Annotated in this window: 45 protein-coding genes, 3 rRNA genes, 2 pseudogenes and 1 riboswitch (1 of these 51 running past the window's edge); of the genes and pseudogenes, 47 read left to right on the forward strand and 3 right to left on the reverse strand. The window is 47.3% G+C overall.

The features are described from left to right. From dnaA to rrf, 12 genes and pseudogenes are all read left to right on the forward strand, one after another. Window positions 1-1,353 carry a chromosomal replication initiator protein DnaA gene (gene dnaA, locus ACDE64_RS00005; protein ID WP_411344549.1) on the forward strand — a complete coding sequence of 451 codons (1,353 nt, stop codon included), beginning with the start codon at window positions 1-3 and terminating at the stop codon, window positions 1,351-1,353. Between the two features lie 213 nt (window positions 1,354-1,566). Further along, on the forward strand, window positions 1,567-2,709 hold the full coding sequence (gene dnaN / locus ACDE64_RS00010) for a DNA polymerase III subunit beta (RefSeq protein WP_411344550.1): 1,143 nt from the start codon (window positions 1,567-1,569) through the stop codon (window positions 2,707-2,709). 303 nt (window positions 2,710-3,012) lie between these two features. Beyond that, window positions 3,013-3,231: a S4 domain-containing protein YaaA gene (yaaA, locus tag ACDE64_RS00015; protein ID WP_411344551.1), complete on the forward strand. Its 219-nt coding sequence runs from the start codon at window positions 3,013-3,015 to the stop codon at window positions 3,229-3,231. 17 nt (window positions 3,232-3,248) lie between these two features. Beyond that, on the forward strand, window positions 3,249-4,361 hold the full coding sequence (gene recF / locus ACDE64_RS00020) for a DNA replication/repair protein RecF (RefSeq protein WP_411344552.1): 1,113 nt from the start codon (window positions 3,249-3,251) through the stop codon (window positions 4,359-4,361). Between the two features lie 15 nt (window positions 4,362-4,376). Continuing rightward, a complete protein-coding gene (remB, locus tag ACDE64_RS00025) occupies window positions 4,377-4,628 on the forward strand; it encodes an extracellular matrix regulator RemB (protein WP_322907167.1) in 252 nt (83 codons plus the stop codon). Window positions 4,629-4,679: 51 nt separating this feature from the next. Next, window positions 4,680-6,600: pseudogene (gene gyrB / locus ACDE64_RS00030) on the forward strand (DNA topoisomerase (ATP-hydrolyzing) subunit B). A gap of 364 nt (window positions 6,601-6,964) precedes the next feature. Then, window positions 6,965-9,225 (forward strand): annotated as a pseudogene (locus ACDE64_RS00035) (DNA gyrase subunit A); the annotation flags it as partial. Continuing rightward, window positions 9,214-10,023 (forward strand): DNA gyrase C-terminal beta-propeller domain-containing protein, encoded by an 810-nt coding sequence (locus ACDE64_RS00040; RefSeq protein WP_411350382.1) that lies wholly within the window; start codon window positions 9,214-9,216, stop codon window positions 10,021-10,023. The pseudogene ACDE64_RS00035 and the gene ACDE64_RS00040, both read left to right, overlap by 12 nt. A 769-nt stretch (window positions 10,024-10,792) precedes the next feature. Beyond that, window positions 10,793-11,860 carry an HD-GYP domain-containing protein gene (locus ACDE64_RS00045; RefSeq protein ID WP_411348602.1) on the forward strand — a complete coding sequence of 356 codons (1,068 nt, stop codon included), beginning with the start codon at window positions 10,793-10,795 and terminating at the stop codon, window positions 11,858-11,860. 769 nt (window positions 11,861-12,629) lie between these two features. Further along, window positions 12,630-14,181: ribosomal RNA gene (locus tag ACDE64_RS00050) — 16S ribosomal RNA — on the forward strand. A gap of 258 nt (window positions 14,182-14,439) precedes the next feature. Continuing rightward, window positions 14,440-17,365: ribosomal RNA gene (locus tag ACDE64_RS00055) — 23S ribosomal RNA — on the forward strand. A 62-nt stretch (window positions 17,366-17,427) separates the two neighbouring features. Continuing rightward, a 5S ribosomal RNA gene (rrf, locus tag ACDE64_RS00060) occupies window positions 17,428-17,544 on the forward strand. Together the 16S, 23S and 5S rRNA genes form the textbook arrangement of a ribosomal RNA operon. Before the next feature lie 242 nt (window positions 17,545-17,786). Here rrf and ACDE64_RS00065 read toward each other — a convergent pair. Continuing rightward, window positions 17,787-18,311, reverse strand: coding sequence for a hypothetical protein (locus tag ACDE64_RS00065; protein WP_411348603.1), 525 nt, complete (start codon window positions 18,309-18,311; stop codon window positions 17,787-17,789). Between the two features lie 662 nt (window positions 18,312-18,973). On the opposite strand from ACDE64_RS00065, the gene ACDE64_RS00070 reads away from it, so the two are divergent. From ACDE64_RS00070 to rsmI, 9 genes are all read left to right on the forward strand, one after another. Continuing rightward, complete coding sequence (locus tag ACDE64_RS00070; protein WP_411348604.1) at window positions 18,974-21,007, forward strand: aminotransferase class I/II-fold pyridoxal phosphate-dependent enzyme; 2,034 nt, start codon at window positions 18,974-18,976, stop codon at window positions 21,005-21,007. 105 nt (window positions 21,008-21,112) lie between these two features. Further along, complete coding sequence (gene tmk, locus ACDE64_RS00075) at window positions 21,113-21,775, forward strand: dTMP kinase (RefSeq protein ID WP_411348605.1); 663 nt, start codon at window positions 21,113-21,115, stop codon at window positions 21,773-21,775. 545 nt (window positions 21,776-22,320) lie between these two features. Then, a complete protein-coding gene (locus tag ACDE64_RS00080; RefSeq protein ID WP_411344559.1) occupies window positions 22,321-22,650 on the forward strand; it encodes a cyclic-di-AMP receptor in 330 nt (109 codons plus the stop codon). Window positions 22,651-22,928: 278 nt separating this feature from the next. Then, a complete protein-coding gene (locus ACDE64_RS00085) occupies window positions 22,929-23,372 on the forward strand; it encodes a YaaR family protein (protein WP_411346648.1) in 444 nt (147 codons plus the stop codon). Between the two features lie 39 nt (window positions 23,373-23,411). Further along, window positions 23,412-24,386 carry a DNA polymerase III subunit delta' gene (gene holB / locus ACDE64_RS00090; RefSeq protein ID WP_411344560.1) on the forward strand — a complete coding sequence of 325 codons (975 nt, stop codon included), beginning with the start codon at window positions 23,412-23,414 and terminating at the stop codon, window positions 24,384-24,386. Window positions 24,387-24,563: 177 nt separating this feature from the next. Then, window positions 24,564-25,364, forward strand: a complete 801-nt coding sequence (locus ACDE64_RS00095) for a stage 0 sporulation family protein (protein WP_367064430.1) — start codon at window positions 24,564-24,566, stop codon at window positions 25,362-25,364. Window positions 25,365-25,394: 30 nt separating this feature from the next. Continuing rightward, complete coding sequence (locus ACDE64_RS00100; RefSeq protein WP_411344561.1) at window positions 25,395-25,778, forward strand: initiation-control protein YabA; 384 nt, start codon at window positions 25,395-25,397, stop codon at window positions 25,776-25,778. A 64-nt stretch (window positions 25,779-25,842) separates the two neighbouring features. Continuing rightward, on the forward strand, window positions 25,843-26,619 hold the full coding sequence (locus ACDE64_RS00105; RefSeq protein ID WP_411348606.1) for a tRNA1(Val) (adenine(37)-N6)-methyltransferase: 777 nt from the start codon (window positions 25,843-25,845) through the stop codon (window positions 26,617-26,619). Next, window positions 26,616-27,524, forward strand: a complete 909-nt coding sequence (rsmI, locus tag ACDE64_RS00110) for a 16S rRNA (cytidine(1402)-2'-O)-methyltransferase (protein WP_411348607.1) — start codon at window positions 26,616-26,618, stop codon at window positions 27,522-27,524. Before ACDE64_RS00105 ends, rsmI begins: the two co-directional genes overlap by 4 nt. Before the next feature lie 301 nt (window positions 27,525-27,825). Here the strand turns inward: rsmI and ACDE64_RS00115 are convergent, their stop codons facing one another. Continuing rightward, on the reverse strand, window positions 27,826-28,080 hold the full coding sequence (locus ACDE64_RS00115; RefSeq protein WP_017815545.1) for an AbrB/MazE/SpoVT family DNA-binding domain-containing protein: 255 nt from the start codon (window positions 28,078-28,080) through the stop codon (window positions 27,826-27,828). A gap of 468 nt (window positions 28,081-28,548) precedes the next feature. Here ACDE64_RS00115 and ACDE64_RS00120 point away from each other — a divergent pair, with 468 nt between their 5' ends. The 12 genes from ACDE64_RS00120 (at window position 28,549) to ACDE64_RS00175 (ending at window position 39,907) form a co-directional block, all read left to right on the forward strand. Next, window positions 28,549-29,871: an HD domain-containing protein gene (locus ACDE64_RS00120; protein WP_411344564.1), complete on the forward strand. Its 1,323-nt coding sequence runs from the start codon at window positions 28,549-28,551 to the stop codon at window positions 29,869-29,871. Window positions 29,872-29,984: 113 nt separating this feature from the next. Then, the gene (locus tag ACDE64_RS00125) at window positions 29,985-30,752 is read left to right on the forward strand and encodes a TatD family hydrolase (RefSeq protein ID WP_411348608.1); all 768 of its coding nucleotides are present in this window, start codon (window positions 29,985-29,987) and stop codon (window positions 30,750-30,752) included. A 195-nt stretch (window positions 30,753-30,947) separates the two neighbouring features. After that, a riboswitch (cyclic di-AMP (ydaO/yuaA leader) is annotated at window positions 30,948-31,181 on the forward strand. 108 nt (window positions 31,182-31,289) lie between these two features. After that, the gene (locus tag ACDE64_RS00130) at window positions 31,290-31,430 is read left to right on the forward strand and encodes a hypothetical protein (RefSeq protein ID WP_411344566.1); all 141 of its coding nucleotides are present in this window, start codon (window positions 31,290-31,292) and stop codon (window positions 31,428-31,430) included. Window positions 31,431-31,498: 68 nt separating this feature from the next. Next, the gene (locus ACDE64_RS00135) at window positions 31,499-32,593 is read left to right on the forward strand and encodes a ubiquitin-like domain-containing protein (protein WP_411344567.1); all 1,095 of its coding nucleotides are present in this window, start codon (window positions 31,499-31,501) and stop codon (window positions 32,591-32,593) included. 221 nt (window positions 32,594-32,814) lie between these two features. Beyond that, window positions 32,815-33,372, forward strand: coding sequence for a ribonuclease M5 (gene rnmV, locus ACDE64_RS00140; RefSeq protein ID WP_411348609.1), 558 nt, complete (start codon window positions 32,815-32,817; stop codon window positions 33,370-33,372). After that, a complete protein-coding gene (rsmA, locus tag ACDE64_RS00145; RefSeq protein WP_411344569.1) occupies window positions 33,365-34,243 on the forward strand; it encodes a 16S rRNA (adenine(1518)-N(6)/adenine(1519)-N(6))-dimethyltransferase RsmA in 879 nt (292 codons plus the stop codon). The genes rnmV and rsmA overlap by 8 nt, the downstream gene beginning before the upstream one ends. 106 nt (window positions 34,244-34,349) lie before the next feature. Further along, complete coding sequence (gene veg, locus ACDE64_RS00150; protein ID WP_411344570.1) at window positions 34,350-34,625, forward strand: biofilm formation stimulator Veg; 276 nt, start codon at window positions 34,350-34,352, stop codon at window positions 34,623-34,625. 220 nt (window positions 34,626-34,845) lie between these two features. Beyond that, on the forward strand, window positions 34,846-35,700 hold the full coding sequence (gene ispE, locus ACDE64_RS00155) for a 4-(cytidine 5'-diphospho)-2-C-methyl-D-erythritol kinase (protein WP_411348610.1): 855 nt from the start codon (window positions 34,846-34,848) through the stop codon (window positions 35,698-35,700). Between the two features lie 175 nt (window positions 35,701-35,875). Further along, window positions 35,876-36,712, forward strand: a complete 837-nt coding sequence (gene purR, locus ACDE64_RS00160) for a pur operon repressor (protein ID WP_411344572.1) — start codon at window positions 35,876-35,878, stop codon at window positions 36,710-36,712. 194 nt (window positions 36,713-36,906) lie between these two features. Next, a complete protein-coding gene (spoVG, locus tag ACDE64_RS00165) occupies window positions 36,907-37,191 on the forward strand; it encodes a septation regulator SpoVG (protein ID WP_188778136.1) in 285 nt (94 codons plus the stop codon). Between the two features lie 196 nt (window positions 37,192-37,387). Then, window positions 37,388-38,782 (forward strand): bifunctional UDP-N-acetylglucosamine diphosphorylase/glucosamine-1-phosphate N-acetyltransferase GlmU, encoded by a 1,395-nt coding sequence (gene glmU / locus ACDE64_RS00170; protein ID WP_411348611.1) that lies wholly within the window; start codon window positions 37,388-37,390, stop codon window positions 38,780-38,782. Between the two features lie 171 nt (window positions 38,783-38,953). Next, on the forward strand, window positions 38,954-39,907 hold the full coding sequence (locus ACDE64_RS00175) for a ribose-phosphate diphosphokinase (protein WP_188778134.1): 954 nt from the start codon (window positions 38,954-38,956) through the stop codon (window positions 39,905-39,907). Between the two features lie 109 nt (window positions 39,908-40,016). On the opposite strand, the gene ACDE64_RS00180 is transcribed toward ACDE64_RS00175, so the two are convergent. Then, on the reverse strand, window positions 40,017-40,217 hold the full coding sequence (locus tag ACDE64_RS00180) for a hypothetical protein (protein WP_188778132.1): 201 nt from the start codon (window positions 40,215-40,217) through the stop codon (window positions 40,017-40,019). Between the two features lie 213 nt (window positions 40,218-40,430). Between ACDE64_RS00180 and pth the strand changes: the two genes are divergently transcribed. From pth to nadA, 14 genes are all read left to right on the forward strand, one after another. After that, window positions 40,431-40,991, forward strand: a complete 561-nt coding sequence (gene pth, locus ACDE64_RS00185; protein ID WP_411348612.1) for an aminoacyl-tRNA hydrolase — start codon at window positions 40,431-40,433, stop codon at window positions 40,989-40,991. Window positions 40,992-41,234: 243 nt separating this feature from the next. Beyond that, on the forward strand, window positions 41,235-44,759 hold the full coding sequence (mfd, locus tag ACDE64_RS00190) for a transcription-repair coupling factor (RefSeq protein WP_411348613.1): 3,525 nt from the start codon (window positions 41,235-41,237) through the stop codon (window positions 44,757-44,759). Further along, window positions 44,746-45,906 carry a peptidylprolyl isomerase gene (locus ACDE64_RS00195; protein WP_411348614.1) on the forward strand — a complete coding sequence of 387 codons (1,161 nt, stop codon included), beginning with the start codon at window positions 44,746-44,748 and terminating at the stop codon, window positions 45,904-45,906. Before mfd ends, ACDE64_RS00195 begins: the two co-directional genes overlap by 14 nt. 116 nt (window positions 45,907-46,022) lie before the next feature. Further along, the gene (locus ACDE64_RS00200) at window positions 46,023-47,669 is read left to right on the forward strand and encodes an oligosaccharide flippase family protein (protein WP_411348615.1); all 1,647 of its coding nucleotides are present in this window, start codon (window positions 46,023-46,025) and stop codon (window positions 47,667-47,669) included. Between the two features lie 34 nt (window positions 47,670-47,703). After that, window positions 47,704-49,182: a nucleoside triphosphate pyrophosphohydrolase gene (gene mazG / locus ACDE64_RS00205; RefSeq protein ID WP_411348616.1), complete on the forward strand. Its 1,479-nt coding sequence runs from the start codon at window positions 47,704-47,706 to the stop codon at window positions 49,180-49,182. A 136-nt stretch (window positions 49,183-49,318) separates the two neighbouring features. After that, window positions 49,319-49,591, forward strand: coding sequence for an HU family DNA-binding protein (locus ACDE64_RS00210; RefSeq protein WP_367064449.1), 273 nt, complete (start codon window positions 49,319-49,321; stop codon window positions 49,589-49,591). Beyond that, window positions 49,592-49,867 carry an RNA-binding S4 domain-containing protein gene (locus ACDE64_RS00215; RefSeq protein ID WP_367064450.1) on the forward strand — a complete coding sequence of 92 codons (276 nt, stop codon included), beginning with the start codon at window positions 49,592-49,594 and terminating at the stop codon, window positions 49,865-49,867. Window positions 49,868-50,169: 302 nt separating this feature from the next. Continuing rightward, a complete protein-coding gene (locus ACDE64_RS00220) occupies window positions 50,170-50,541 on the forward strand; it encodes an FtsB family cell division protein (protein ID WP_411348617.1) in 372 nt (123 codons plus the stop codon). Window positions 50,542-50,678: 137 nt separating this feature from the next. After that, window positions 50,679-51,197, forward strand: a complete 519-nt coding sequence (locus ACDE64_RS00225; RefSeq protein WP_411344580.1) for a S1 domain-containing RNA-binding protein — start codon at window positions 50,679-50,681, stop codon at window positions 51,195-51,197. A gap of 150 nt (window positions 51,198-51,347) precedes the next feature. After that, window positions 51,348-52,289 (forward strand): protein kinase domain-containing protein, encoded by a 942-nt coding sequence (locus ACDE64_RS00230; RefSeq protein WP_411348618.1) that lies wholly within the window; start codon window positions 51,348-51,350, stop codon window positions 52,287-52,289. A gap of 49 nt (window positions 52,290-52,338) precedes the next feature. Further along, on the forward strand, window positions 52,339-53,769 hold the full coding sequence (tilS, locus tag ACDE64_RS00235) for a tRNA lysidine(34) synthetase TilS (protein WP_411348619.1): 1,431 nt from the start codon (window positions 52,339-52,341) through the stop codon (window positions 53,767-53,769). Between the two features lie 55 nt (window positions 53,770-53,824). Beyond that, the gene (gene hpt, locus ACDE64_RS00240) at window positions 53,825-54,364 is read left to right on the forward strand and encodes a hypoxanthine phosphoribosyltransferase (protein ID WP_411344583.1); all 540 of its coding nucleotides are present in this window, start codon (window positions 53,825-53,827) and stop codon (window positions 54,362-54,364) included. 167 nt (window positions 54,365-54,531) lie between these two features. Further along, window positions 54,532-56,580, forward strand: a complete 2,049-nt coding sequence (ftsH, locus tag ACDE64_RS00245; protein WP_411344584.1) for an ATP-dependent zinc metalloprotease FtsH — start codon at window positions 54,532-54,534, stop codon at window positions 56,578-56,580. A gap of 576 nt (window positions 56,581-57,156) precedes the next feature. Next, window positions 57,157-57,671, forward strand: the 5' portion of a protein-coding gene (gene nadA / locus ACDE64_RS00250) for a quinolinate synthase NadA (protein WP_411350195.1). 430 nt of this gene lie beyond the right edge of the window; 515 of the gene's 945 nt are visible here — the first part of the coding sequence; it begins with the start codon at window positions 57,157-57,159; its stop codon lies beyond the right edge, outside the window.

Raw genomic sequence — 57,671 nt, forward strand, 5'->3', positions numbered from 1 at the left:
GTGGACAGCCATACCTCCGAATTATGGCAGCAAATACTATCGATTATTCAGACAAAGCTCAGTAAGCCGAGTTTTGACACCTGGTTCAAGGCAACCAAAGCGCTGACATTTACGGAAAACTCAATCGTTATCTCAGCACCGACCACCTTCGCCGTTGAATGGCTAGAAAGCCGGTATACCAAACTAGTCAGCTCTACGGTTTTTGAATTTTTGGGAAGACAGGTTGATGTGAAATTTGTCATTGAGGAAGCTGTTCCGGAAGAAGCTCTCATCCCGCAGCAGGCACCGGTTCAACCGGCAGTCGTGCAGGCAGAGGAACCACTCGCCAACATGCTGAATCCCAAATATACATTCGATACATTCGTCATAGGGGCGGGCAACCGTTTTGCCCATGCAGCCTCGCTTGCGGTCGCCGAAGCGCCTGCCAAAGCATACAATCCGTTGTTTTTGTACGGTGGTGTCGGTCTTGGCAAAACGCATTTGATGCATGCGATCGGTCACTACATTTTGCAGCACAATCCGAATAGCAAAGTAGTGTACATTTCCTCGGAGAAATTCACGAACGAATTTATCAACTCAATTCGTGACAACCGTGGGGAAAGCTTCCGCAACAAGTACCGCAACATCGACATTTTACTGATCGATGATATTCAATTTTTGGCGGGTAAAGAATCGACGCAAGAGGAATTTTTCCACACATTTAATGCGCTGCATGAGGAAAGTAAGCAGATCATTATTTCCAGTGACCGACCGCCGAAGGAAATTCCAACACTGGAAGAACGACTACGTTCGCGGTTTGAATGGGGTTTGATTACGGATATTCAGCCGCCGGATCTAGAGACGCGGATTGCGATTTTACGAAAAAAAGCCCGCGCCGAAAATCTCGATATTCCGAATGAAGCGATGATGTATATCGCCAATCAGATCGATACGAACATCCGTGAGCTAGAAGGCGCTCTCATCCGCGTTGTCGCATATTCGTCGCTGACGAATCAAGATGTGACCTCGCATCTGGCAGCGGAAGCGCTGAAGGATATCATTCCTTCCAGTCGTCCCAAAATTATTACCATTCAGGACATTCAGCAGCGAGTTGGCGAATATTACAATCTCAAGCTGGAGGATTTCAAAGCGCGCAAACGGACCAAAGCTGTTGCCTTTCCACGGCAAATTGCCATGTATCTGTCTCGCGAGCTGACCGATTATTCTCTGCCGAAGATTGGAGAGGCTTTTGGTGGACGTGACCATACAACCGTAATTCACGCCCACGAGAAAATCACCCAATCGCTCAAATCCGATCAGGAATTATTTAAGGTGGTCAACAATCTGATGGACAAGATCAAAAATCCATCCTGAACAACAACAAGCCTATACACACTTTATACACATGTGGATAGGCTTAATTTTATGCCGTCATGACTGGGCTGAGATGGGTTATCCACATATTCACCGCCCCTACTACGATTACTACTATATTTTAAATATATACTTCTTGCTAAAACGCACCTCACGGTGCATCGGTATAAAAGATATCGCAAAGCATGAATGATGCTGATTAGGAGTGAAACTATGAAAATCCAAATCTCGAAAACCTATCTGAATGAATCGATACAACATGTATCCAAAGCTATTTCCAGTCGCACAACGATCCCGATCCTTAGCGGTATCAAATTTGATGTGAGTTATTCAGGTGTAACCCTCACCGCCAGTGATACCGACATTTCGATCCAATCGTTTATCCCGGCAGAAGATGCAGATAAGACGATTGTGCAGATCGACCGCCCAGGCAGCGTTGTTTTACCAGCCAAATTCTTTGTTGAAATTATCAAAAAACTCCCATCCCAAGAAATCGAGATGGAAGTCAAAGATGGATTTCAAACATTTATCCGTGCAGGTGCTACCGACATCCAATTGGTTGGTCTGGACCCGGAAGAATTCCCGGTACTACCAAACATCGAAGAAAATCAGCAAATTTCCGTTCCTGGTGATCTATTGAAAAACATGATCAAACAAACGGCATTTTCCATTTCCACACAGGAAACAACACCAATCTTGACTGGTGTTCTGTGGAATCTCGTAGAAGGCGAATTGAAATTTGTCGCAACCGATCGTCACCGTCTCGCCAGCCGCACCGTTCATCTGAATGACGAAACGACTGTTCGTTTTAGCAACGTAGTTATCGCTGGTAAAACGCTAAATGAATTGAGCAAAATCATCCCGGACCAAAATCAGCTGCTAGACATCGTCGTTGCTGACAACCAAGTACTGTTCAAAATCGACCGTGTATTGTTCTATTCCCGCATTCTGGACGGCACATATCCGGATACATCCAAAATCATCCCGACCAGTTTCAAAACAGAGCTGGTGATGGATACGAAAAAACTGGCAGATTCTATTGATCGTGCCTATCTGTTGTCCCGCGAAGAGAAAACAAACATCGTACGCATGCAAACGCTGGAAAATGGCGCTGTTGAAATTTCCTCCAGTTCTTCCGAACTCGGTCGTGTCACCGAGCAACTAGATATTGCGCGTTTTGAAGGCGAGCCACTGCGCATCTCGTTCAACTCCAAATATATGCTTGATGTACTGAAAGTGATCGAAAGCGAGCAATTGTCGATCCAATTTACCGGCATTATGAGTCCGATCATCATCAAGCCACTGGATGAAAGCCGCAGCCTATATATCATCCTGCCATACCGTACAACGAACTAATATGCATAAATAAACAGGTTTATACATTTGCGAAACGTCGTCTCAAAAACTTATGCACATGTGTATAACCATTTGCTTTGCATGTCCACTCCACAAAGACATGTCATTTCAGGCTGCCCTCGCGGCAGCCTTTGGCATGCTCTTTATCTACTGCCTTATGGCAAAATAACGAAAAATAGCCGGGTACTTTGCCCATAACCGTAGTAGTGCATGCTTGGACTATGGTATGATGCAAAGACCTGGCTATTCATTTCTGAGCGGCCCTATTAATCAGTCATCCCGAAAGGACGGTTTATCCCTATTATGAAAATGATTTCGATTTCGACGGAATATATTAAGCTGGATCAATTTTTGAAGTTAGCGGATTGCGTATCCACAGGCGGAAGCGCCAAAGCCTTATTGCAAGAACAGATGGTCAAAGTGAACGGAGAGCCGGAAGAGCGTCGCGGTCGCAAGCTGTATGCCGGAGATGAAGTCGATGTGCAAGGTGAGGGCAAATTCAAGGTTCAACGTGAGCAATAAGCCGGAGGATCGTACTGATGTTCATTAACCAAGTTAGCCTACAACATTATCGCAATTATGAGCATCTACAGCTGGATTCCTTTGCACCAGTCAATCTGTTTATCGGACAGAACGCACAGGGCAAAACGAATCTGATCGAAGCGCTGTTTGTGCTGGCGCTATCCAAGTCACACCGGACGAACAAGGACAAGGAATTGATCTCCTTTGATTCCGATAGCGCTCGGATTACCTGCGAAGCGGACAAAAAGTATGGCAAGGTCAAACTGGAGCTCAACTTTTCCGCACGAGGGAAAAAGGCAAAGATTAACGGGCTAGAGCAGCGCAAGCTGAGCGATTTTATCGGTACGATCAATGCGGTTATGTTCGCGCCAGAAGATCTGGAGATCGTCAAAGGCTCGCCGGGCATTCGCCGCCGTTTTCTAGATATGGAGATCGGACAGGTACAGCCGAGCTATTTGCATCACTTGCAGCAGTATCAGAAAGTGCTTGTACAGCGCAACAATTTTCTGAAGCAAGCGTGGAGCTCAGGCAGTAAGGACAGCACGATGCTGGATATCTGGAATGAGCAACTGGTCGAACATGGCGTACGAATTGTCAAAAAGCGCAAGCAATTTATCCACAAGCTTCAAGGCTGGGCGGAAAATATCCACATGGGGATAACTGGTGGCAAAGAGAAACTGCTGCTATCGTACGTCCCGTCATTTGGCGAATCGGAAGAAGAAGATGAAGCTGTCTTATTTGAGCAATTTATGATAAAATTATCACAAGTGAAAGAACAGGAATATCGCCGTGGCGCGACTCTGGCAGGTCCACATCGAGACGATTTGACCTTTCACATCAACGGCAATGAAGCCGCTGTTTTTGGATCGCAAGGTCAGCAGCGCACAACCGCTTTATCGCTGAAACTGGCTGAAATTGAATTGATTCACGAAGAGATCGGAGAATATCCGATTCTTTTGCTGGACGACGTTCTATCCGAACTGGACCCTTATCGTCAAACCCAGCTGATTGAGACATTTCAGGACAAAGTGCAGACTTTCATCACAGCGACCGGAATCGAGAGTATCAATGCCGGACGTTTGAAGGAAGCCCAGATTTTCCATGTCCAGCAGGGGCATATTGAGAAATAAGGGAGGCCCGTTCTTATGTATATTCACCTGGGCGGCGAGAAAATTATCCGTTTTTCCGAACTTGTAGCTATTTTTGATATATCGATTGAGAAGTCTTCCAAAATCTCCAAGCAGTTCGTCAGCTTTGCCCACGAAGACAAAAAGGTCGAAGCAATCGGCGAAGAAGAACCAAAGTCGATTGTAGTCACCAAAAACAAAGTGTATTACTCTCCCATTTCCTCTGCCACGCTGAAGAAGCGTACCAATAGCTTTTTGATGAATGCATAACTGCAACCGCTGCGTGTGGTTGCCTTAAAATACAGAAGTAGGTGAAATGTCATGTCGACGAATCAACCGGCTTATGATGCCAGTCAGATTCAGGTGCTTGAAGGTTTGGAAGCCGTTCGTAAGCGTCCGGGTATGTATATCGGATCGACCAGCTCCAAAGGCCTGCATCACCTGGTCTGGGAAATTGTAGATAACAGTATTGACGAGGCGTTAGCCGGATACTGTGACCATATTGAAGTAACCATCCACGAAGATAACAGCATCACTGTTGTCGATAATGGACGCGGAATCCCGGTAGGCGTGGAAGCAAAAAACACAGCGCTCCGCGCTTGAAGTCGTTATGACCGTACTGCATGCCGGCGGTAAATTTGGCGGCGGCGGATATAAAGTATCCGGCGGTTTGCACGGTGTCGGTGTATCCGTTGTAAATGCACTGTCCGAACATGTGCGCGTTGTAGTCAAAACAGATGGCAAAGTCCATCAGCAAGAATACAGACGTGGTGCGCCTGTCGAAGATATCAAAGTACTTCGCGAGATGAATGACGACGAAGGCACAGGTACAACCGTAACATTTCGTCCAGATGCGGAGATTTTTACTGAAACGACCGTATACGATTACGATACGTTATTAGGACGGATTCGTGAGCTGGCTTTTCTGAATAAAGGTATTGCTCTGAGTCTGACTGATGAACGTACTGGCGTGTCCAACAGTTTCCGTTATGATGGCGGTATTATCGAATACGTGCAGTATTTGAACCAGAATCGGGAAGTCATCAACGAGCAACCGATCTATGTAGAAGGCATGCGCGATCAGATTCAGATCGAGATTGCGTTGCAATATAACGAAGGCTACACGGAGAACATTTACTCCTTTGCCAACAACATCAATACCCATGAAGGCGGTACGCACGAATCCGGCTTCAAAAGTGCTCTGACGCGGATCATCAATGATTATGCACGCCGTAACGGATTGCTCAAGGACAACAACGGCAATCTGACCGGTGAAGATGTGCGCGAAGGTTTGACGGCGATCATTTCCGTGAAGATTCCTGAACCGCAGTTTGAAGGTCAAACCAAAACCAAGCTCGGCAACAGTGAAGTTCGCGGTATTGTAGAATCCCTCTTCTCTGAGAAGTTGCAGGAATTCCTGAACGAGAATCCTTCCGTGGCACGCCGCGTACTGGACAAATCGCTTCAGGCATCCAGAGCGCGTGAAGCGGCTCGTAAGGCACGCGAACTGACACGCCGTAAGAGTATACTGGAAGTCAGCGCATTGCCAGGTAAACTGGCAGACTGCTCGTCCAAGGATGCATCCATCAGCGAACTGTATATCGTTGAGGGTGACTCTGCCGGCGGTTCAGCCAAACAAGGTCGCGATCGTCATTTCCAGGCAATCTTGCCGCTGCGTGGTAAAATTCTGAACGTAGAAAAAGCACGTTTGGATCGTATTCTCGGCAACGCTGAGATTCGTGCGATTATTACGGCGCTCGGTACTGGTATTGGCGACGAGTTTGATCTGTCCAAGGCGCGTTACCACAAAGTCATCATCATGACCGATGCTGATGTCGACGGCGCGCATATTCGTACGCTGCTGCTGACTTTCTTGTATCGGTATATGCGCCAGATTATTGAGGCAGGTTATGTGTATATCGCTCAGCCTCCATTGTTTAAAGTGGAGCGTAACAAAACGGCAGTATACGCCAACTCGGAAAGAGAACGCGACGAGATCATCGCTGGTTTTGGCGAAAATGCCAAATTTAACGTTCAGCGCTATAAAGGTCTGGGTGAGATGAACGCTTCCCAGCTGTGGGAAACGACCATGGATCCCGAAAGTCGCGCAATGCTGCAAGTGAGCATTCAAGATGCCATTCTTGCTGACGCCATCTTTGATACACTAATGGGCGACAATGTAGAACCGCGCCGCGACTTTATCCAAGAAAATGCCAAATACGTCAAAAATCTCGATTTCTAACGAGAAAATAGCGTAATTATACAAATGACAGAGGAGCATCTGCCACACGGTGGATGCTCCTTTTGCTTTTTAGAACGCTTTGTCCGGTATCGATAAATATTTTGTGATTTTTGATTGGAAAAGTGCTGCAAATAGCGCGAAAACACAGGACATTACACGAAAAAAATGGTATAATAAAGTGATGTAGCACCGGGCATAACATCATCATTTGATCGCCCCTGAGGCGAGTGCTTTTAACCCCCATACTGGTGACAGGAAACTTATTTTTATACAAAGACCGGCTGGAGTGTAGAAGTCTCCATGACCAGGTCAACAAGCATCCATTTGTGCAAACGAAGGCTGCAATAAGGAGGCTAGGCTTAGCATGGCGGAAGAGAAGTTTTCGCAGATCAAAGACCGGGATATCGGTACAGAGATGCGCGAGTCCTTTATGGACTATGCGATGAGTATTATCGTCAGCCGGGCTTTGCCTGATGTACGCGACGGTTTGAAGCCTGTACATCGGCGTATTTTATTTGCGATGTCGGAACTCGGCATGGCACCGGACAAACCTTACAAAAAATCGGCGAGAATCGTCGGCGAAGTAATCGGTAAGTATCACCCACACGGTGACTCTGCCGTATATGAAACGATGGTACGGATGGCGCAGGATTTCTCCATGCGTTATATGCTAGTCGACGGTCACGGTAACTTCGGTTCTGTCGACGGCGATATGGCGGCAGCGATGCGTTATACTGAGGCACGTATGTCGAAGATGGCGTTGGAAATGCTACGTGATCTGAACAAAGATACCGTCGATTTTATCCCCAACTATGATGGGGAAGAGCGCGAACCAGTTGTACTGCCAGCTCGTTATCCCAACCTGCTCGTAAACGGCGTTTCGGGGATTGCGGTTGGTATGGCAACGAATATTCCGCCTCATAACCTCGGCGAAGTGATTGATGGCGTACAGGCGATGATCGAGAATCCAGATATTACGTCTATGGAGCTTATGGATTATATCCATGGACCAGACTTCCCGACTTCGGGTTATATTCTGGGTCGTTCCGGTATTCGTCAGGCTTATCAGACAGGTCGTGGTTCTATTACGATGAGAGCCAAGGCAACCATTGAGGAAAATAACAATAAAGCACGGATCGTCGTCAACGAGATTCCGTATCAAGTCAACAAAGCGCGTCTGGTTGAGAAGATCGCTGAACTTGTTCGCGAAAAACGGATCGAAGGCATTACCGATCTGCGTGACGAGTCTGATCGTAACGGGATGCGGATTGTTGTTGAGTTGCGTCGCGATGTGAATCCAAGCGTCGTGCTCAATAACCTGTACAAGCATACTGCGATGCAATCCACATTTGGTGTGAATATGCTGGCGATCGTGAACAACGAACCGAAGCTGCTTGGTCTGCGTGAAGTGATTTATCATTACATTCAGCATCAGATCGAAGTGATTCGTCGCCGTACTGAATTTGAACTGAGAAAAGCAGAAGCTCGCGCGCATATTCTTGAAGGTCTGCGTGTTGCACTGGATAACCTGGACGAAGTTATCGCCCTGATCCGTGCCTCTCAGACAAGCGAAGCGGCACGAGAAGGTTTGATTGAACGTTTCTCACTCAGTCAAGAACAGTCTCAAGCGATTCTGGATATGCGTCTGCAACGTCTGACTGGACTGGAACGCGACAAGATTGAGAATGAATATAACGAACTGCTGCGTATGATTGCTGAATATCGCGATATTCTAGCGAATGAATACCGCGTACTGGAGATCATTAGCGAAGAGCTGAATGAGCTCATATCAAACGTTCTCCGGTAACGACGTATCGTAGCCAGCGTCGTGGTGGACGCGAGTGATGGGTGTGGATATGAAAGATCAGGACTTTGTCCAGCATCTGTTCGTAACCAATTCTCACCATCATCTGCTGTTCTTTACGGACAAAGGTAAAGTATATCGGATCAAAGCATACGAGATTCCGGAACTCGGTCGTACTGCACGCGGAACACCGGTGATCAACCTGATTCAGATCGAACAGGGCGAATCGGTCAATGCCGTCATCCGGTTCAGGACTTTGAAGGGCGACCCAGTATCTGTTCTTTGCCACCCGTCAAGGTGTAGTGAAGAAAACGGCGTCTGGATGACTATACGAACATCCGTAAGGGTGGTCTGATTGCCATCAATATGCGTGAGATGATGAACTGATTCAGGTCAAACTGACCGACGGCAAGCAGGGACATTATTATGGGTACAGCGTACGGCATGTCCATTCGTTTTAACGAGAATAATGTTCTGTTCGATAGGAACGGTTTGGCGATGAGCGTCGTACTGAGATTACGGTTGGTGAAGAAAGTATTCTTGACGAGGATCTGATTCCGCAGGAAGAAGTTGTCGTCACCGTCACTCATACCGGTTATATCAAACGTTCTCCGGTAACGACGTATCGTAGCCAGCGTCGTGGTGGACGCGGAGTGATGGGTGTGGATATGAAAGATCAGGACTTTGTCCAGCATCTGTTCGTAACCAATTCTCACCATCATCTGCTGTTCTTTACGGACAAAGGTAAAGTATATCGGATCAAAGCATACGAGATTCCGGAACTCGGTCGTACTGCACGCGGAACACCGGTGATCAACCTGATTCAGATCGAACAGGGCGAATCGGTCAATGCCGTCATCCCGGTTCAGGACTTTGAAGGCGACCAGTATCTGTTCTTTGCCACCCGTCAAGGTGTAGTGAAGAAAACGCGTCTGGATGACTATACGAACATCCGTAAGGGTGGTCTGATTGCCATCAATATGCGTGAAGATGATGAACTGATTCAGGTCAAACTGACCGACGGCAAGCAGGACATTATTATGGGTACAGCGTACGGCATGTCCATTCGTTTTAACGAGAATAATGTTCGTTCGATGGGACGTAGCGCTACCGGGGTCAAAGGTATTACTCTGGATGAAGGCGACCGTCTGGTTGGTATGGATCTGATTCAGGACGACCTCAAAGTATTGATCGTTACTGCCAAAGGTTATGGGAAACGCACACCAGGCGAAGAATATCGTCTGCAAACGCGTGGCGGTAAAGGGATCAAAACGATGAACGTGACTGACAAAAATGGTGAGCTGTCCGGTCTGAAAGTCGTTGGCGAAGATGACGATCTGATGATCATCACGACCAGCGGTACACTGATTCGTATGGGCATCGAGACGATCTCCACGATGGGTCGGAATACGCAGGGCGTACGTCTGATTCACATCCGTGATGAAGATTCAGTAGCAACTGTATGTATTACCGAGAAGAGCGAAGAGCCAAAAGAAGATGAACTAGAAGAAACCAATGCAGATGGAACAGAAACAACGGAAGCATCCGCAGTGGTAGACAACAGTGAAGGTTCCGATGATGCTCTAGCAGCAGACGAAGGCGACACAACAGAAGAGTAATATATTCTGCAAATAAATAATCTGTAAGCCTCAATTATCATAATTAGTAATGGATACGTGAACTTGTAAAAGCTAGTTTACCATCCACTGTCATAATCAAAAGAGCATGAACCTTAGCCTGAATACAGGCGAAGGGTTCATGCTCTTTTATTTTACATGTATATGATAATGCTATAACTAGTCCAATACACAATCACATACCAATGAACCCACCTATACAGCGCCAATCAATCGATCTATCAAGCATGGGATGGTAATTAACCTACTTTATAACTAATAAATTGAATAAATAGATTGTATTATAGGTCTTTAGATGCTAATATATGTACATAATTATAAGTCATAGTACCTATATGTAATTAATTGTAATTTTTATTGCAATCATCTTCTTTATTCTTTCCTACTCTATTCCCCTCTATATACTGCTTTTCTAAAGTACTAGTATCTCATTTTGATCCCAGATAGCGATATTCCAATCAATGATACAAGCGGTTTTCGATTACATACATCATGTGCTGATACACCGATGTCCGTTTTGTAGCTACTCCAATCTTTATATAACTCAGAGCTCTGTCCTAATCAACAATTGTCTATTTGATCAAGATGAAGTGGTATCAGATTCTTTCTGATCCTTCCTGCATTCTTTCTGGACGTATGTAACCGTCTCCACGATTACGTATAGTGTCTGTTTATGTAAAAGCTCCTGTGTTTGTCGTGTCCCATTGTATAGAACATGATCACCTATCCCTTATGAAAAGAGGTTATCCGTATGGTCCTGACTCCAGTATCCGAATTAAAGCCTGGTACTCGTCTGAATAACGATGTATTCACCGAGAAAGGTAATTTGCTACTACCAAAAGGTAAAATGCTATTACCACGCGATTTGACTGTTTTGCAGGCGTTTCTGATTGAAGCGATTGATAATGAGAGACCCGCTCCACCGGCAGCAACAGATACGCCCCTTATTTTGGAATCAACGACGATCAAGCGTCCAGAACGTGTGTCATTTGAACAATCGTATACCTCTATGGTACATATGATCAAACAATGCTTTCAATCTGCATTGGCACAGGATATTCCCGTATACAAACTGCGTACCGGGCTAGAGCAGCTGATCTCACATTCCCGTCACTACAATATCCTGACTTTTTATCCAGCACAGATGAAGCAGGATGAGTATATATATCACAATGCATTGTTGACTAGCTTAACCTCTTATCGAATCGCCAAATGGATGGGTGTCCCTGAGAATGAAGGTATGCAGGTCGCGCTTGCAGGTCTATTCCATGATATCGGTAACATCCGTGTCGATCCCGATATTTTGTACAAACCATCGCGTCTTGAGCCATCCGAACTCGATGAGATGCGTCGTCATACATTATATGGGTACGAAATCTTGAAAAAAGTAACCGGTATTAACGAAGGTGTCAGACTGGCAGCACTTCAACATCATGAGAAAGTCGATGGATCGGGCTATCCTCTTCGTTTGGATCATACACGCATTCATGTTTATGCTCGTATCGTAGCCGTAGCGGATATTTTTCATGCAATGACTCTATCCAAAAATTATCGTAAAGCCCAATCTCCTTATCTTGTACTGGAACAATTGGAAAGCGAATCCTTTGGCAAACTGGATCCTGCGGTCGTTACCACCTTTATCCGCAAAGTCACCCAGTTCCATAATGGTACAAGCGTACGTCTTAGTAACGGAGCAATCGGCAAAATCGTATTTTCCGACCGAGATCATCCCACTCGACCGATGGTTGCAGTCAATGAAACAATCTACAATCTAATCGAAAACCGCAAACTGCACATTCAATCTGTATTGCAGCACTAAGTGGGATAGCGATGATTTACAATCAATCCTATACAATAATGAAGATCATCGTAAAAGAGTATACAGACTATATAAAACACGCCAATCCTTCTATTTGTATCTGTATCCATTTCTATAAAATCTTCTATACAAGGCGCACGAGAGGCTTTGCATTTGAAAATTGTGAATGAAAGAGCTGGAATCTAACAGCAATACGATCCAAGGTAGATATTAAAACTCCTAAAGCATTCCCGTTTGCTGGGAATGCTTTTTATATTCAAAAGTCTTACAGCACCTGTTCTCGAATCTCTTTTATCTTCTAAATATGTATTACATCTATTATAAAGAAAGACAAATGACAACTCTCATAGCTATTCTATTATTGATGATCTAGAAGAGCAGAATGCCATCTGAACAGAATGGACAACTATACGGCAAATATATAAGATGCAAGCTAGTTAAAAAGAAATGGGTAAAAAGGTGTTGACTTACTCGATTAATCCATGGTATAGTCTTTTTTACAAGCCTTTTACAAGCCTTTTACAAGCCTTTTACAAGCCTCTGTCGTTTCTATGATGAGTTACATCATTGAGAAAAACAACTTCGAAAAAAGTTGTTGACAGCAAGCTAGCGAGGTGGTAAGATATAAGAGTTGCTGCGAGAGACAATGCAGCATACGAAAGAGCTTGATCTTTGAAAACTGAACAACGAGTGAGTGAAGAACTTAGGTTCTTCAAACAATAGAGAACAGCAATGTTCTCGCCAGCAAGAAATGAGCAAGTCAAACACTTTTATGGAGAGTTTGATCCTGGCTCAGGACGAACGCTGGCGGCGTGCCTAATACATGCAAGTCGAGCGGAATCGATGAGAAGCTTGCTTCTTTGAGATTTAGCGGCGGACGGGTGAGTAACACGTAGGCAACCTGCCCTTTAGCCTGGGATAACTACCGGAAACGGTAGCTAATACCGGATACGTTCGATGTCCGCATGGACGACGAACGAAAGACGGAGCAATCTGTCACTGAAGGATGGGCCTGCGGCGCATTAGCTAGTTGGTGGGGTAACGGCTCACCAAGGCGACGATGCGTAGCCGACCTGAGAGGGTGATCGGCCACACTGGGACTGAGACACGGCCCAGACTCCTACGGGAGGCAGCAGTAGGGAATCTTCCGCAATGGGCGAAAGCCTGACGGAGCAACGCCGCGTGAGTGATGAAGGTTTTCGGATCGTAAAGCTCTGTTGCCAGGGAAGAACGTTTTCTAGAGTAACTGCTAGAGAAGTGACGGTACCTGAGAAGAAAGCCCCGGCTAACTACGTGCCAGCAGCCGCGGTAATACGTAGGGGGCAAGCGTTGTCCGGAATTATTGGGCGTAAAGCGCGCGCAGGCGGTCATGTAAGTCTGGTGTTTAATCCCGAAGCTCAACTTCGGGTCGCATCGGAAACTGGGTGACTTGAGTGCAGAAGAGGAGAGTGGAATTCCACGTGTAGCGGTGAAATGCGTAGAGATGTGGAGGAACACCAGTGGCGGAGGCGACTCTCTGGGCTGTAACTGACGCTGAGGCGCGAAAGCGTGGGGAGCAAACAGGATTAGATACCCTGGTAGTCCACGCCGTAAACGATGAATGCTAGGTGTTAGGGGTTTCGATACCCTTGGTGCCGAGTTAACACATTAAGCATTCCGCCTGGGGAGTACGGTCGCAAGACTGAAACTCAAAGGAATTGACGGGGACCCGCACAAGCAGTGGAGTATGTGGTTTAATTCGAAGCAACGCGAAGAACCTTACCAGGTCTTGACATCGGAATGACCGGTACAGAGATGTACCTTTTCTTCGGAACATTCCAGACAGGTGGTGCATGGTTGTCGTCAGCTCGTGTCGTGAGATGTTGGGTTAAGTCCCGCAACGAGCGCAACCCTTATGCTTAGTTGCCAGCACATCATGGTGGGCACTCTAAGCAGACTGCCGGTGACAAACCGGAGGAAGGTGGGGATGACGTCAAATCATCATGCCCCTTATGACCTGGGCTACACACGTACTACAATGGCCGGTACAACGGGAGGCGAAGCCGCGAGGTGGAGCGAATCCTAAAAAGCCGGTCTCAGTTCGGATTGCAGGCTGCAACTCGCCTGCATGAAGTCGGAATTGCTAGTAATCGCGGATCAGCATGCCGCGGTGAATACGTTCCCGGGTCTTGTACACACCGCCCGTCACACCACGAGAGTTTGCAACACCCGAAGTCGGTGGGGTAACCGCAAGGAGCCAGCCGCCGAAGGTGGGGTAGATGATTGGGGTGAAGTCGTAACAAGGTAGCCGTATCGGAAGGTGCGGCTGGATCACCTCCTTTCTATGGAGAATCGTCTTCTGCAATGAAGACATTCAAATATAAGTCGTTTGGGAAACCAGACGCGGGTCCCATGTGGATCGACACTCACTCGTTGTCAGTTTTGAAAGAGCAACCACTCTTTCAAGTTGATCCTTGAAAACTGGATACCGAAACGAAACATCGCGTTTTAGAAGACTGTTCTTACCAGACACTGTGCAAACAGGATCGGTAACGAAGAGTAATAATAGGTTCTTCTTTTGATAAGAAGACCACCAACTAGGTTAAGCTAGTAAGAGCACACGGTGGATGCCTAGGCGCTAGGAGCCGACGAAGGACGTGGCGAACAACGATAAGGCCTCGGGGAGCTGTAAGCAAGCTTTGATCCGGGGATGTCCGAATGGGGAAACCTCACTGGATTCATCTCCAGTGACTCACATCTGAATACATAGGATGTGCAGAGGCAGACGAGGGGAACTGAAACATCTAAGTACCCTCAGGAAGAGAAAACAAGAGTGATTCCGTCAGTAGCGGCGAGCGAACGCGGAACAGCCTAAACCAAGAAGCTTGCTTCTTGGGGTTGTGGGACGTCTCTTTGGAGTGACAAAGGAATATGGTAGATGAAGAGGTCTGGAACGGCCCGCCGTAGAAGGTGAAAGCCCTGTAGTTGAAAGTGTGTTCCCTCCGAGACGGATCCCGAGTAGTGCGGGGCACGTGAAACCCCGTATGAATCTGCCAGGACCATCTGGTAAGGCTAAATACTCCCTAGCGACCGATAGTGAAGCAGTACCGTGAGGGAAAGGTGAAAAGGACCCCGGAAGGGGAGTGAAATAGAACCTGAAACCGTGTGCTTACAACAAGTCAGAGCCCGTTTTAGGGGTGATGGCGTGCCTTTTGTAGAATGAACCGGCGAGTTACGTTCCCGTGCAAGGTTAAGGTGAGAAGCCGGAGCCGCAGCGAAAGCGAGTCTGAATAGGGCGACTGTAGTACGTGGACGTAGACCCGAAACCGGGTGATCTACCCCTGTCCAGGATGAAGGTACGGTAACACGTACTGGAGGTCCGAACCCACGCACGTTGAAAAGTGCGGGGATGAGGTGGGGGTAGCGGAGAAATTCCAATCGAACCCGGAGATAGCTGGTTCTCCCCGAAATAGCTTTAGGGCTAGCCTCGGAAGATGAGTCGCGGAGGTAGAGCACTGATTGGATGCGGGGCCCGCAAGGGTTACCAAGTTCAGTCAAACTCCGAATGCCGCAGACTTTATTCCGGGAGTCAGACAGTGGGTGCTAAGGTCCATTGTCGAAAGGGAAACAGCCCAGACCATCAGCTAAGGTCCCGAAGTGTGTGTTAAGTGGGAAAGGATGTGGAGTTGCCCAGACAACCAGGATGTTGGCTTAGAAGCAGCCACCATTGAAAGAGTGCGTAATAGCTCACTGGTCGAGTGACTCTGCGCCGAAAATGTAACGGGGCTAAACACACCACCGAAGCTATGGCTTGATGCATCGCATCAGGGGTAGGGGAGCGTTGAATGAGGATTGAAGGTGTACCGCAAGGAGCGCTGGACATCATTCAAGTGAGAATGCCGGTATGAGTAACGAAAAGATCAGTGAGAATCTGATCCGCCGAAAACCTAAGGGTTCCTGAGGAAGGCTCGTCCTCTCAGGGTAAGTCGGGACCTAAGGCGAGGCCGAAAGGCGTAGTCGACGGACAACAGGTTGAAATTCCTGTACCACCGAAAGCCGCTATGAGCAACGGGGTGACGCAGGAGGGTAGTGACGCAGGCTGATGGATGCCTGTCTAAGCAGTGAGACTTGTGTGTAGGTAAATCCGCACACTCCAAGGAAGCTGTGATGGGGAGCGAAATATATAGTAGCGAAGGTCATGATCTCACACTGCCAAGAAAAGCCTCTAGCCAGGAAGCAGGTGCCCGTACCGCAAACCGACACAGGTAGGTGAGAAGAGAATTCTAAGGCGCGCGGAAGAACTCTCGTTAAGGAACTCGGCAAAATGACCCCGTAACTTCGGGAGAAGGGGTGCCCCGGTAGTGTGAATAGCACGAGGGGGCCGCAGTGAAAAGGCCCAAGCGACTGTTTAGCAAAAACACAGGTCTGTGCGAAGCCGCAAGGCGAAGTATACGGGCTGACGCCTGCCCGGTGCTGGAAGGTTAAGGGGAGTGGTTAGTCTTCGGGCGAAGCTATGAACCGAAGCCCCAGTAAACGGCGGCCGTAACTATAACGGTCCTAAGGTAGCGAAATTCCTTGTCAGGTAAATTCTGACCCGCACGAATGGCGTAACGATTTGGGCGCTGTCTCAACGAGAGATCCGGTGAAATTTTAATACCTGTGAAGATGCAGGTTACCCGCGACAAGACGGAAAGACCCCATGGAGCTTTACTGCAGCTTGATATTGAACTGGGGTGCGATTTGTACAGGATAGGTGGGAGCCTAGGAAGAGGGAGCGCAAGCTTCCTTGGAGGCGCCGTTGGGATACCACCCTGATCGCATCTGAGTTCTAACCTAGTACCGTGATCCGGTACGGGGACCGTGTCAGGTGGGCAGTTTGACTGGGGCGGTCGCCTCCTAAAATGTAACGGAGGCGCCCTAAGGTTCCCTCAGAATGGTTGGAAATCATTCGAAGAGTGCAAAGGCAAAAGGGAGCTTGACTGCGAGACCTACACGTCGAGCAGGGACGAAAGTCGGGCTTAGTGATCCGGTGGTACCGCATGGAAGGGCCATCGCTCAACGGATAAAAGCTACCCTGGGGATAACAGGCTTATCTCCCCCAAGAGTCCACATCGACGGGGAGGTTTGGCACCTCGATGTCGGCTCATCGCATCCTGGGGCTGAAGTAGGTCCCAAGGGTTGGGCTGTTCGCCCATTAAAGCGGTACGCGAGCTGGGTTCAGAACGTCGTGAGACAGTTCGGTCCCTATCTGTCGTGGGCGTAGGAAATTTGAGAGGAGCTGTCCTTAGTACGAGAGGACCGGGATGGACGCACCGCTGGTGTACCAGTTGTTCCGCCAGGAGCATCGCTGGGTAGCTACGTGCGGACGGGATAAGCGCTGAAAGCATCTAAGCGTGAAGCCCCCCTCAAGATGAGATTTCCCAAGTTTAGTAAGACCCCTTGAAGACGACGAGGTTGATAGGTTGGGGGTGGAAGTGCAGCAATGCATGGAGCTGACCAATACTAATCGGTCGAGGGCTTATCCAAGATTCTAAACACGCGATGGATCGTTTCGGATTCAGTTTTCAGGTGATCAACACATCTGCACGTTTGGTGATGATGGCGGAGGGGTTCCACACGTACCCATCCCGAACACGACCGTTAAGCCCTCCAGCGCCGATGGTACTTGGACCGCAGGGTCCTGGGAGAGTAGGACGTTGCCAAGCGAACCAGCAAGACAGAGAAGAAAGACGTTGTCCTAATGGATAACGTCTTTTTTGTTGTATCATACTTTTGTTTGTTATTTGGGTCATTGTTGTTGGTTCTACTGTATGAACTTTGATTGATCTACATTTGCTTATTAGTTTATGAATGATAAAAGACGCTATCTATTGAGATAGCGTCTTTTTTATTGTTATTTACAATTATTCGATTTCTATCCATGACAATTGATGTGATGTCTTGTATATTAGCTGATGTAATAGGAAACATCTTCACGGCTTAGTTTTAACATACCATCTTTACGTTGGCGCATTAGACGCATCAAAATCAGCATGCGTGGGAGGCACAACCATAGATGCCATACGATTAGCGAGATGGAGAATGATACTGGCAACCACATAAATAGGACGGCTGTAAAGCAAAATCCGATCCAGGTGGTATGTAGGAGTACACGGCGGAATGTAGAGTAGCTCATATACTGGTCTGGCAAATAACCAATCCATGGATAGTGCAGCTGAAAACGCCATTTTTTGCGTAGATGGTTTACAGTCATAATCAGTACGGAACGTGAAATGACAAATTGAATCCATAACACAAGTGGGAAAGACAGTAGCCAGAAGCCGATACTTTCCCAAGAGAAGTAGAATACTTCAGCAATCAAAGCCACGACAGGCAAAAGTAGATATGTCCAGAACCAGGCTTTGGTAATCGGCCATTTTTTGATGAGTTTGTATTGATAAAATGTTGCATTTTCTTGTTGCTCTACTACCATATGGTTGCAATCCACCTTTCGATTCATATACATATAACTATGGATATGGTTTGTAGCGCAAATAAAGACATGTATGGGGAAGAAACTGATTGTTTGATTATAATGCGATGTACTATACGGTATATGCAATTTCTGGAATGGATCAATAAGAAAACAGTATGCCTTATGTATATCGGTTAAAAGATGACATGGATAGAGAGCACTTTGGAACCAATTTACAAGCAGATTAGCAGGCAAAAAGGTGCAGTATGGCTTGCATCATTCTGCAAGAACCGGGTAAGCGGGATGAACTTGTAATATAGCAGATTCCCTGCTTCTGCTATAATTATAATAAGGATAACTGGAAATCTACAATAAATTTATGTCCATGCTGGAAGAAATAATTGTAGAGCTGGAAATTAAGATCAATAATAACATATCTATTCGGCGGATAGCTGTAAATCATAGATAGATATAGCTACTAAATTATTATAGTGATTGGGAAAGTATAGATTGATCTTTGATCACTTGATGGATTTATAATTTACGAGATGGAGATGGAGATGGAGATGGAGATGGAGATGGAGATGGAGAGATTGAATTCTCTACATCTATCATATTGTATTTATAAGATATAAGTATATAGAGCAGAACGTAGACAAGATGGTAGGAGTGTTGGCAAAATGAAGGAGCATCAGCATCGAGAAGAAGAAGGAAAAGTGTGCATGCGGGCGCCATTGTATGAACGGTTAGTACAATATGCGCAATCCGGGCAGCGTAGTTATCATGTGCCTGGGCATAAAAACGGTGCAGCTTATGTTGAGTCACTATCTGAATTCCTAGAAGCTACACCGTTGCTTTCTGAATCTGGCACTGGCTTGGTGAATCAGTTGCATTTGGGTGGAGAACTACATGCGGGTAGAGAACTAGATGATGGTGATGGTACAGAGTGTGGCTACGATCTAGAATGCGATATGGAGTATTTGCATCATGTATTAAAAATTGATGTGACTGAGATTGAAGGTACGGACGATCTGCACCATCCAGAAGAAGTTATTCAGGAAGGGCAGAAGCTGGCAGCGCGTTGTTTTGGAGCGGAAGAAACACATTGGCTGATTGGCGGTAGTACAGTTGGAAATCTCGCGGTATTGTTGACCGTGTGTACACATCCGAATGATCTGATACTGGTGCAGCGTAATGTGCATAAGTCGGTTATTCATGGTTTGATGATGGCGGGAGCGCAAGCGGTATTTTTGACACCGGAACTGGATATACAAAGTGGGTTAGCTGTCATTCCTTCATTCAAAAGTATCAAACTGGCATTGCAGAAGTACCCTCAGGCGCGTGGTGTTCTACTAACATCGCCTAATTATTATGGAATGGGCAGAGATTTGACGGATATTGCCAAGCTCTGCCACGAGTATGGTGTACCTTTGTTAATTGATGAGGCGCATGGGGCGCATTATGGTCATCATCCACGTTTTCCACAGAGTGCGTTAGCGGCAGGAGCGGACGCGGTAGTGCAATCTACTCACAAAATGTTAACGGCGATGACGATGGGAGCGATGCTGCATGTGCAGGGTGAACTGCTGAATCGAAGTCTGCTTAAACAGCGTTTGACGATGATTCAAAGTTCTAGCCCGTCGTATCCACTTATGGCTTCGCTGGATCTGAGTCGTTATTTGCTGGAGAAGAATGGATCAGCTTGGTTTGAAATGGGATTAAAAGTACGGGATACGCTGGTAGATGGTGTAAAGCATATTAACTTTGTGGTGCGTAAGGAAGATGAAGTTATTTTTGAAAAGCAGGTTTTGGAAAGAATTGCTGGGCAAGACGATTATACAGCTGATGTTATTCAGGTTGTACAAGGGATTGAAGCGTCTCAGCAAAGTGAACATACAGATACTGATACTCGTTTGGCTCGGTTTGGTGTGCTGCATGAACCGTTAAGTATGTTACCTGAACAGAATCAGGAAATTGTATGTGAAGTAGGCGATACAGCGAATACAGCCGAAAACGATATAAAGTATAGATTGAATGAATATAGTGACGATACAGTTGATAAATACGCTAATCAAGTTAATCCGTTCAAAATCGATAAATACGGTCACGAGGTTGATGAACTCAAAGTTGATAAATATGGTCACCAGACTAATGTTTTCAAAGTGGATGAATACAGTAATCAGGTTGATCCGTTTAAAGTGGTACTGTATGATCGCGCAGGAATCTGGTCGGGGAGTGAATTGCAGGAGCAGTTGGAGCGATATGGATGCGTACCGGAGATGAGCGATGAGCGGTATGTTGTGCTTGTGTTTAGTGTAGGTTCGCGGATGGCAGATGCTGACGTATTGTTAGATGCACTAAGTCATATAGCAGCAGCTCATCCGATTGATCTGGCAGCGGCTTGTCATGCTTATTATGAAAGTGATGTTTGCGGCAATAGGGATCGGGAGATGGCAGATCTGATTTCTGAACCGGTCGCTTTTCATATGATTCCGATTCTGCCGGAGGATGTAGAATCAATTAAGCTAGAGCAGGCTGTAGATCGAATATGCGCGGAGATGATCATTCCGTATCCACCGGGGATTCCGATTTTGTATGCAGGCGAGCGGATTGGGGAGCAGATACATGGGCGACTACTTGGATTACGTGATCATGATATCAAAATTCAGGGTGCTGACGATGCTTCGCTTCATTATATAAAAGTATATCGTTGATTGAGCGATCGGATAAAACAACTTACGGTATAAAGAAACATACGTGCAGCAGGCAATGGTGTTAAAATAGAAGATGAACATGTTAGGGAAAGCAGGAGTATGAATATGACAGCAAAAGGTTTATTTATCGCGATTGAAGGTATGGATGGAAGCGGCAAAACAAGTCAACTGGAACGGATCAAGGCGTATCTGGTAAATCGGAATGTACCGTTTTTGTCGACCCGTGAGCCGGGTGGAATACCAGTATCGGAACAGATTCGCAGTGTGATTTTGAATGTGGAGAATACAATGAGCGGGCTGACAGAATGTCTGCTGTATGCGAGTGCTCGTCGTGAGCATCTAATGCAAAAGGTGATCCCGGCGCTGGAGGCAGATCAGCTCGTTATTTGTGATCGGTATGTGATGTCGTCCCTGGCGTATCAGGGGCATGGACGTCAACTCGGTAAAGCGGTACTCGATATTAATCGGATGGCTATCGAGGTGGAAGGTAAGGAGTACTGGGCGGATGTGAATGTGTATATTAATGTTCGTCCAGAAGTAGGGTTGCAACGTATCATGGCAAAAACGTCTGATCGTGAAATCAACCGACTTGATCTGGAAGCGATCGATTTTCATCATCGTGTGTATGAAGGCTACAAGCAGCTGACAGATACTTATGCGGAACGCTTTATTATCGTTGATGGCGAGCAGGATGAAGAAGCTGTATTTCAGGATATTCGTGTCGTATTAGATCGTTTGATTGCAGAGCGATTACCGGCTATAGATTGATATTGCTATATGCCAGTACTTTTGCAGTGAGTTAGCTGGCTAAAATAGGGTAATATAGTGTAATTGTTCATGACCAATACAACGCAATTGAATTGGAAACAGGCAAAATAAAGGATATTGCCTACCTTATGTCAAATAAAGTATAGACGGTTCTAGCGTTTGCGAATTTCAAACGCGGGGTGCAGTGAGAAATGATTTTTGCATTAGCAAAATATCTTACCTTTTCTAGCGTTTGTGATGTTCAAACGCGGGGTGCAGTGAGAAGTGATTTTTGCATCAGCAAAATATCTTACCTTTTCTAGCGTTTGCGAATTTCAAACGCGGGGTGCAGTGAGAAGTGATTTTTGCATCAGCAAAATATCTTACCTTTTCTAGCGTTTGCGAATTTCAAACGCGGGGTACAGTGAGAAGTGATTTTTGCACTAGCAAAATATCTTACTTATTTCAGCGTTTGTGATGTTCAAACGTAATGTTCAATCGAGAGTGATGTTTGGCAGTAGTGCAGCATCTTGTTTATCGAATTTTGCTTAAAGGAGGCTATAACGATGAAACTGATTATAGCGATCGTGCAGGATAAGGATAGTAACCGTTTGTCCGGAGAACTGGTAAAAGCGAACTTCCGCGCAACCAAACTTGCCAGTACAGGTGGGTTTCTGCGTGCGGGTAACACGACTTTTATGATCGGGGTGGACGACAGTCAGATCGAAGCTGTCATGGATGTCATCCGCAACAGTTGTAAAATTCGCGAACAACTGGTTACACCAGTGACGCCAATGAGTGGTACAACCGACTCGTATCTGCCGTTGCCGGTAGAAGTTCAGGTAGGCGGAGCGACTGTATTCGTCATGCCGGTTGAACGATTTGAGCATTTCTAAAACAATTCCTCAAAAAATTGCACATTATTGCAATTTGATGCATCACAGCGTAAGTTTAATAGTATAATAGGTAAGAAGATAAGGATCGGTGACCATTATTGGAGCCGGTCCGTCTTTATTATAGATGCAGGATTTTTTCATTTTCCTATTCGTAAAATCATCATGTTGAACGATACAGTTTATATAGGCTTTTTGGAAATGAATAGACAGCGGACACGTCAATCTGGTCTGATTCACTATAGATTCCATGTATTCGGTACACAGAAAGGAAGATGATGATGAAAATTAATCCGGGATATCCTCCGTTAAAAAGTAATCCAGTTATTACGGAAACGCCAGCTAAAGTTGTGCAGCAAAAGAACTTCTCGGATGTGCTGCAAAATCACGGTACGCAGGCAACCAATGACGAGATTCAGCGTCAGTTCAAGGCGATTCAGCTGCAAGGTGATCGCCTTGCCAAATCGATGACACTGCGTGAACTGAAATCGTATCAGATGTTAGTTAAACGCTTTTTGGAAGATACGGTGCGACGCGGAATCAAGCTGAAAGAAACGCAAAGCTTTGATCGTCGTGGACGCAGTCGCAAGTATAAAATTCTTGATGAGGTGGATTCGACATTGCTCAGTATGGCAGAAGAACTGCTGAACAGTGAAGAAGGGCGCATCGAATTGTTGCAACGCATGGGCGAGATTCGCGGCATGCTGGTCAATCTGCTGTACTGATCAACGGAAGAACGGTACAGAGGGAAGTAAGGAGGCACTATGTCTTTTCAAGAAATTATCGGGCAGGACACCGCAAAACGGGTATTGCAAAATGGACTGCGGCAGCAGAAGATTTCGCATGCGTATCTGTTTAACGGTCCGGCAGGCAGCGGTCAACTCAAAATGGCGCATAGCTTTGCCAGAGCGCTCGTATGTATACATCGAGGCGAGGAAGCCTGCGGAGAGTGCATTGAATGCCGCAAAATGCAGCACGGCAATCATCCAGACTTTCTGCTGGTGGAACCGGACGGCAATTCCATCAAGATCGATCAAATCCGCGAATTGCAGCGGATTTTTTCATACCGCTCGGAAGCGGGCAACCGCAAAATCTATATTATTCGCGATGCCGACAAAATGACGGTGCAGGCAGCAAATAGTCTGCTCAAATTTCTGGAAGAACCGCCTGCTCCGGCAGTAGCGATTCTGTTAACGGAGAATATTCAGTCCATTTTGCCGACGATTCGTTCGCGTACGCAGCCGGTGTTATTCACCGCCGTTGATTATCATCAGATGACCCAGATTCTGGCGGATGAAAATTATCCGCTGCCGCTCGTTCGTTGTGCGGTTCATCTGGCTTCGGACCCTGATCAATGTCGGGAAATGCTGAATGAGAATTGGTTTGCAGAAATTAGAAACGTAGTGTTACAATTAGGGAAGGAATCCGCCGGTAGAGGCAGTATAAGCCTGATTACCGCACAGCAAAAGCTGTTCAAGGGCGGATTTGGCGATCATCTGGAACAGGTATTTGATCTTTTCCATCTGTGGTTCAAGGATATGATCCATATACAGATTGGCAGAAATGAAAGTATCGTTTTTATAGATCAGTTAGAGTCTCTCTCCAAGGTGGCTCACACCCGCAGCATGCAGCATTGGATTTCCTGTATGGCGCTTGCTGCCGAATGCAAGAAAATGCTCCGCTCGAACGTTAACGGGCAGCTTTGCATGGAGCAGTTTCTCATAGGGGTAAGCAGCTAAGGTACAGAGGAACACTTCTTACAGGTAACGGACCGTGTATACATCATGCGGAAGCAACATCGGATGAAAGAGCAATGACTTTTTCGAAATACGCCATGTCCGTGATAGCTAGAGGGGATTCTTCTTATCGTTTTTGCATCAGTAGGAACGGTATTGGCAAATGAGGAGGCTTATCTTTTGTATAACGTAGTAGGAGTCCGCTTCAAAAAGGCGGGTAAAATATATTATTTTGATCCGCTCGAATTTGCGATTAGCAATGAAGAGCATGTAATTGTTGAGACGGCAAGAGGGATTGAATACGGCAAGGTTGTGATTGGACGCAAGCAAGTACAGGAAGATGATGTTGTGCTTCCACTGAAAAAGGTGATTCGAATCGCTGGGCAGGACGATGCTCAGGTAGTAGAGGAAAACCGAATTGCCGCCAAAAACGCATTTGCTACCTGTTTGAAAAAGATCAAGGAACATCAGCTGAAAATGAAACTGGTTGATGTTGAATATACATTTGATCGCAACAAGATTATTTTCTATTTTACAGCGGAAGGTCGAGTAGACTTCCGTGAGCTGGTCAAGGATCTGGCAAGCATCTTCCGTACTCGGATTGAGCTACGCCAGATCGGTGTACGTGATGAAGCCAAAATGCTGGGCGGTATCGGTCCATGTGGACGCATTCTGTGCTGCTCGTCCTGGCTGGGCGATTTTGAACCGGTATCGATCAAAATGGCCAAAGATCAGAGCCTGTCGCTAAATCCGACCAAAATCTCGGGTCTATGCGGCCGGTTGATGTGTTGTCTCAAGTTTGAGCATGATAATTATGAAAGTATGAAAGAAGAACTTCCGGCTGTCGGTAAATTTGTCGTAACCTCGCTCGGAGACGGTAAGGTGGTAGGAATTAATGCCAATTCCCGAACTGTGCATGTTCAGATCTTTGAAATTAGCAAGGTCAAGGAACTACCGTTTGATGAGGTCGTTGTGAAGTAAACCGTCAAAGGCTGCTTTTGAGGTGGAAACTTGGAAAAGAAAAATCTTTTTGAGTATATTCATGAACTGGAGACACAAATGAACCATATGCACGGGGATATGGGCAGGCTCAAACTGGCAGTGAAAGAACTGCTGGAGGAAAATCAGCGCCTAACGCTGGAGAACGAACAGCTGCGCCGTGTATTGAAAAAAGAGGTCCCGGTCGAGCTTGAAGCAGCCGAACCTCAGATTATCGAAGTGCTGGCGGACAGTAATCCCCATAATCACCCACATCCTGAAGTCGTAGGTGAGGGATATGACAATCTCGCCCGTCTGTATCATGAAGGATTCCATATTTGCAATGTGTATTATGGTCATCTGCGTACAGAGGGAGACTGTCTGTTCTGTCTATCCTTTTTGAACAAATCCGAATAATCCGAAACAAAGCCGCAGATGATCTGGTCTGCGGCTTTATCGATGTGGAGAGGAAACCGGGAACTTGGAAGAAAACAATCAAACCGAGCAGCATCTGGAGCTGCTACAGCCGGGAGAGCGAGTGGACGATCTGCTGACTCGCAGGCTGCATATTATTCAAAGTAGCGACGTATTCAGTTTCTCAATGGATGCGGTGTTATTGGCACGATTCATAGCGGTGCCACCACGTGGGAAAGTGATGGATCTATGTACGGGCAATGGGGTCATTCCGATTCTGCTAAGTACACGTACTTCAGCTCATATTGAAGGGGTGGAAATTCAAGAGCGGCTGGCGGATATGGCAGAGCGCAGTGTACGGATGAACGGTCTGGAATCACAGATTGCGATTCGCAATCAGGATCTGAAGGAGCTGCCGCTACAGGGCGAGCATGGCACGTACGATGCGATCACAGTGAATCCGCCGTATATGCCGATGAACGGCAACGAAGTGAAGCTGAACGTGCATCACGCGATGGCACGTCATGAGATTGGCTGTACGTTGGAGGATGTAGTGCGCACCGCAGCTGGTTTGCTCAAAAATGGTGGCAAGCTGGCAATGGTACATCGTCCCCATCGGTTAGTCGATATCGTACTGATGATGCGTCAGTATGGCGTAGAGCCAAAACGTATCCGGTTTGTGCATCCACGTCGACATATGGAAGCCAATATGGTACTGGTAGAAGGTATTCGCGGTGGTAAGCCGGAATCTCGCGTATTGCCGCCATTGATCGTATATAACGATGAGAATGAATATGTTCCGGAAGTTATGGATATTTATTACGGGCAAAAGGAGTCCTTATGAGCATACAGGTACAAAAAAGCTTTGCTGCTGTATCGGAGCCATCCAGTGGACAAACACCGGGTACGCTGTATTTGGTTGCCACTCCAATCGGCAATCTGGAAGATATGACCTACCGGGCGGTACGCACATTGCAGGAATGCGATATTATCGCTGCTGAGGATACACGGCAAAGTCGCAAGCTACTGAACCATTTTGAGATTACGCCGCGGAAATTGGTTAGCTATCATGAGCACAATAAGCACAATAGTGGCCCGGAACTGATTCGACTGATTGCAGAAGGGCAAAGTCTGGCACTGATCAGCGACGCGGGCTTGCCTGCTATATCCGATCCGGGTCAGGAGCTAGTTCAACTGGCTGTAGAGCAGGGAATCGCCATCGTACCGATTCCAGGCGCCAATGCGGCGCTGTCGGCGTTGATTGCTTCGGGATTGTCGACCAACCGGTTTACGTTTATTGGCTTTTTGCCGCGTGATCATCGTGGACAGGCGGAATTGCTACAAGGGGCGCATGCGGCGGAAGGTACACTGTTATTGTACGAATCCCCGCATCGGATCATCAAAACGCTACAGGCGATTTTGGAGCATGTTGGCAACCGCCGGATCGTATTAGCGCGCGAATTGACCAAACGACATGAAGAATGGCTGCGCGGTTCGGTAGAGGAAGCGCTAGAGTGGCTGGACGAGCATCCGCCGCTAGGCGAATACTGTATCGTGCTGGAAGGACAGCCACAGGAAGAAGCGATGGCCGAAGCGAACGAATGGTGGCAGCAAATGAATATTTTGCAGCATGTGGAGCATTACGAGCAGCAGGACTTATCGCGCAAAGATGCGATGAAAAAAGTCGCCAAAGATCGCGACGTATCCAAGCGCGATATTTATCAGGCACTACTGCATGAAGACAACTGATCTCTAATTTCCAGTACGAATCGATGGACGCGTACTCTACTGTACACGGGTAACTATATAATAGAAGAAACAGAACCCAAACGGCATAAATCAACGATAGAAAAGGGACCGAAGATCGTAACAGGTCCCTTTTTCCTGTGCCATTGGCAGTAGTTTGTGAAAATCGGTATAATGTATGCTATGTAAACAAAAAAATACCTTTACCCGACAAAACATGTCGCCGGATAAAGGTCCAAGGAGATATATAAAGGTTAGAATTAATAAAATGGAATGATGCTGACTTTATTATAACCTATTCTATTTATTTTGTCACAGGAACTGGAATTTCGGAGATGCATTCGTTACAAACGATTTTGCCTTTGAAGTATGTTACGTTCTCAGCATTACCACAGAAGATACAAGCTGGCTCGTATTTTTTGAGCATAATGCGTTCGCCGTCAACATAGATTTCCAGAGCGTCTTTCTCGCCAATACCCAGTGTGCGACGCAGTTCGATTGGAATAACAACGCGACCCAGTTCGTCTACTTTTCTTACAATACCTGTTGATTTCATCATGATAATTCAATCCTCTCAAATGTGTTTTGTTTTTTATAATTGCGTTTAAATTCGCTTGTCGAATAGGCTTCGTATGGCTGTTCCCGTGAAACGAATGGAAGTAATACAGTGAATCGGTAATGCCTTTCATTGTTGTTGCTGGTTCGCGCCGGGTAGTAATTATTAAACAAGCAGTAATGATTTGAAGTGTCATGTTTCGACAAATTTCTTTCTTTTATGATATTCATAATACCAACGTTTCCCAAATCAGTCAACATAGAAATTATAAAAAAAAGCCTTTTTTAGGGTGAAATCGCAAATTTTTTTTAAAATAGTGCTGTTTTTTGCGATAATATAGACATATACAGCTTTTGTCGATTTGGAAATACATTTTAATCATATAACGACACTGTTCGACATTAGTGACATAATTCTATTTTATACGATTCAAAATACTGGAATCAAGTTTGGCTCAAGGAGGAATTTGGCATGAAAACAATGGAGCCTTTAGAAGAAGAAAAGGTATTCAAAGACCCGGTACACAATTATATCCACGTTCAGGATCGACTCATCTGGACATTAATCAATACACCGGAATTTCAGCGGCTACGTCGGATTCGACAATTGGGTACGTCGTATCTGACTTTTCACGGAGCTGAACATAGCCGGTTCTCGCATTCACTCGGTGTATATGAGATTACGCGTCGAATCATTTCGCAATTTGAACGAAGCGGGTATGAAGATTGGCCGCGTGAAGAGCGGATGGTCGCATTATGTGCGGCGCTACTGCATGATCTGGGACATGGACCGTTTTCCCATTCTATAGAAGAAGCTTTTGATATGAACCACGAAGAATGGACGTGTCGCATTCTATTAGAAGATACAGAGATTCATCGGGTGCTGGAAGATGCTGAACCGGGCTTCTCGGACAAAGTGGCTGCGGTCATTCGCAAAGATTACGACAAAGCAGTTGTCGTTAATCTCGTCTCCAGTCCGCTGGATGCTGACCGGATGGATTATTTGTTGCGGGATGCTTATTTTACCGGCGTGAATTATGGCACGATCGATATGGATCGCATCATTCGCGTACTGCGTCCGCATCAGGGACGTGTTGTAGTCAAAGAGTCCGGTATGCATGCGATTGAAGATTATTTGATGTCACGTTATCAGATGTACTGGCAGGTTTACTTCCATCCAGTCACACGTAGTTCCGATATTGTGCTGCGTCATATTTTCCACCGTGCCAAAGAGTTATTTGATAACGGATATACCTTTGGATTTTTACCACATCCATTGCCTTCACTGTTCAAAAACACGCTGAATGTGAAGGAATATCTGTTACTGGACGAAGCGCTTGTACAGACGACCTTCATGCAGTGGACGCTTGAAAAGGACGAAATTCTAGCGGATGTATGTACTCGATTCATGGATCGCCGTTTATATAAATATGTAGAAAGCGAATTGATCGATATGGATCTGATTGATCAGATTCGTAATGAATTTGCCGAAGCAGGTCTGCATCCGCAATATGATCTGGAGATCGATTTTCCGACTGACTTGCCATATGATGTATTTCGTCCAGGCGACCCGAAAAAGGAAAAGCAAATTTTGCTGCTGAATCGTCAAAATAAAGTACAGGAAATTTCCGAGGTATCAGACATTGTACGCTCCATTAGTGGGATTCATCGTGGACGGTATCATCTGTATTTCCCACAGGAAAAGTTGGAAAGGGTAAAACACAAATTGTCCAAACCGGTGGCGGATATTTTTGAAGATAAATTGGGTCCGGCACAGATGGAATTCGAAATCTAGCAAATTTGAAGAGTATACAGATTATGCAGATAAACGCCTGCTGGCATGGCGTACTCTCGACATATGTATAGAAGAAAAATAACGGAATTACGGTAGTAAAGGAGAGAATATCTATGTTATTTGATACACATACACATTTGGATTCCAAAGATTTTGATGAGGATCGCCAAGAAATTATTCAAAATGCTTATGATTCTGGTGTCACTCGCATGGTGAATGTGGGATTTGACCGGGAGACGATTCCGACAACGATGAAACTGGTCGAGGAATACGATTTTATTTATGCAGCGGTTGGTTGGCATCCGGTGGAAGCGATCATGATGCAGCCTGGCGATCTGGAGTGGATTGCATCTTTATGCAGTCATGAAAAAGTCGTTGCAATCGGCGAAATTGGTCTTGATTATCACTGGGATAAATCGCCCAAAGATGTGCAACACCGCGTCCTGCGTGAACAAATTGGTCTTGCACGCGACATTCATATGCCGATCGTCATCCATAATCGGGATGCACATGAAGATATCGTTCGTATTCTGCGCGAGGAAAAAGCGTCCGAAGTCGGTGGCATTATGCACTCCTTCTCCGGCAGCTGGGAAACTGCCAAAATGTGTTTGGATATGGGCTTCCATTTGTCATTCGGTGGACCGATTACATTCAAAAATGCGAAGCAGCCCAAAGAGGTGCTCAAACAGGTGCCGATGGATCGATTATTACTGGAAACGGACTCCCCTTATTTGACTCCACATCCATATCGTGGTAAAAGAAATAACTCAGGATATGTGCGTCTGGTAGCAGAGGCAGCTGCCGAGCTAAAAGACGTATCTCTGGAAGAAATTAGTGAAATCACAACGAAAAATGCACTGGCATTATTTGGTATACGATGAAATAGGGAGAAAAACCACTAAAAAAACGAGCTAGACGGATATATGAATGAATTTTAACTAAAAAATGCTCAAATATTACAAGATTTTAACCACTTTTTCTGAAAAACGGAGTTGAGGCTTGCTTTACAGTGGGGTTAGGTTCGAGATATTATTTCATCAGTGATTTAATCTTGTTATTTATGTACGAGATTCCATGATTCGGTCTCGCTGAGTTTCCTACATAGGAAAACGGGGGAACCAACAGCTGTCTTCATCCACTTTCAACCAGCAATATCGGAAGGCAGATTGTATGATTCCTGTTACAGGGTCTTTGGGGTGAATTGAAATTTACTTGCGCCATGAGCGGAGGACGTTTCACAGGGCAACATATACAGGCAGTATCATGTCCGAACCCGACAGCTAACCTCGTAAGCGATGCAGAGGCAACCTCTCATTTTCTAAAAGTTTCCAAGATGGTACAGTCGTCGGAAGCCCAGGAAGAGTTGCTCTTGCACTTTTCCCAAGGCTTTTTTGTTTTGTGCAAAAGGAAAAGGCAAGATGAGAAGACCCGGATGTTCACTGTCGGGGGAACGGAAGCCGCTTGGACTGACCATGGCGCAGGCACATTATACACCAAGAGACGATTACCGATTATGCGCCGGTATTCGTAAACATGATAACCGCCTGTGGAAATTCTGATATAGTCGCGTCTTAACTCATTTTAAGATACAGCAAGACGGCGAGACTATGTAAGGAGGACGGAAGAAGTGGGAATTGCTCCTTTCAAAGAAACCCATGGTTCACGCTCATCCAGCATGTCTTACGCGCTGCGTTGGAAGCAAAAAAATCTACGCTTTGCCCTATTTACTTCGCTGGCAGTCGTTATGGTTATTGCCATGGCACTCTGGCTTCTGTATATGCAGGCAGGCAAAAATATTTATGTAATCGTTGATGGAAAAGCCCAGAGCGTGGAAACACGCAAACTGAATGTTGCCGATCTGCTGGCAGAACAGAACATTACTGTAGCGCCGCAGGACAAAGTTTCCATGTCCATGAATGGAGCGATCCAAGACGGGGACAAAGTATACGTGAATCACGCGGTTGCCGTAAATATTACGGCTGACGGCAAAACGAAACAAGTGTACACGACTGCGAAAACAGTAGGCAGTACACTCGACCAGGCAGGCGTTGATCTCGGTGAAGAGGACAAGCTGAACCCTACGGTCGAAACAGCTGTACAACACGATATGGATATCAAAGTGGTCAGAACGACTTCCTTTGTAGCGAAGCAGGTTGTAGAGCTTCCGTATCAAGTAGTGAAAAAGCAAGACAGTACACTGCTGGAAGGCAAAACGAAACTTGTTCAAGATGGACAAAAAGGGAAAGTCATCCAGTATGTTGAAAAAACCTATGAAGATGGAGAATTCGTCTCCAAGCGCATGATCGATAAGAAAACAACATCCGAAGTACAGGACAAAGTTGTAGCCGTCGGAACGAAAAAGGAGCAACCAAAACTGCTTGCTGCCAGTTCTTCAGCCGGTTCGGATAAAAACTTCTCTTATGCCAAAGTCATTAACAATGTTACGCTGACCGCCTACTCCTCTCAGGAGCCAGGACTTGGCACGACGACTGCTTCCGGAACGCGAGTAACGGAAGGACGTACCATCGCTGTTGATACCAGTGTCATTCCAATGGGATGGTGGGTATACATCGAAGGCATCGGTTACCGCCGTGCAGAAGATACAGGTAGCGCCATTAACGGCAATAAGATTGACGTATATATTGACAGCCTGAGCCAGGCAAGAGCATTCGGTCGCAAATCCGGTTATACCGTCTATGTGATTGGTCCAGTTAAACCGTAATCGGCGGACTGGAGATTGGCTATCTGCCTGCACAGAGTTGATCTGTGATATAATAGTTATTAACCATGAACGTGAATAGAATCAACAGAAGAAGGGGAATCTTCCCCTTCTTTTTGTTTGTTATTTTGGTATACTGAGGACAATATGGATAAGGTCGACTATACGGATGCAGAGGGCAGCAGCCCTGTCCAGTACGGCCCGGAAGGGAAGCGTCAGATCAAGTGATCAAAGAGGTAATTGTTGTAGAAGGACGGGACGATACCGTAGCCATCAAGCGTGCCGTACATGCAGATACGATTGAAACGGGCGGCTCTGCCATTGGTCCGCAGGTGATCAAGCGTGTCAGACTGGCACAGGAGCGGCGTGGTGTTATTATTTTGACCGATCCAGATCATGCTGGGGAACGGATTCGTAAGATCGTCTCCCGCGAAGTACCGGGCTGCAAGCATGCGTTTATACCGGAGAGCGAAGCGACGCTCAAGGGCGATATCGGTGTAGAGAATGCCTCGCCAGAAGCGATTCGCGAAGCTTTATCCCGACTGCACAGCGAGATGCCAGAAGCGGAGACGCTAATCGACTGGGATGACCTGATCATGACTGGACTGGTCATGCGCCCTGACGCGGCAGCACGTCGTATGATCATGGGCAATCTGCTCGGTATTGGTTACGGCAACGGCAAGCAGTTTCATAAACGACTGCGCATATTTGGCATCAGCCGCGAGGAGTTCGCGGCGGCACTTTCACAACTTGAAGCGGAGGAACAGCAATCCCATGACTGATAGACACGATATCGCCACGCCCGGACGGACGAAGGAGATTATTCATAAACACGGATTTTCATTTAAAAAGAGCCTTGGTCAGAACTTTCTGATCGATGCTAATATTCTGAACAAAATCGTCGATGCAGCTGATCTGACACCAGAGCGTGGTGCACTGGAGATCGGTCCTGGTATCGGTGCGCTCACAGAGCGTCTGGCACGTCAGGCAAGCCGTGTAACGGCTGTTGAGATTGATCAGCGCCTAATCCCGATTTTGAAAGATTCGTTGCAGGAGTACGGCAATGTGCATGTACGTCACGGTGATGTGCTCAAGGTAGACTTGCAGCAATTGTTCCGCGAGGACTTTGCGGAGGTGGATAAGGTGAGCGTAGTGGCAAATCTGCCCTACTACGTTACCACGCCGATTCTGATGAAGCTGCTGGAGGAGAAGCTGCCACTGGATAATATCGTCGTTATGATCCAGAAGGAAGTTGCACAGCGTATGGCAGCGTCTCCGGGCGGCAAGGATTACGGCAGTCTCAGTATCGCTGTTCAGTATTACTGCATTCCGGAAGTGGTCTGCATCGTACCGAAAACGGTATTTATCCCGCAGCCGAATGTTGAGTCGGCAGTTATTCGTTTGAAGCTGAGAGAGCAGCCAGCAGTGCAGGTGGAGGATGAGCAGCATTTCTTCGATCTGGTACAGTCCAGCTTTGTTCAGCGCCGTAAAACGATCTCCAATAACCTGAAGACGCGTTATGGCGGCGATCGCGAACAATTGGACGGTTTGCTGCAAGAAGCGGGCATTGATCCGGTACGTCGCGGAGAGACACTCAGCCTAGAAGAATACGCACGATTGAGCCATGTATTTATACAAGCAGGCATTCGCTAAAAAAATCATTGACAAAATAAATTTTGTGTTGCATAATTTATTATTTGATTGACATTTCTCTTCCTTTTTGTTACAATAAGGATTAGGAAAAGAGGTGGTTGTAGGCATGGCTAACAACGCGCTTACCGAAATCAAACGCAATCTTGATGCTCATGTAGGGCACAAAATCACATTGCGCGCTCACGGTGGTCGTAAGAAGACCATTGAACGTACTGGAATTTTGGAAGAGACCTACCCTTCTGTTTTTACGGTAAAGCTTGATGATGATCATCAAACTTTTGAACGAGTGTCTTACAGCTATGCAGACGTCCTCACGGATTCCGTAGAGATTATGGTCTGCGAAGATGATTCCCATTCAGACGTACAGTATGCTGGGAATTAAATAACTGTTTTATGATAAGGCAGTCTTTATCTCCTGCGGGGGTAGAGACTGTTTTGCTTTGTGAATAGACTTTGCCATTCATTTTTTCTATAATTGGAGTATTCATGGCTGTATACAGCCTTTGGTCATCTTGTGCGCCAGAATAGCATTTGAAGCTTGGAATGGGTATAAGATGCAATAGAACATAGAACGGACGCAATGTTGAAGGTGGAGGAACCTCATGAAGTTATATGAAAAAGCGCCGGCAAAAATCAATCTGATGCTGGATGTACTGCATAAACGCCCGGACGGTTACCACGAGGTGGAGATGATCATGACGATGGTTGATCTTGCCGACCGGCTCACAATAACCGATATACCCGGAGACGTGATCAAAATATCCAGTCAAGCTGGTTATATCCCTCTGGATGATAAGAACCTTGCCTATCAGGCAGCCAGTCGGATCAAGGAGCGCTATGGCATTCGCCAAGGCGTGCATATTCATATCGACAAGAAGATTCCAGTAGCAGCCGGATTGGCAGGCGGTAGCAGCGATGCAGCAGCTGCCTTACGCGGGTTGGATCGACTCTGGAATCTGAATATCTCTCATGAGGAGATGATGGAGCTGGGAGCGGCAATCGGTTCGGATGTGCCGTTCTGCATCACGGGCGGTACAGCGCTGGCAACCGGGCGTGGTGAGATTCTAACGCCGCTAGCTAGTCCGCCGGATTGTTGGGTCATTCTGGCGAAGCCGCCGATTAATGTATCGACAGCAGGCATCTACGGGCGTCTGAAGGCGGATCAAATACAGCGGCATCCTTCGGCTGCGGCTATGCGGCAGGCGATTGAGCAGCAATCGTTTGACGACATTTGTAGCGAGCTAGGCAATGTGTTAGAGGATGTGACGCTATCTCATCATCCCGAAGTACAGCAGCTCAAGCAAACGATGATTCAGCTGGGTGCTGATGGTGTGCTGATGTCAGGCAGCGGACCTACCGTATTCGGTCTGGTGTCCAGAGAATCCAAAGTGGCTCGTATTTATAACGGGTTGCGCGGATTTTGCAATGAAGTATACGCAGTACGCATGTTAACCTGAGCAATCCAGGTCGCAATCTTTTTCAAAAAGCTCCGGCATTTTGTTGGGCTTGTTGAAAAAGATTGCGATTTTCTTTTACAAACACGTACAAAAATGGTATATTCACTTTAATTATTCGGATTTGGGATGTTAAAAGGGTATAAATGTAAATTTTCGTAGATGGTGAGGAGTTCAAGTGAAAAAACTAAAACGGAGCGCGCGTCTGGTCGAACTGACCCAGTATCTGACTTCACGACCGCATACGCTCATTCCACTGACGACCTTTGCTGACCGTTACGGAGCGGCCAAATCATCGATCAGCGAAGATCTGACTATTATTAAAGAGGTATTCGAGGAAGAAGGTATCGGTGAATTGCAGACGCTGGCTGGTGCAGCTGGCGGTGTCAAATATATTCCGCGTCTGTCGCATGAGAAGTCGCTATCATTCATGGAGAATTTGTGCAGACAATTGGAGCAGCCAGATCGCTTGCTGCCGGGGAATTACATTTACATGTCTGATCTGCTAGGACAACCGGCGATATTGAATGAGGTAGGCAAGATCTTTGCCTCTGTGTTTGCGGATACACCAATTGATGTGATTATGACGGTCGAGACGAAGGGGATTCCGCTTGCACACGCGACAGGCACCCAGCTCAATCTGCCAGTTGTACTTGTACGTCGTGATCATCAGATGACGGAAGGCTCTGCGGTTAGCATCAACTATGTATCCGGCTCGCATAAGAGTCTGCATACGATGACGCTGTCTCGCCGGGCGCTCAAGGAAAAGTCGCGTGTACTCATTATTGATGACTTTATGAAGGCGGGCGGAACGATTCAAGGTATGGTCGATCTATTGGATGAATTCAATGCGACGGTTGCGGGCGTAGGTGTGCTGCTGGAATCCGGTGCAGTCGATGTGGAAGATCGGTTATGGGCGGATTATGTATCGCTTGCCAAATTGACAGATGTCGATGCAAAAAGCAAGAAAATCATGGTACAGCCGGGCAATTACTTTGAAAATGCAAAGAAATAACTGGTGTCACCTATAATTTAAATTCAGTGGTTGAGAATCTCTATCAATGGAATTGCGTGCAATCGGCTGAAAACGGTAAAAAACGGCAATCCGCTAAAAAAATACACAATTAATTTTCAGAAAAAAGAAGGTATTTTACTTCCATGTGTGGAAATACACAACCAAGTCTTTATGGAAAAAGGTGGTGAACACACATGGAAATAACGGATGTAAGACTCCGCCGGGTGAATTCCGAAGGCCGCATGAAAGCCATCGCATCCATCACAATCGACAGCGAATTTGTCGTTCACGACATTCGCGTGATTGACGGCAACAATGGGATGTTCGTTGCAATGCCGAGCAAACGGACACCGGATGGCGAGTTCCGCGATATCGCGCATCCTATTTCTTCAAGCACACGCGAGAAGATTCAGTCGGCCGTACTGGCTGAATACGAACGCGCCGGTCTGGAAGAAGAAGTTATCGAAGAAGGCGCATAAGCAAGTCCTTTATACTTATTGGGGTTTGAAAGAAAAGGGAGTCACGGGAGCTACAATCGTGGCTCCCTTTTCTTTTTGTCCGGAATAAGATATATTCAGTATGGAGTTTTTTTGCGGAAGTTAAAAACTGGTTAAATATGGTATAAGCTTCGGCTTTCACCTATCATCTATAGATCCATTTCGAGGGGGCATTATTTTGAAAAGGTTGGCAGTGGTACTGGCGGCAGGTAAAGGCAAGCGTATGAAATCCAAGTTGTATAAGGTACTTCATCCGGTATGCGGTAAGCCAATGGTTGCTCATGTATTGGATGCAGTTAAACAAATCAACTGCGAGCGCAGCGTTGTTATCGTTGGGCATGGTGCGGAAACGGTCAAAGCTTACTTGGGCGAGCGTGCGGAATATGCGCTGCAAAGCGAACAGCTGGGAACCGGACATGCGGTAAGTCAGGCGGAGCCGCTGATCGGTAGCGAAAAAGGGATTACGATTGTCATTTGCGGCGATACACCGCTGGTTACACCGGAAACGCTGGAAAACCTGATTGCCCATCACGAAGCGGAAGGCGCGGCTGTCAGCATTTTGACTGCTTCGATGCCAGACCCGACTGGTTATGGACGGATCATTCGCGGCGAAGATGGCGGCGTACTCAAGATCGTTGAGCAAAAAGACGGCAATGCGGAAGAGCTGGCAGTACAGGAGATCAATACTGGTACGTATTGCTTTGATAACGAGCTGCTATTTGCTGCGCTCAAAAATGTAGATAACAACAATGCGCAGGGTGAGTTTTATCTGACCGATTGTGTTCCTATTTTGCGTGAACAGGGCAAGCGTATTGCGGCTTACGAAACGAAAGACCTTTCTGAATCAATCGGCGTCAATGACCGTGTAGCGTTGTCAGATGCAGAGCAATTCATGCGCGAACGTCTGGCGAAAAAGCATATGTTAAACGGCGTTACGATTATCGACAAAGCATCCACCTATATCGGTGCAGATGTAGAGATCGGTTCCGATACGATTCTGTACCCGGGTACGATCTTGAAAGGCAATACCATGATTGGCGAAGATTGCACCATCGGTCCAAACACCGAGATTGAGAATTCGACCGTAGGCAATGGCACCATCATCCGTCAATCGGTAGCGTCGGAAGTGAAAGTTGGCGACCGCGTGAATGTCGGTCCATTTGCATACTTGCGTCCAGGCACTGAACTGGCTGACGAAGTAAAAGTCGGTGATTTTGTTGAATTGAAAAATGCGAAGATCGGTCACGGCTCCAAAGTGCCGCATCTGAGTTATGTAGGCGACGCAGAGGTTGGTTCTGGTGTAAATATCGGCTGCGGCGCGATTACTGCCAACTATGACGGCTACAACAAATTCAAAACAATCATCGAAGACGATGTGTTTATCGGCAGCAACTCTAACCTGATCGCACCGGTACGTGTGGGCAAAGGCGCTTATGTAGTCGCTGGCTCCACGATCACGAGCGATGTGGGCGAAAGTGATCTGGCGATTGCGCGTGCACGTCAGGAAAATAAAGCCGGATATGCCGACAAAATTCGCGCCAAAGCGAAAGCAATCAAGGAACAAAACAAATAATTGCCCTTTTACTAACAAAATGCCACTATTTCATGCCGAATTATTATATACTATATAGTGCACAATGCTTGTTGAATGATAGGAACCAAATCTATTTAAATAGCCAACGCTAATATAGAGACAGAAGCTGATGAGCATTTCAATGAACCACCACGGAGGGTTTTAACCATTATGACTTATTGTGATTCCAAATTAAAGATTTTCACCTGTAACTCCAATCCGAAGCTGGCAGGGCAAATTGCCGATTATATCGGTATTCCCATGGGCGAATCCCATACGACCAGTTTTAGCGATGGTGAGATTCAGGTGAAGCTATCCGAGAGCGTCCGGGGCTGTCATGTATATGTAATTCAATCCACCTGTGCGCCGGTCAACGACAATCTGATGGAGCTGCTCGTTATGGTCGATGCGCTGAAACGTGCATCTGCGAAAAGTATCAACGTTGTTATTCCATACTACGGTTATGCTCGTCAGGATCGTAAAGCACGTTCCCGTGATCCAATCACGGCGAAGCTGGTAGCCAATCTGATCGAAAAAGCAGGAGCTCATCGCGTGATCGCAATGGATCTTCATGCAATGCAGATTCAAGGGTTCTTTGATATTCCGGTTGATCATCTGCTTGGCGTGCCGATTCTGGCACAATATTTCCGTTCCAAACAAATCGAGAATCCAGTCGTTGTCTCTCCAGACCATGGTGGTGTGGTTCGAGCGCGTAAGCTGGCTGATTTGCTCAGCGCTCCGCTGGCAATTATCGATAAGCGCCGTCCGGAACCGAACGTCAGCGAAGTCATGAATATCATCGGTAACATCGAAGGCAAAACGGCGATTCTGGTCGATGATATTATCGATACTGCCGGTACCATCGTACTCGGTGCCAACGCTCTGATCGAAGGCGGCGTGAAGGAAGTATACGCGTGCTGTACGCACCCTGTACTGTCCGGCCCGGCGATGGATCGTCTGGAAAACTCTCCGCTCAAGGAAGTGATCGTGACCGATACGATTCCGATCACGCATCCAAACCCGACCAGCAAGCTGAAAGTGCTGTCGGTTGCTCCTCTGATGGGTGAAGCGATCATCCGCGTTCACGAAGAACTGTCCATCAGCAAGCTGTTTGAAATTGAATAATTGATTCGCCGATAGATTCGTCATACCGCCAACAACAGAAAAGGGTTACTTCCTCCAGCAGAGGCAAGTAACCCTTATCGGCATATCTGCCGTATTTTCTATCTGTCCGTCAGTAGCCGGGTCTGGAAATAAACGTATGGCGCTGGCGGTGATACAGCACACGGTTCATCTCGATAAACTGGTGATCATAGGCAGTGATCAGCCCGATGTCGACAGGAATGCCATGCCTATACACCTGTACTGGCATCTCTTGCCGGAAATGATCATAGAAATGACGATTTTTCAGCAGCTGCTGCCCGAAGGTATACATGCTGATGTCCTCCTTGTGCTGGAATACAGATCGGGATAAGCCGTTTATCGCCCGCGGCATATCTGCTTGCTTGAATGTAACCCAATTTTAGCAAAAAATAAACGCCACTGCACATGCAAATGACGTTGCATCGATACGGTACGTGTTGAAAGGCGTAATTGCCGCTCACTGCCGCAGACCTGTAATTTATGTGGAAATGAGGAACCGAACATCATGAAATGGATTGTTGGGCTGGGAAATCCGGGTTCTGAATACGCCAACACGCGTCACAATGTCGGCTTTATGGCATTGGATCGGCTGGCGGATCGCCACGGCATCTCCATCAGCCAGAGTAAAAGCAAGTCACTGATTGGCGAAGGTCATATCGGTGGCGTGAAAGTAATTTTGATGAAACCGATGACCTTTATGAATCTATCTGGCGAAGCGATTCGCGCTCATATGGATTATTACAAAATACCGCTGGAGGATCTGATCGTCGTCTACGATGATATGGATACCGAAACAGGCAAAATCCGTCTACGCTACAAAGGCAGCGCTGGCGGTCATAACGGCATCAAATCCATTATCCAGCATACCGGTACACAGGAGTTTGACCGTATTCGTATGGGGATCTCGCGCCCGGAACCGGGTCATGCGATTGTGGATTACGTCCTGTCCAATTTCCCCAAAAAGGAAAAAGAGCTGCTGGATCAGATGATCGAATCCACTTGTGATGCGATCGAATTCAGCACCAAACATACATTTGAACAGACGATGGCTAAGTTTAATGGGTAATGATATACTAGAAAGCAATACGGGCGCACAACAACGCCCTTTATAACTCCATAAGTACCGCCTTCCAAACCGATGGATTACAGGTAAAGAAGGCGGTTGTTTGTAGGCAAACCGGTCTTATTCACGGTTTGTCGTTTTACCGTTGTGTTGTTTGTGCCGCAAATTGTCAATCATTATGGTTACTACGGTTTAAGTAGATTGAGCATAGATAGATTTTGACCTGAGGATAAGTGAGGTGCCGCTTTGTTACACAATCTGATTGAAGCAATTGCCAAGGATCAAGACTTTGGCTCCATAAAAGATGGTATTTTGTCGGGAATGAAAGAACAGCTGATTTCGGGTTTGTCGGGTTCCGCGCGGCATTTGCTGATAGCGGGTCTGTATCATGAGACACAGCGACCGATGCTGGTCGTTACGCATAATATGTTCCACGCCCACAAAGTGGCTGAGGACTTGCAGGAAGCGCTTACCCCTGAGCAAGTGCTGCTGTATCCGGCGAATGAGCTGGTAGCGGCAGAGAGCGCCATTTCCAGCCCGGAGACGCTGGCGCAGCGTATTGATGTGTTGACACAATGCGCAGCTGGTTTCCGCGGCGTTATTGTCGTGCCTTTTTCCGGTGTACGACGTTATCTGCCTGCGCGCGATGTGATGGCAAATGCCAAAATCGTACTGGAAGATGGCGGTACACTGGAATTGGAATCATTTTTGAAACGGATGATCGAGCTAGGTTATGAACGCGTGGAGCGGGTAGAGTCGCGCGGTGAGATGAGTGTGCGCGGCGGGATTATCGACTTTTACCCGGTGACGACGAATCTCGCATACCGTATAGAACTGTTCGATGAAGAGATCGATTCGATCCGTACGTTTGATCCTGATGATCAGCGTTCTATTGATAAAGTAAAATCGGTCACGATCACGCCATGCCGCGAGATTATTGCGGACGGCGACCGGATGCGTCAGGCTGCCGATCAAGTAGCAGCGCGTCTCGATATACAGCTGGAGAAGATGAGCGATCGTCAAGCAAAGGTACGTCTGCGCGAGGAGATTGGACGCGAGATTGAATTGCTGCGTCAGCATGTGTATTTCCCAGAAATGTATAAATATATCGCGCTGCTGTATCCAGAGCAAATTACGCTCTATGATTATCTCGCTGAAGATACGGTCGTTATGATGGAAGAACCGGCGCGTCTGCTAGAAACAGCCAGACAGCTGGAGCGTGACGAGAGCGAATGGGATATGCATCTGCTGCAAAACGGCAAAAGCCTGCCGAATCTGGAGCTGGCACGCCATACCGATGATGTGATGTACCGCAGTGGTTTCCAGAATATCTGGATGTCCGTCTTCCTGCGCCAGGTGCCGCATGTACAGCCCGGCAATATCGTTAATTTTGTCAGTCGTACGATGCAGGATTTCCACGGGCAGATGAATGTATTGAAGTCCGAAATGGAGCGCTGGAAAAAGTCCGGTATTCATGTGGTCATGGTAGCAAGTGGTGAAGAACGAATGGAACGCGTACGTCGTGTGCTGGATGACTATGATATTGAGACGCCGGTCATGATGGATGGCAATCTGCAATCCGGGTTTGAGCTGCCATCGATTCATCTGGCAGTCATTACCGAAGGCGAGATGTTCTCCAAAAAGCAGCGGAAAGTGCGCAAAGTTAGCAAAAACGTCGATAACGCTGAACGGATTCGCAGTTATACCGAGTTGAAGGTTGGCGACTATGTCGTGCACCAGAATCACGGGATCGGTAAATATATGGGCATTGGCACACTGGAAGTTGCCGGTATCCACAAAGACTATATGCACATTATGTATGCTGGCGGCGATAAGCTGTCCGTACCGATCGAGCAGATTGATCTGATCCAGAAGTATGTCGGCTCTGAGGAAAAGGAACCGAAGGTATACAAGCTAGGTGGTAATGAATGGACACGCGTGAAGAGCAAAGTTCGTTCATCGGTACAAGATATCGCGGATGATCTGATCAAGCTATATGCCGAGCGCCAGGCAGCGACCGGATATGCGTTTGAACGCGATACGAATGAACAGAATGAATTTGAAAATACATTCCCTTATGACGAGACACGCGACCAACTGCGTGCGATTGACGAGATCAAGGGCGATATGGAGAAAAACCGTCCAATGGATCGGTTGCTGTGTGGCGATGTTGGATATGGCAAAACCGAAGTGGCAATTCGTGCTGCCTTCAAAGCCGCGATTGAAGGCAAGCAGGTGGCGATTCTGGTGCCGACCACGATTTTGGCACAGCAGCATTATGAGACATTCCGCGAGCGCTTTGGCGAGTATCCGTTTAACATCGGTGTACTGAGCCGTTTCCGTACGCGCAAGGAACAGAACGAGACGATCAAAGGGTTGAAGCAGGGCACGATTGATGTAGTCATCGGTACGCATCGACTGCTGTCTCAAGATCTAATTTTCAAAGACCTTGGTTTGCTGATCGTCGATGAGGAGCAGCGCTTTGGCGTTTCTCATAAGGAGAAGCTGAAACGTCTCAAAACCAATGTGGACGTGCTGACGCTGACGGCAACACCGATTCCGCGTACACTGCATATGTCCATGCTCGGGGTGCGCGATCTGTCCGTTATCGAGACACCACCGGAAAATCGTTTCCCCGTACAAACGTATGTGGTGGAGCATAGCCCGACACTGGTGCGCGAAGCGGTTGAGCGTGAGCTGAATCGCGGCGGTCAAGTGTATTATCTGTATAACAAAGTACAGGGCATTCACGAGATGGCAGCTCATATCTCGGAACTGGTGCCCGATGCGCGTGTGGCGGTTGGTCACGGGCAGATGTCTGAGCAGGAGCTGGAGAAGACGATTCTCGATTTCTTAGACGGGGAATTCGACGTATTGGTGAGCACGAGCATTATCGAGACTGGTGTCGATATTCCGAACGTGAATACGCTGATCGTGCATGATGCAGATAAAATGGGTCTGTCCCAGCTGTATCAGCTGCGTGGACGGGTTGGACGTTCCAATCGCATCGCTTACGCCTACTTTACGTATCAGCGCGACAAAGTGCTAACCGAGGTAGCGGAGAAGCGTCTGCAATCGATCAAAGAATTTACTGAACTTGGCTCCGGCTTCAAGATCGCGATGCGTGACCTGTCGATCCGCGGTGCAGGTAATCTGCTCGGTGCGGAGCAGTCTGGATTTATCGCGTCTGTCGGATTTGATCTGTATTCGCAGATGCTGGCAGAAGAGATTCAGAAACGCAAAGTGACGATGTTGGGCGAGCAAGATCTCAAGGCGAACGACTGGAATACCAGCATCAATCTGTCGGTTGACGCGTATTTGCCTTCGGATTACATTTATGATAGTATCCAAAAAATAGAAATTTATAAAAAGGTAGCAGCGGTTTCTTCGTTCAACGATATTGCCGAATTGGAAGACGAACTGCTGGATCGCTTTGGGGAGTTGCCAGAGGCAGTCATCCAGTTGATGCAGGTCGCGCGCTTGAAACTGTACGGCAAGCGTTACGGTATTGAGCAGATTACGCGTCAGGGCGACAATGTACAATTGAAATTCCACGAAGGTCAGGAAAAGGCGTTCGAAATGCCGAAACTATCCGATATTGGCAATCAGTTTGAAAGGCGTGTACAATTTAATCAGGGTTCCGCCATGGTCATCCAGGTCAAAGGCAAAGGCTTGACCGATCACGAGCTGCTGGAATTGCTATGCAATTTCCTCGAAGCCATGATGGAATCATACAAATTAAAGGGGGAACTACAGAATGTGGCCAATTAAAAAAGCTGCTCGTAAAACAGCGGTATTGACAGCAGGAGCTGTACTGAGCATCAGTCTGTTAGCAGCTTGCAACAACACTACGGCAACTACGGATAAAACAGAACAACAAAAGGATAATAGCCCGGTTGTTGCGCAATACGATGGCGGTACAATCACCGAGAACGAATTCAACAAAGAAGTCAGCATGATGAAATTTTTGACCCCACAATATGCACAAATGTTCGATCAAGACCAGTATAGAGATCTTCTGCTTCAACAGGAGGTTGCATATAAATCATTGGCTGCTCAAGCAAGCCAGACTGCACAACAAGCAGGTGCGAAGCAAGCAGATGAGCAATTGGCTCAACTGAAATCCAGCGTGGATGCAGAGCAATTGCAACAAATGCTGACTGCTTCCGATCTGACAGAGCAAGATGTCAAAGATTATATGAACCGTGCGCTTACGGCTTCTGAAGTGATGAAAGAAAAAGTAACCGATGCTGATGTACAGAAGTACTTCGATGAGCACAAAGAAGAATATACAACAGCGAATGTACGTCACGTACTGATCGGTCTGCAAAGTGCAGATGGCAAAACAACACGTACCGATGCACAAGCTCTGAAACTGGCAAAAGAAGTGAAAGCGAAACTGGATGCTGGTGCAGACTTTGCCGAAATCGCTAAGAAATATTCCGATGACCCAGGTTCCAAAGACAAAGGCGGTCTGTATGAAGGCCAACCAGTCAGCAACTGGGTAGAGCAATTCAAAGAAGCAACATTGAGCCAAAAAATCGGCGTTATTGGCGATCCGGTAAAAACCGACTATGGCTACCACATCATCAAAGTGGAATCCCGTACAGAGAAAGCTTTTGCTGATCTGACTGACGAAGAGAAGGACACAATTAAGTCCCAACTCGCTTCGCAAAAATTCAGCGATTATATGACCAATGACATTCCAAAAATGATTAAGAGTAAAAACTTGCCAAAAGTTGAAGGCGCAGCTGACGGTACAGAAGCTGTACCACAAGGCACAATGGATGGAACAGGCGCTGATGCAACCGGCACACCGGGTACAGCTGGCGATGCTTCCACTGGTAGCAGCACAACCGATAGTGGTGCAAATGCAACAGATGGCGCAGCAACAGACAGCAGCACCAGCAGCAAGTAATCCGCTGGGCGTAAGAGTAACATCACAAAATAGCGCGGGCTTCCGCGCTATTTTTGTGCAATAAGCAACCGGCAATCATGGAGAAGGATATGCCGCCGGAGGAGGACCGATTTTTTATGAAAGAAACAGCATCCCCATCATCCCGCTTGCTGCGCGGGGCATTCATTCTTGTGCTGGCAGCGATTCTGTCCAAGCTGATTGGTACAATTCAGAAGATCCCGCTGCAAAATATTGGCGGTGATGGGGTATTTGGCATTTACAATGCGGTCTATCCTTTTTATACATTGGTGCTGCTAGTGGCAACAGCTGGTTTCCCGGCGGCAGTATCCAAATTTGTGGCGGAAGAAATGGCATCCGGGCGCGAAGCGGGAGCACGGCGTGTGCTGCGCATCTCGTCCATGATGCTGGTTGTGCTAGGCGTGCTGTTTGGCGTACTGATGTATGTGGCAGCACCGCTATTAGCAGCGTGGATTGACAATATGCACACTGAAGCAGCATTACGCAGTGCGGCGCTGGCGTTGCCGCTAGTGCCAATTATGGCAGGACTGCGCGGTTATTTTCAGGGCATGCATGATATGATGCCAACGGCAGTGTCGCAGGTGGCAGAGCAAACAGTGCGTGTAGCTGCGATGGTCGCATTGCTGCTCTGGTTACATCGACTCGGGGCGGCTGATGATTGGATCGCGGCTGGAGCGACATTTGGCTCGGCTGCGGGCGGAGCGGCAGGGCTGCTCGTGATGTTGATCTACTGGTGGTTATACCGTCGTCGTACCCGATTAGCTGCCATTCAGGTACAGGTGGAACAAGCACCGGTTCAACATCAGCCCGCCTGGCCGCTGCTGAAGGCACTGCTGCTATACGCATTGCCCATTTGTCTCGGTTCTCTGTCTGCGCCGCTGATCAGCCTTGTAGACACGTTTACGATGCCGCGTCTCTTAAAGGCAAGCGGCTGGAGTGAAGCGGAAGCGATGATTCAGTTCGGCGTGTACAACCGTGGGATTCCACTTGTCCAAATGATGTCCATGCTAGCAACATCGATGTCGGTGCTATTTATCCCGGCACTGGCAGATGCTCGCATACGTGATCGTCATGATCTGATTCGTTCACAGACGCAGCAGACGGTAAACTGGTTCTGGCTGCTCGGACTGGCTTCTTCCGCTGGAATTGCGATGTTGGCGATGCCGGTAGACATTATGCTGTATGAAGACGCCATCGGTAGCGATACGATCCGCTGGCTCGCATTCACCGGTATTGGGGCAACGCTATCGATTGTGACCGCAGCGTTGTTGCAAGGAATGGGTTCGGTCAGAGCACCAGCCATTCACCTACTGTTAGCGACCGTCGTCAAAGCGGTGCTTAATATCGTACTGGTGCCGCACTATGGGATCAATGGTGCCGCGATTGCCGGTATTATCGCGTACAGTTTGGCGGCGCTGCTGAATATTATTTTGCTAATCCGATTAACTCAATTCCCTGTTTCGTGGCGAGAGATGGTCTGGAAGCCGCTGCTGGTGACGATTGTGATGTGTGCAGGCGTTGGTGTGTGGCAATGGCTGATGGATTGGTTGCTGCCTGCACTAGGCATGCACGCGCGTCTGGAAGCATTGATTGTAACGCTAGGTGGGATTGCGATTGGAGGAATCTTGTTCCTAATTGGTTTGTTCCGCACCCAACTGATGACTGAACAGCAAGCCGCAGCACTACCGAAAATAGGCAGTCGCCTTGTACCGTGGTTGAACAAATTGAGAATTATTAAAAAGTAACCACATATAACTATTATGCTTAGGAGGGATGAACATGAGCGCTACCATTACGATTGTCGGTCTTGGCTCTGGTGACGAGGATCAGCTGACTGTCGGTATTTTCAAAAAGCTTCAGTCTGCCGAGCGTCTGTACGTGCGTACGAAGGATCATCCGGCACTGGAAGCTGTGACCGCCGAATTTGTAACGTTTGACGATGTATATGAAGAAAAAGAATCGTTTCCCGAAGTGTATGCTGAGATTGCACACCGTCTGCTGCAAGCTGCTGTATCGCATGAGGGTGAAGAGATTGTCTACGCGGTACCTGGGCACCCGATGGTGGCAGAGAAAACGGTACAATTATTGCGCGAAAAGGGAAAAGAGCAGCAGATTCAGGTTCATGTACTGGGCGGAGAGAGCTTTCTGGATGCAGCATTTACGCGGCTTGGATTTGATCCGATCGAAGGCTTCCAGCTGCTGGATGCGGCGGGGTTAAATGCTGAGCTACTGCAACCGCAGCTGCATACGGTCATCGGTCAGGTGTACGATACCTTTACCGCGTCAGATGTGAAGCTGAGCCTGATGGAGCTGTACCCGGACGATTATGAGGTGATCGTAGCGCATTATCTAGGTGTTGACGGTCAGGAGCAGATTTACCGCATACCGCTGCATGAACTGGATCATGTGCAGGAATATGGCAATCTGTCGCTGATCTATGTGCCGCGTACCGAAGATGAGCAAGTGCGCAATCGTACCTTTGCCCGTTTGCATGAGATTGTGCAGATTTTGCGCAGTCCGGGTGGATGTCCGTGGGATCGTGAGCAGACGCATACTTCATTGCGTCAGAATTTTATCGAAGAAACGTATGAAGTATTGGAAACGATCGACGACGATGACCCCGATCATATGCAGGAGGAGCTGGGCGATGTCCTGCTGCAAATTATGCTTCACTCCCAGATCGAAGAAGAAACCGGCACATTTAACGTATATGATGTGATCGAGGGGTTGAACCGCAAGCTGATCTTCCGCCATCCGCACGTATTTGGCGATAGACAGGCTGGAGATGCTCAGGCAGCCCTACAAAACTGGGATGCGATGAAAGCCGAGGAGAAGCGCCTCAAGGGGCAGGAGAAGGCAGCCTCTATTCTGGACGGCATCCCACGCGATCTACCAGCACTGCTCACCTCTTACAAGCTTCAGAAAAAAGCTGCCAAAGTCGGCTTCAACTGGGAGGATGTTGAGGGTGCTCTGGGCAAGCTGGACGAGGAACTCGCCGAGCTAAAAGAAGCGATTCGCGACGGTCAGACACCGGAGGAACAGCAGCTTGAACTAGGTGATTTGCTGTTCTGCGCGGTCAACATATCGCGCTTTATCAAGGCAGACCCGGAACAAGCGCTCGCACTTGTAAACCGCAAATTCAAGTACCGTTTTGGGTACATTGAACAGGCGCTACAGGCGCAGGGACGGGCTTTGGAAGATGCTGATTTGGCTGAAATGGATCGCCTATGGGATGAAGCCAAATCCCAGAATAAGTAAATTATTTTGCAGGAATTTGGGCTTGAGCCAAGAATGTACTATACTTAGGGAGCGGCTGTGTGTTAACATGCTGTTCATGGGACAGCACAAGGTTGACCCAGTTGAACTTTTTTGAAAATTTGGGAGGCTTTTAATAATGAACAAAACAGACCTGATCAACAACATTTCGAACAATAGCGGTTTGACTAAAAGAGACGTAGAAGTTGTACTGAACGGATTTCTGGATGAAATCACTGGCGCACTGTCCAAAGGCGACAAAGTACAACTGATCGGCTTCGGAACTTTCGAAACTCGTAAACGTGCTGCACGTACCGGACGCAACCCGCAAACTGGCGCTGAAATCAACATCCCTGAGTCCAACGTTCCTGCATTCAAAGCAGGTAACAAACTCAAAGAAGCGGTTAACTAAATGCGTCTGGACAAATTCCTGAAAGTATCAAGACTGATCAAGCGCCGCACCGTGGCCAAAGATGTGTCTGAGCAGGGACGAGTCCTGTTAAATGGGCGCGAGGCCAAGCCTAGCGCCACGGTTAAAGTCGGCGATGAGATTACCGTGCAATTCGGTCAAAAGCTCGTCACTGTTCGTGTCGAGCGTCTGGCGGAATCCACGCGCAAGGACGAGGCGGCTACGATGTACACGCTGCTCAAGGAAGAAGCGGTTCAGCGGAACAACGATTTGTTCTAACGATATCTGCCACTGCCGAATAGCGGAACTGCCATCGTGCGCAGATTCAGGGGCATCGGACGCTCGTCCGTGATCATACGGGCTGCAAAAGGCTGTTTTTGTGTCATTTTCGACACGAAAACAGCCTTTTACCATTTTCTTTGATGACAAAGTGTTACATTTGCTTATTTTGTGGTAATGTAACGTATAAGCAATAGTTATGTTAATCAAAGGTCACTCGACACTTATGCTTTTGCATCATCTCCAATCCGATGGAACGGAATGGAGCACACACATGAAACACTGTTCAAGGAGGAACCCTGATGATACCAAAACCAGTATCGGTACATAATGGCCGCCAACAGCAACTAAGAAAACAGAATGCTTCATCCCCTACACCTAATAACGGTGCGCGTAGACGGTTACGGATCTGGATGGTCGTGATGGTGCTTTTCCTCGGTTGGGCTGCCTATACATTTATTCATCAATCGATACAATTGTCCGCCAAAAAGCAGCAGCTTGTTGAGCAGCAGCAGAAGCAGACGGAAGCACAGGCGGTACTAACCCAATCGCAGACAGAATTGAAGCGTTTGGAAGATCCGGAATACATCGGTCAAGTGGCTCGTAAACAGTACGGCATGTATCTTCCGGGCGAAAAGCCGATCTGGGCGACGGAACCGCAGGAAAATAAGTAAATATCGACGTGAAATGAGCCGTAAGACGCGGGTTTCTCGGTTGACCTTACTAGGGGCTTCCGGTATAATTTAATCACCGCATGTAGCAATCCAAGTAGGATTTTACTGTACATTTTAAGGGAGGATCATTTTACTCTATGGCAATTGAAGTGGGCACGAAGTTAGAAGGCAAAGTGACAGGCATTACGCACTTTGGAGCATTTGTAGATCTGTCTGGAGGTGTCACTGGTCTTGTTCACATCTCGGAAATTGCCGACAATTACGTTAAGGATGTTAACGATCACCTGAAGCTAGGCGATGTCGTTACCGTTAAAGTAATCAATGTCGACAAGGATGGAAAAATTGGACTTTCGATTAAACAAGCAGTAGATAAACCAGCAGAGGCAGCACCATCTTCAAGACCACCATCCTCCAGACCTCCACGTCCGGAATCTCGTGGCGGCGGCAGAGATGGCGGAGATCGTCCTAGTGGCGGTGGCGGCGGTTTTAATCGCGGCGATCGTGGTGGACGTTCGTTTAACAAGCCTTCTTTTCCTAATAAAGCTTCATTCGATGATAAATTGACTCGCTTCCTCAAAGATAGCGAAGAGCGTATTTCATCATTGAAAAAAAATACGGAATCCAAGCGTGGAGGCCGTGGTGCCAAGCGAAGCTAATCCTCACCTGGCATACAGTATGATAAATAACGACCGTAGACGTTTTGTCGTCTACGGTTTTTTGCTTATGATGCAGGATTACACGCAAATAATGTAACTAGATATGGTACACTGGGACAATACCCAACCTGATGGGAAGGAGAGACTCGGTTGTCGACATTGGAACATTCTGAATTGCCGGCAGGCACAACAGTGATAGGTAGAACGAGAGGCCAGCAATACGTCGTTCAGCGGACACTGGGCAAAGGCACCAACGGGATCGTTTATCTGGTGAGCAATGCGCAAGGTCAGCAGTACGCACTCAAGATGGCAACCGTAAACCATAACCTACAGCCGGAGATCAAGCTCCTGTTTTCCTTACATAAGCACTGGAAGTTGACCGGCAGAAATGATTCCAACCGTTACCTGTACGATGTCGACGACTATGAGGAGACGGGGGAAAGTATTCCTTTCTATGTGATGAAATACGTCAAAGGTCAGCCACTCAGTCTCTACCTGCGCGCACGCGGCGCAGATCGGATCGGGATTGCCGGACTCGGCGTGCTGGAGATTTTATCCGAACTGCACGAATCAGGCTGGGTGTTCGGTGATCTAAAAGCCGAGCATGTGATCATGTCCGATGAAGGACAGGTCGATCTGATTGATTATGGCGGTGCGCGTCCACAGGGACAGAGTATTCACCAGTTTACGGAATGGTATGATCGCAAGTACTGGAAGGCAGGCGATCGGGTTGGCGATTATGCGTATGATCTGTTTGCATTTGCCGTGATTTGTCTCAAGCTATTCAATGAACCGGGATTGCAGCGAATTATCTCGACCCAGCTGCCACAAATACGCAGTGAGGCCGATCTGGTGCAACTGATCGATCATACGCCGGGATTACGTCTGTATAACGGCTGGCTGAAAAAGGCGGTCAAAGGCGAATTCCGAAGCACACGCGAAGCTTATTACAGCTGGCGTGCGATTACTCGCTCTGGGCTTCCGGGGAATCGTAGCAGTAATGATCTGATGACGATGCGTCTGCGCAATGCCTTTATCTGGTCATTGATCGGGTTAGGCATTGTGTTGCTGGCGATCTATTTTCGGGGCTGAGCGGATCGGCAATGATAACATGCAAGGGTAAACAGAGGAGAGAAGCAACATGGATACACCTCACTGGAACAGCATCGTGAAGCAGACGAAGGCATTGGTGCAGGAGGGCATATTGCCTGTCCATTGCACCATCGTCGTGGCAGTATCCGGTGGGCCGGATTCGGTAGCTCTGCTGCATACGCTGCATGTGCTGTCACCGGTATATGGCTGGCGTCTGGTGTGCGCTCATATGAATCATGGATTTCGACCAGAGGAATCGGCGACAGAGGCGATGTTTGTAGAGCAGCTGGCAGCAGAGCTGGAGATTCCTTTGGAATGGGAAACGGCGGATGCACCTGCCTATATGCAGCAGACCGGGCTAGGCGCGCAAGAAGCGGCACGTCACTTGCGGTATGATTTTCTGCACCGAGTTGCCTCTGGTTACAACGCAGAGGCAATCGCACTTGCCCATCATATGGACGATCAGGCGGAGACGATCTTGATGCGGATTTTGCGTGGCACCGGCCCTGAAGGACTTGGTGGAATGAAATTGCGCAGAACCGAAAAAAATGTGGAACTTATCCGTCCGTTCCTACGTATATACAAGGCAGACCTCATTGGCGCATGCCGTGAATGTGGGTTTCGCTATATGACAGACAGCAGCAATGACCAGCGCAAGTACACGCGCAACGCCATCCGGCTGGACGTGCTGCCTTTTCTGGAACCATTTAACAATCAACTCGTACCGGCATTGTCCCGGCTGGCGGAGATCGCAAGTACGGAAAATGAATATATTGTTCAACAGACCGAGACGTTGTATAACGAATTGGTTAAAGAGAAAGAAGGATCATTTTCATTTTCCGCAGCTTCCTTTGTCACGGTGCATGTCGCTTTACAACGGAGGTTGATTAAACTAATATTAAATTATCTGTCATCGGCTAATGAGACCTTTGATTTCGCCAAAATCGAAATCATTCGTCGTCAGATTGAACAAAGCGATCTCGCAAGCTGGAATTTGGATGTCGGAAGCCGTATTATCTGTATACGGGAATACGACGATATTCGGTTTATGCAGATATCCGAACAGGAAGCTGCACCATTTTGCCTTCCTGTACAGCATGAAGATGCTGTAGTGTATGTACCGGGCACTTCTGCACGTTTGGAAGTGACAGTACGGCATGGAGGTCATACTCTATCCGAGTCGGTTGCACTATCTTCGGACGAAGCGTTTTTCGATGCGGATCTATTGGATTTTCCGCTTTATTTGCGTTCCCGCCGTCCCGGTGATGTGATTGCCTTGCTCGGTGGCGGAACAAAAAAAGTAAAAAATCTTTTTATCGATGCCAAGATACCATTATCTCAGCGCGATCGTATGCCTCTGCTGGTTGATGTCAGCGGACGTATATTATGGATACCCGGGTTACGGCGCGCACGTGAAGCGCTGCTGGGACAAGATACGAATCGCTGTCTTTATATGAAAATCGTAAAGTCTGAAGATTAATGTTTGATTTCCATCGATTTAGCTTGATAAGTATAATGTAGGAGGTTCATCCAAGTTGCACAACGATATCAAAGAAGTGCTCATCAGTGAAGAAGAAATTCAACAGAAGATTTTGGAGCTGGGTGCTACACTCAGCGAGGATTACAAAGAGCGCAATCCGCTCGTTATTTGTGTCCTAAAAGGTGCATTCGTATTCATGGCGGATCTTGTGAAACGGATCGAAGTACCGCTTGAAATCGATTTTATGGCGGTATCCAGCTATGGTGCTTCCACCAAATCGTCCGGTGTCGTGAAGATCGTCAAAGATCTGGATGTTTCTGTGGAAGACCGGGATGTACTTATTGTTGAGGACATTATTGATAGTGGTCTCACGCTCAGCTATCTCATCGAGATTCTTCGCGGTCGTAATGCGAAGAGTGTGCGTGTAGTAACCCTTTTCGATAAACCGTCTGGTCGTACCGTCAATCTGGAAGCTGATTATACCGGATTCAATATTCCGGATGCTTTCATTGTAGGATATGGTCTGGACTATGCCGAGCATTACCGGAATCTCCCCTACATTGGGATTTTAAAACCGGAAATTTATTCGAGCTAATTACCTTGCCTGCGAATACCCGGTATTCGAATGGGCGTCGACAGAAAGCGGGGTTATTGGTGACTTTGCATAACTCTGACAATATCTGTTATTGTGCTCTGGCATCTATTGAGAACGCCAGACAGGCTATGGTAAAATAATTTAAGTGTCTTGAGAGGAGGTAGGGGATGAATCGGTTCATCCGGAATTCTGGTTTCTATTTAATACTTTTCTTAGTCGTGGTGGGCATCGTCCGTTACGTAAGTGACGGAAGTGAAACTACCGATAATCCAAGATATGACCAGCTCAAAGCAGCACTTGCCGCCGGTAATGTAGCATCGGTGACGATTCAATTCGACAACTATGCTTACCTGGTAACCGGGGAATACAAAACGCAACCTGCTGATGCAAAATCCAAGCAGTTTACAAGCTATATCCCTGCCACCGATACAGCGGTGAACGAGATCAACTCCGCTATTGACGGTTCAGGGACGCAGGTGACGGTGAAGCCGATGGAAGGCGACAGTATTTGGTTGTCCTTTATCACTTCCATGATCCCGCTCGTCATTATGTTTATCCTCTTCTTCTTCCTGTTTAATCAGGCGCAAGGGGGCGGCGGCAAAGTGATGAACTTTGGCAAAAGCCGTGCGCGTCTGTATAACGAAGAGAAGAAAAAGATTACATTTGAGGATGTAGCTGGTGCGGACGAGGAGAAACAAGAACTCGTCGAGGTCGTGGACTTCCTCAAAGATCCGCGTAAATTTAATACGGTCGGAGCGCGCATTCCAAAAGGCGTTCTGCTCGTCGGTCCTCCGGGTACCGGTAAAACCCTCCTTGCCCGTGCAGTAGCCGGGGAAGCGGGCGTGCCGTTCTTCAGCATCTCCGGTTCTGACTTCGTCGAAATGTTCGTCGGTGTCGGTGCATCCCGTGTTCGTGACTTGTTTGAAAATGCGAAGAAAAATGCACCTTGTATTATCTTTATTGACGAGATTGACGCTGTAGGTCGTCAACGTGGCGCCGGTCTTGGTGGCGGACATGATGAACGTGAGCAAACGCTCAACCAATTGCTCGTTGAGATGGATGGATTTGGCGCCAACGAAGGTATCATCATCGTGGCTGCAACGAACCGTCCGGATATTCTCGACCCTGCGCTTCTGCGTCCAGGTCGTTTTGACCGTCAAATTACAGTCGATCGTCCGGATGTCAAAGGTCGTGAAGCGGTGCTCAAAGTTCATGCCCGCAACAAGCCGTTGACCAAAGATGTCAAACTTGATATTATCGCCAAACGTACAACAGGCTTTACCGGAGCGGATCTGGAAAACCTGCTGAATGAAGCGGCATTGCTGGCGGCTCGTCGTAACCGCCGCGACATCTCGATGACTGAGGTGGATGAAGCGATCGACCGTGTAATCGTCGGTACAGAGAAACGCAGCCGCGTAATCAGCGACCGCGAGAAACGCATCGTCGCTTACCACGAAGCCGGTCATACGATTGTTGGTTACTTCCTGGAACACGCCGATATGGTACACAAAGTAACAATCGTACCGCGCGGACGTGCTGGCGGATATGTAATCATGATGCCGAAGGAAGACCGTACACTCGTAACCAAACAGGAATTGCTGGATAAAGTAACTGGTCTCCTCGGCGGACGTGTGGCGGAAGAACTGTACATCGGTGAGATTGGTACCGGTGCTTACAGTGACTTCCAACAGGCAACAAGTATCGTACGCAGCATGATCGTTGAATACGGTATGAGTGAGAAGCTCGGACCGATGCAGTTTGGCAGTTCGCAAGGTCAAGTATTCCTGGGTCGTGACTTGGGTCACGAACAGAATTACAGTGATGCGATTGCTTATGAGATTGATCAGGAGATGAACCGTTTTATTACGGAATCGTACGAGCGTTGCCGCGAATTGCTGCAAAAGCATTCCCGCGAAATGCATCTGATCGCTCAAACGCTGCTTGAAGTAGAAACACTGGACTTCGAACAGATCAAATATCTGATCGAAAATGGCTCGCTGGAAGGCTTCGGCGAAGGCACATCCGGTGGCAACAATGATGGAACACCAACAGAAACTGGTGAACCAACATTCGATAGCATCGGTGATTCCAAAGTCCGTTTGGACAAAGATGATACGACTTCTTCCTCTCCGGAAGCAGGTGGTAACATCCCGAATAATCCAAATGATGATTCTGGCGATAACCGTGGTCCAGGTGGAGGTACACCAACGATCTAATCCATCGTACGGTGACGCTTTATCTGAATGGATCATAGCTATCACGTGATCAAATAATGCAATATAGAATACAAACAACCTACCCCTGAAGATCATATGATCTTCGGGGGTTTTTGTTTTGCCTGATGATAGAAGCATCAAGCATATCCACCTACGCAAGATTTTGAGATTGACAAGCACTGTTCAAATTGTGTACAGTATTGGGGAAGTTGATCACATTTTAGACACATTTCGCACTGGAGTACGCAATTTTTTTCACAATGTTATGTGGTTATCGTCTGGTTCGTATTCGTCTGTGTGAATGTGATCTTGTCTTTGTGGGAGACATATAGACAAGAGTGAGCGATGAATCAGGCTTGTGCAGAGACATAGAGCGGGTATGAGCTATCTTTCATAACATCATGAAGCTAACAACGAGTTGATACGTTTATAGATCGGATTGCGTATTGGTCTGTTCATTCTATATGTATCGTTCCTTGTGATAGCTTGGCATTACAGAGAATCGTCGATGACTTGAATTGTGAAAATTATTTCAAGAAATGTGAAAAAAATTTCAAACTACAGGGAGATGACATGATGGAAGCATTAGCACTGGAAAAGAAAGCAGAACGCGATGCGGAGCTGCGGGAACGTCTGATTCAGCTGAAAAAGGAACGCAATGCGATTATTCTTGCTCATTATTATCAGCGTGACGAGATTCAGGAAGTTGCCGATTTTCGTGGCGATTCATTTTTGCTAGCTCAGAAAGCGGCACAGACGGATGCGGATACTATCGTATTTTGCGGTGTGCATTTCATGGGGGAGAGCGCCAAAATTCTCGCACCCAACAAGACAGTCATTATTCCCGACGAGCGCGCGGGTTGCCCGATGGCGGATATGGTTAACGTGGATGGGCTGCGCAAGTTAAAAGCTCAGCATCCGAACGCCAAAGTCGTCACCTATATTAATTCCTCTGCTGACGTGAAGGCAGAAACGGATATTTGCTGCACTTCTGCCAATGCGGTCAAGGTGATCCAATCCGTTGACTCCGATGAGATCATCTGGGTGCCGGACAAGAATCTCGGTCATTATGTACAGCAACACACCGATAA

Source organism: Paenibacillus sp. WLX2291, from assembly GCF_046603665.1.
Classification (GTDB): domain Bacteria; phylum Bacillota; class Bacilli; order Paenibacillales; family Paenibacillaceae; genus Saccharibacillus.

What these genes read in the sequence shown, in the direction of transcription:
- dnaN (WP_411344550.1), top strand. Translation starts at nt 1,567, where the DNA reads ATGAAAATCCAAATCTCGAAAACCTATCTGAATGAATCGATACAACAT.
- yaaA (WP_411344551.1), top strand. Translation starts at nt 3,013, where the DNA reads ATGAAAATGATTTCGATTTCGACGGAATATATTAAGCTGGATCAATTT.
- recF (WP_411344552.1), top strand. Translation starts at nt 3,249, where the DNA reads ATGTTCATTAACCAAGTTAGCCTACAACATTATCGCAATTATGAGCAT.
- remB (WP_322907167.1), top strand. Translation starts at nt 4,377, where the DNA reads ATGTATATTCACCTGGGCGGCGAGAAAATTATCCGTTTTTCCGAACTT.
- ACDE64_RS00045 (WP_411348602.1), top strand. Translation starts at nt 10,793, where the DNA reads ATGGTCCTGACTCCAGTATCCGAATTAAAGCCTGGTACTCGTCTGAAT.
- ACDE64_RS00065 (WP_411348603.1), bottom strand. Translation starts at nt 18,311, where the DNA reads ATGGTAGTAGAGCAACAAGAAAATGCAACATTTTATCAATACAAACTC.
- ACDE64_RS00070 (WP_411348604.1), top strand. Translation starts at nt 18,974, where the DNA reads ATGAAGGAGCATCAGCATCGAGAAGAAGAAGGAAAAGTGTGCATGCGG.
- tmk (WP_411348605.1), top strand. Translation starts at nt 21,113, where the DNA reads ATGACAGCAAAAGGTTTATTTATCGCGATTGAAGGTATGGATGGAAGC.
- ACDE64_RS00080 (WP_411344559.1), top strand. Translation starts at nt 22,321, where the DNA reads ATGAAACTGATTATAGCGATCGTGCAGGATAAGGATAGTAACCGTTTG.
- ACDE64_RS00085 (WP_411346648.1), top strand. Translation starts at nt 22,929, where the DNA reads ATGAAAATTAATCCGGGATATCCTCCGTTAAAAAGTAATCCAGTTATT.
- holB (WP_411344560.1), top strand. Translation starts at nt 23,412, where the DNA reads ATGTCTTTTCAAGAAATTATCGGGCAGGACACCGCAAAACGGGTATTG.
- rsmI (WP_411348607.1), top strand. Translation starts at nt 26,616, where the DNA reads ATGAGCATACAGGTACAAAAAAGCTTTGCTGCTGTATCGGAGCCATCC.
- ACDE64_RS00115 (WP_017815545.1), bottom strand. Translation starts at nt 28,080, where the DNA reads ATGATGAAATCAACAGGTATTGTAAGAAAAGTAGACGAACTGGGTCGC.
- ACDE64_RS00120 (WP_411344564.1), top strand. Translation starts at nt 28,549, where the DNA reads ATGAAAACAATGGAGCCTTTAGAAGAAGAAAAGGTATTCAAAGACCCG.
- ACDE64_RS00125 (WP_411348608.1), top strand. Translation starts at nt 29,985, where the DNA reads ATGTTATTTGATACACATACACATTTGGATTCCAAAGATTTTGATGAG.
- ACDE64_RS00130 (WP_411344566.1), top strand. Translation starts at nt 31,290, where the DNA reads ATGAGAAGACCCGGATGTTCACTGTCGGGGGAACGGAAGCCGCTTGGA.
- rsmA (WP_411344569.1), top strand. Translation starts at nt 33,365, where the DNA reads ATGACTGATAGACACGATATCGCCACGCCCGGACGGACGAAGGAGATT.
- veg (WP_411344570.1), top strand. Translation starts at nt 34,350, where the DNA reads ATGGCTAACAACGCGCTTACCGAAATCAAACGCAATCTTGATGCTCAT.
- ispE (WP_411348610.1), top strand. Translation starts at nt 34,846, where the DNA reads ATGAAGTTATATGAAAAAGCGCCGGCAAAAATCAATCTGATGCTGGAT.
- spoVG (WP_188778136.1), top strand. Translation starts at nt 36,907, where the DNA reads ATGGAAATAACGGATGTAAGACTCCGCCGGGTGAATTCCGAAGGCCGC.
- ACDE64_RS00175 (WP_188778134.1), top strand. Translation starts at nt 38,954, where the DNA reads ATGACTTATTGTGATTCCAAATTAAAGATTTTCACCTGTAACTCCAAT.
- ACDE64_RS00180 (WP_188778132.1), bottom strand. Translation starts at nt 40,217, where the DNA reads ATGTATACCTTCGGGCAGCAGCTGCTGAAAAATCGTCATTTCTATGAT.
- pth (WP_411348612.1), top strand. Translation starts at nt 40,431, where the DNA reads ATGAAATGGATTGTTGGGCTGGGAAATCCGGGTTCTGAATACGCCAAC.
- ACDE64_RS00195 (WP_411348614.1), top strand. Translation starts at nt 44,746, where the DNA reads ATGTGGCCAATTAAAAAAGCTGCTCGTAAAACAGCGGTATTGACAGCA.
- ACDE64_RS00200 (WP_411348615.1), top strand. Translation starts at nt 46,023, where the DNA reads ATGAAAGAAACAGCATCCCCATCATCCCGCTTGCTGCGCGGGGCATTC.
- mazG (WP_411348616.1), top strand. Translation starts at nt 47,704, where the DNA reads ATGAGCGCTACCATTACGATTGTCGGTCTTGGCTCTGGTGACGAGGAT.
- ACDE64_RS00210 (WP_367064449.1), top strand. Translation starts at nt 49,319, where the DNA reads ATGAACAAAACAGACCTGATCAACAACATTTCGAACAATAGCGGTTTG.
- ACDE64_RS00215 (WP_367064450.1), top strand. Translation starts at nt 49,592, where the DNA reads ATGCGTCTGGACAAATTCCTGAAAGTATCAAGACTGATCAAGCGCCGC.
- ACDE64_RS00220 (WP_411348617.1), top strand. Translation starts at nt 50,170, where the DNA reads ATGATACCAAAACCAGTATCGGTACATAATGGCCGCCAACAGCAACTA.
- ACDE64_RS00225 (WP_411344580.1), top strand. Translation starts at nt 50,679, where the DNA reads ATGGCAATTGAAGTGGGCACGAAGTTAGAAGGCAAAGTGACAGGCATT.
- tilS (WP_411348619.1), top strand. Translation starts at nt 52,339, where the DNA reads ATGGATACACCTCACTGGAACAGCATCGTGAAGCAGACGAAGGCATTG.
- ftsH (WP_411344584.1), top strand. Translation starts at nt 54,532, where the DNA reads ATGAATCGGTTCATCCGGAATTCTGGTTTCTATTTAATACTTTTCTTA.